Genomic DNA, 57671 nt, shown 5'->3' with positions numbered 1-57671 from the left:
GGCTTATATTGAAGATCACTTCTCCGTCGTAGTGGATGATGACGAACTGATCCCGGAAAACCTGGACTCCATCGATCGACTGATCACTTTTATTGAATCCAAACTCAAAGAATTAGCATAACGACTGAGGAGCAGGCCCTTGTTGCTGCAATCATTTTTAGAAAACAGTGCGCGCGAGTATCCCGACAAAATTGCTTTGATCGTTGGTAAAGAACGCTATACCTACCAGGAACTCGAATTACAAAGTAATCGCCTGGCACAGGCACTCCTCCAGCGGGGACTGCAGCGGGGTGATCGTGTCGCAATTCATCTGGATAATTCACTGGAAGCAACTGTCGCTATCTTTGCAGTATTGAAAGCGGGCGGTGTCTTTGTGATGGTCAACCCCACTACAAAGATCGATAAACTGACCTATGTACTGAATAACTGCAGAGCCACGGCCCTGATCATTCCGGACAAAAAACAGAACCTGATCCTCGAACATGCGGCTTTGCTTCCTCATTTGAAAACCGTCATCGCAACTGGTTCCAGCTGCGATCAGCCTGAAAGTACGGAATGGCAACTCCTGCGATTTGAGTCCTGGGATCAATTGCAGAATGACTATGCTGATCAGCTGACACCACCTGCCATCAAAACCATCAGCATCGACCTGGCTGCCTTGGTCTACACATCAGGATCGACTGGAAACCCTAAGGGTGTCATGCTTACCCACTTGAACATGACCTCCGCTGCTCGCTCGATTACCACATACCTGATGAATGAGTCCTCCGACATTATCTTAAATGTTCTGCCGCTCTCGTTCGATTACGGTCTGTATCAGTTACTGATGGCCTTCCGGGTAGGAGCGACTCTGGTTCTCGAAAAATCGTTTACCTATCCACATGCAGTACTACAGAAAATCATCGATGAGCAGGTCACTGGTTTTCCGCTGGTACCTACCATGTCGGCCATCCTGCTCAAGATGGATCTCTCGAAGTACGATTTTTCCAAGCTGCGATACATTACAAACACGGGAGCCGCCTTACCAACCGAACATATTCTCACCTTCCGCAAACGTCTGCCACACGTCCAGATTTTCTCAATGTATGGTCTGACAGAATGCAAACGTGTTTCCTACCTCCCGCTGGACCAGGTTGATATCAGAACCGGTTCCGTCGGGATTGCCATGCCTGACTCAGAAGTCTTTATCGTCGATGATGAAGGACACCGTCTGCCTGCCGAACAGACAGGCGAACTGGTCGTCCGAGGTGCCAATGTCATGCTCGGCTACTGGGAAGCACCGGAACGCACAGCAGAACGCCTGAAACCAGGTGAGTTGCCAGGCGAAATGTATCTCTATACCGGGGACCTGTTTCGCATGGACAGCGAGGGTTACCTGTACTTTGTCGGTCGACGTGATGACATCATTAAAAGCCGGGGTGAGAAAGTCAGCCCCAAAGAAGTAGAAAATGTTCTGTTTACACACCCGTCGATTTCCGAAGCAGCCATCGTGGGTGACCCGGACCCGATACTCGGCCAGTCCATTCGTGCCATTGTAACAGTGATGCCCGAACAGGAACTCACAGAAAAAGAAGTCATTGCTTACTGCCGCAAACACCTTGAGGATTTCATGGTCCCGCAGAAAGTTGAATTCCGGGATGAACTACCAAAATCTCCCAATGGAAAAGTCGATAAGAAACAGTTGATTCTTCCCTGAAACAGATCTACATGCCAACACAGAAAATCAGATTCGCGTTCTCGCGATCAACACAACCCATGAGGATGAAATGACCATGATCACACAAACCAGAACCTTTCAACCTGAATTACTGAACCTTGACTGCGCAGCAGAGACAGATCGCATTGTCAACTGGATGCAGGAAACCGTTCGTAAAACAATGCGAAAAAAAGGCGCTGTCCTGGGGCTTTCCGGGGGCATCGACAGTAGTGTTGTGACGGCCCTCTGCGTGCGGGCTTTTGGGTCAGACCGGGTGCTGGGAATCATGATGCCCGAACACGACACCAAGGACGAAAGTTTAACCTATGGTCAGTTACTGGCAGATCATTTCAATGTAGAAGCGATCGTGGAGAACATCTCTCCCATGCTGCAGGGAGCAGGCTGTTATGAACGCCGCGACGTCGCCATCAAGCAGGTGATCCCGGAATATGAACCACACTGGAAATCAAAAATCGTTCTGCCGAACCTGTTGAAAGAGGGGGGTTATCGAGTCTTTTCAGTCGTCGTACAAACCCCTGAAGGCGAGTTCATCAAAAAACGTCTGCCTTTATCTGCCTACCAGACGATTGTCGCAGCCACGAACTTTAAACAGCGCTGTCGCAAGATGATGGAATACTACCACGCCGACCGTTTGAACTACGCCGTTCCCGGCACTCCCAATCGTCTCGAATACGATCAGGGATTCTTCGTCAAAAACGGCGATGGCGCAGCCGACCTGAAACCGATCGCCCATCTGTATAAAACTCAAGTATACCAGCTTGCCGAGTATCTCGAAGTACCAGAAGTCATTCGGATGCGTCCACCGACGACAGACACTTATTCTCTCGAACAGTCCCAGGAAGAATTCTTCTTTGCTGTTTCCTACGACAAGCTCGACTGCTGCCTGTATGGCCTGAATCACGGTTATACCGCAGAGGAAGTTGCTGCAGGTACTGATCTGCCAGCCGAACAGGTCGCCCTGGTCTATGGTGACATCGAATCCAAGCGCAAAGCAGGCCTCTACCTGCATCTGCCGCCACAGCTGATTGAATCCATCTAAGATGCACTTGAAAGATGATATTGTATCGACAGATTAAAAATCGTCTGAAAGGAACCCGCCTTGTGAGTAAAAAAGAACTGCTGGCCAAAGCGCTCGACTGGACCGGAATGAATTGTCTCGCCCGCAATGCCTCTGTCTGGAATGGTCTGCTGGTATTGAACTACCATCGTGTCGGTGATATCAACAATTCCGTTTTCGATCATGATTTATGGAGTGCCTCCGCAGAAGATTTTGAAAAGCAGATTCGATTTCTCAGCCTGAACTTCGACATGATCCGCATCCGGGATCTGGATCATATCTGGAATCAGCCACGGGGGCGGTATGTTCTTGTGACATTCGATGATGGGTACCTTGATAATTATGAATGGGCGTTTCCCATCATCAAATCTTATAGCGCACCCGCGACGTTCTTCCTGACAACCGGTTTTCTCGATGACAGAAAAGTGTCCTGGTGGGATGAAATCTCCTGGATGGTTCGGAGCGCAACGCGGCAACAGATTCAATCCAATGAGTTGACGGGCAACAGCCTGTCGCTACATCCGGATGACTGTGAGCAATCGATTAAAAACCTGTTGAGTATTTTCAAAAAGCTGAGCGGCGATCAGACAGAAAATTTCATGAACTTTCTGGCAGAAGCAACTGGCGCAGGTCGCTGCCCGCAGGAAATCGCAGACCACGTCTGGATGACCTGGGATATGATCCGCGAAATGAGCGAATCCGGCATGGACATCGGCGGCCACACTGTCACCCATCCCATTTTGTCCCGGCACTCCCCTGAGATTCAAAAGTTTGAAATTGAACACTGCAAACAGCGAATTGAAACAGAAATCGGACAGGAGATCACCAGCTTCAGCTACCCTGTCGGCGATAAAGACTGCTTTAACCAACACACCAGGGACTGTCTGACTCAAGCCGGGTTCCAGTGGGGCTTCAGCTACTACGGCGGCTTTGCTCCACTCGGAAAACCTGATCAGTGGGACCTTCCCCGTATTGCAGTGGAATCCGAAGAACCCGCCTCCCTGTTTCGTGCTTCGGTTTCGATCCCACAGGTCTTCAGCAGCAAAAAGTGTACATAAGAACCTGCACGATACCAGAAAACCAGCCTGCCTCGATCCATTTCCTCATTCTGTTAGCTGATATTTTCTGAGTTTTTCTGATCCTGCTGCCCAGTTGGTTGACGATTCTTATTGAATTTGCGATAACAGCGGACCGCTTTAAAGGTTGTGTTACGCGCTCTTAAGCAATGTAACTCAAGACCCTGACTGCTCAAATTGGTCTGATCCTCTTGGCATTTGAATGTAAGCTATTATGTGAAAATAGTTTACTTCGATCAGTCCTTAAGTATATTTCTTTGCCGTTCAACGAGTTAACTGTACGGCAGCTTGTGATTAATCTGGGAGAAACTCTGAATGGGTCGTTACACAGGACCAAAAGGACGGGTCAACCGTCGTCTGGGAGCTTTGGTTTTTGAAGACGCAGGTGCAACACGTGCATTGGACCAGCGGAACCTTCCACCTGGAATGTCACAACGTCGTCGCAAAGCATCTAACTTCGGTCTGGCTTTAATCGAAAAGCAGAAGATCAAATTCTATTATGGTCTGCGTGAACGTCAGCTGCGTCGGTACTTCGACAAAGCTCGCCGTATCAAAGGAAACACCGGGGAAGCCCTGCTGGTTCTCTGCGAACGCCGTCTCGATAACGTTGTCTGCCGAGCTGGCTTTGCCCAGACTCGCCCTCAGGCCCGCCAGGGAATCGTACACTCCCACTTCCAGTTGAACGGTCAGACCGTAAATAAACCATCAATCTGGGTCAAACCCGGCGATGTCATTACAGTCCGAAATCGTCCTAATCTCAAAAAGCTTTACGCAGAGCTGATTGAGTCAGGTCGCCCCGGATGTGCATGGCTCACACTTGACAAAAAAGAACTGGCAGCCACTGTTGTCACTGCTCCCACCATGGAAGATGTCAGCCTCCCGGTTGACGTCGGTCAGGTCGTCGCTCTGATTTCACGCTAAAAGTTACCAGCAAATCATTTCAACACTCCGAAAAACTGTCCGGTTTTTCGGAGTGTTTTTTATTTACATTCATTAATAACTACCCCACTAGGGTGAGAATTGTCTGCCGAAACGTTATTGTAATAAACGGAATTCAGGCTGCCTGTCTGGATACAAAAAGCAGTAACCACTGTGGCTACTGAAACCACGATCGATCTTGATACATAGAGGCATAACTATGGCGACGGAACGTAGAAAAGCCGTCCTGCTGTTTGGTGCTCCCGGCGTTGGTAAGGGAACCCAGGGACGAATCCTCGGTCAGATTCCCGGATTCTTTCACCTCTCCAGCGGCGATGTTTTCCGCTCGATCGATATTGAATCGCCGGAAGGTCAGGAAATATACAAATACAGCTCTCGCGGCGAACTCGTTCCCGATGACCTCAGTATTCGCATCTGGAAGCAGGGCCTCGATGCCCGCGCCACCCTCTCCATGTACAAACCACGCAAAGATATTCTCATCCTCGATGGAATTCCCCGGAATATCCAACAGGCCAAAATCCTGGAACAGCATATTGATGTTCTGAAAGTCCTGCACCTGACCTGTAGCGATGAAGAGGAAATGATCCACCGCATCCGTCATCGTGCGATCCGTGAAAACCGTGCCGACGATGCCAATGAAACCGTCATCCGTCGCCGCTTCGAAATCTACCGTGAAGAATCGGCCCTCGTTCTCAGCTGCTACCCTGAAGAAATCATTGCTCATATTGACGCCATTGGGTCACCAGCCGGTGTTTTATTTGCATGCCTGGAACAACTCGTTCCCGTGCAGGAAGCCCACTTCCGAGGAGAGTAATCTCCACGAGCATTGAAAACAAGTTCTCCTTTCCGCTAAGCTGGTGGTAATCATTCCACACTCGATCGCTCTCCGGAAAGGTAATTTCATGGTCGATACTGAAACTCGATATTCCTCGCAGCTCGTCAAAAAACGGTTCCCTGGAATCAGCTTTCTGATGATCTGCCTGGCATTTCTGTCTCTGCTGTCAAACGACGCAGTCGCCCGTCCTGACCGTCAGCATCCCAATATCGTTATCATCTTCACCGACGATCAAGGCTACCAGGATGTGGGCGTCTTCGGGTCTCCCAATATCAAAACCCCCAATCTCGATCAGATGGCAAAAGAAGGAGTCCGCTTTACCGACTTCTACGCTGCTCAAGCCGTCTGCTCTGCTTCACGTATCGCACTGCTTACCGGCTGTTATCCCAATCGTGTAGGCATCCGCGGTGCACTCGGCCCCCAATCCAAAATCGGTATCAATGCTGAAGAAACCACCATCGCCGAAGTCGTCAAGCCACAAGGCTACGCCACTGCGATCTACGGTAAATGGCATCTGGGACACCTCCCTGAATTTCTCCCCACCCGACATGGCTTCGATGAATATTTCGGGCTCCCCTACTCCAACGACATGTGGCCCTTCCATCCCACTGCCGGCAAACGCTTCCCCGATCTCCCGCTGATCGAAAACGAAACTGTCATCAATCCCAAAGTCACCGGCAAGGAACAGACCCAGCTCACCACTTTATACACAGAACGAGCCGTCTCCTTCATCAATAAAAATCACGACAAACCCTTCTTCCTTTACGTTCCACATTCGATGCCTCATGTCCCCCTGTTCGTCAGTGAGAAATTCAAAGGCAAATCCGAACAGGGTCTCTACGGCGATGTGATCATGGAAATCGACTGGTCGGTCGGCCAGATTCGACAGGCGCTCAAAGAAAACGGTATCGAAGAGAATACGCTGGTCATCTTCACCTCCGATAATGGCCCCTGGCTCTCCTACGGCGATCACGCCGGCTCGGCACTCCCTCTGCGTGAAGGCAAAGGTACTGCCTGGGATGGCGGACAACGTGAACCCTGTATCATGGCCTGGCCCGGTCAGATTCCGGCGGGCTCCGTCTGCCACCAGATGGCAATGACCATCGACCTGCTTCCCACCATCGCGTATCTCACCGGCGGCAAAGTTCCCCAGGATCGTATTATCGATGGTAAGAATATCTGGCCGCTGATGAGCGGTGAACAGGGAGCAAAATCTCCCCACGACGTCCTCTACTTCTACTGGGGCGATCATCTCAACGCCGTCCGTAGTGGTAAATGGAAACTGCATTTCTCCCATCCTTATCGCAGCCTGAAAAACAAACCCGGTTCCGGAGGCACCCCCGGCCCCTACATCCAGAAGAAAACCGACCTGGCTCTCTTTAATCTGGAAAACGATGTCAGCGAAAGTAAAAACGTCGCCGACCAGCATCCCGAAGTTGTCAAACGCCTGACTGCGTTGGGAGAACAGGCCCGCGCAGACCTCGGCGATTCCGGTACCAAACGTAAAGGCAAAAATAATCGCCAGCCCGGCCGCGTGGATTGAAGATCAATCACAAGTCAAAGCTGCCGATTCACTTTGCAGGCAGCTTTGCTTTCTCCTGTTGTAATTTTTTCTGCTTCTCGTTCAAAGAGACCTCTCTGGGAAGTTCGATAAACAGAATCTCAGTCCCCTCGATAGTAATCCGTCCCTCCTTAATCCCGGCTGAAGCGTTGGGGAAATATTTTTCCAGTGTCGCGATGGGAACCGTAGGATGTCCTGCGTGTGTCGCGATGTAAATAACATGCCCCTTCGCCAGCGGTAGATAGGTGTCGTATCCGGTATTGAACGACTTGGCCACAGTCAATCCTTTCTCCTGAGCCAGCTTCGTCAGTTTCTGATAATAAGGGGAATTGCCGATCACAAAACAGGTTTTCCCCAGCACAAATGACGCTGCTGTATCAACGGGCAGCAGGCTCGGATCCAGTTTCGAAAAATACGTTTTGGTCTGTTGTTTCCAGGCTTCCCACTGCAAAGACATGATCATTGTTTTGGGATCATTGCCTTTATGATAGGCGAAGCGATTCCCCGGCAGGATTCGCGTCTCGGGTGAATAATTCAGATAGACCCGTTTTGCTCCCGGATCCAGCAGCACCCATTTTCCATCGAGATAAACTTCCAGAAACACATGCCCCGACCAGGTCTGAAACGAGTCGCCTCGTTTCAAAGTCCAGATCCAGGGCACATCCATCGTTTTCACCCAGACCGTCGGGATGCCGGCACTTTTCAGCAGAACACCACAGGCAATCGCATAATCAGCACAGCCACCATAGCAGCCATCCCCGATCACCGAATCGAAGTTACGCCACTGATACGCCAGATCAGCCTGATATTTCAGACTGGCATTCATCCAGTCCAGTACATTGGAAACCGTTTTCTGATCCGTGTCTGCTTTCAGTTTCAGTGCCTCTGATTTGATCCTGGCCTGATCTCCCAGGCTGACAGGAGTAATCAGATATTTCTCGGGAGCATTATAATCAATGGCATCAAAAACAGGTTCCGCAGCCAGCAGACTCGAACCAGATAATAGAAACGGAATCAAAAACCGCCACATCGATTCTCTCCTGTGAAAGTCATTCCAGCTTTCATTTTTGTTTTGCTTCCACAATCCCCAGCGCAATTCGCACTCCGGACTGAACCACCTCATCAGTATCCTGATTATTCTTCAATACCACAATTGCCTGTTCTAAATCTTTCGAATAGGGTGGATTTGCCTCCATAAAAATCCCAGCGAATGCCTGGGTAGTCACGCGTCTCACTTCCACATTCTTATCATCCAGCAGGGCGGTCAGTTCTTTCACGGCCTGTACCCCGCCTTCCTCGCGGCGTTCCAGTTCAAATACCGATTGCCAGCGGACATTAGGATCCGTGTCGGTCATCTTGCTTCGTAACTCGTCGACCGTCAGCGTGGAATAATCAATTGGTGGAGCAAAATTGCAGCCAATGAGCAATAACAGGAGAAAGCAGTAACGATACATCAGATTCCTCAAAGTACAATGTGAGGGAGAGATTCTCTTTTCTAAAACTGTCGTTGATTTGCCTGGAATGAAACGGGAACTCCTGCTTTTAACCTTCCACCATCTCTGCTTCGATGACGTTTTCCACAAAACTCTGATAGGCGGCTCCCACATTTTTTGCCAGGGAGTCCGGAAACACATGGAACTCGCCAGACTTCAGAGCGGCGACAATCCCATCGGCGACCAACTCCGGTGGTTCCCCAATCTCTTCAAAACCGGCCGCATCTCCCATATCCGTAGAAATCGGTCCCGGATGAACGCTGACAACCATCGTCCCCTGTTCCTTGAGCATCTCCTTCAATGCCTGTGTCACAGAATAAGCGGCTGCTTTGGAAGCACAATACGTCGTGAACTGCGGAAAGCTCTTCAAAGACGCCACCGAATTCAACTGCACTAGTGCTCCACCGCCATTCGCTTTGAGCACGGGCGAAAATGCCTGAGCAACGCGAATCAAGCCATAGACGTTTGCAGTCATTTCGAACTCAAGAGAATTCAGGGCATCCTCAGAGAGTGCCGTTGTCGTTTTGAGTACCCCTGCATTGTTCACAACCAGCGACACATCACTCGCCACTTTCGCCGCGTTTTCGATCAGCTCCGGTTTTGTCAGGTCAAATTCCAGCGGAACCACACGATCCCCATAGGCGTCAATCAATCCAGCCACCGATGATGTATCGCGAACAGCCGCATACACTTTGGCAGCCCCTTCTTTCAGGAGTCCTTCCAGAATCGCTTTGCCAATCCCGCGGTTGGCTCCCGTAACCAATGCCACCTGCCCCTGAATCTCATAGCCCATTTCAGAATCCTTTATTAGAGTTAAATCACCCGCGATCAGCTCACAGCAAGCTTGTTTAAACGTTAGAGACATTCTAGGCCGCGGCTCAAGTGAGACAATCCCTCATCTGATTCCTCATCTTCGAATGACCCCGTATTTGCTTCCACTTTTGATGCACTGAGAATTTATTCTTCCGTCGCCAGGACAATCATACCTGAAATAAAAGTCCCCTCTTCTATGAAATGTCCCAACATACGTTCTCGATGTTCCGTGTCCCAGTAGCGAACTCTTAACTCAACGGTTTCTCCAGCGTTCAAATAAAAGCTTTCTTTCCCCATTCCACACCAGTCCCAGCTGGAAGACTGCCATTTCCCTCCCAGGTCGATCTCCTGAAATAACTGAATCCCACTTGAGCCGACAGAGGAGTATCTTAATCTCGTGTTTCCCGAATTCCTGATGGTTACGACAACATCATCTCCAGCAGACCTTCTGGAAACGATCTCAGGCGTATTCTTTAACACTTGATCTTCTCGAAAGATGCTCTGCAACCACCATAGATCCGGCGGTTGATCGTCTGACGCTTTCTTTAAAGATTCTCCACTGCTACTGGCGATGACAGCCAGCACAGGCAGGAACAACAACCGAAAGAAGAGAACCATAGAAACTCCCTTTAAACGTTTTTCCGCACTGCATCGCAGTTATGCTCGGCAATCAGCACTGCCAGATCGCGAAACGTCTGTAACTCGGGTGGCAGCGGGTTAGTCCAGTACTGCCAGAGCAATGCGATATACCAGGTGGCAAATGCAAACACAGCCATCACGAACAGATACAGATAGTTTTCAGTCAGAATCGAAATGGGTATCGCAGCGACAATTGCCAGCCCCCCGATCAGACAGCCCCAGCCGTCAATGTCCCGCCAGGAATTTGACAATCTGGGAATAGCGAACTCGGTTCTCCACCAGAGTTCACTCCAGAAACGATTCAAATTGCGTCCGCGCAATACATCAATGATTTTTGTGCTCGGCCCAAACCGTTCTTCATAAGGCAATTTTCCAAATAACTGTTCGATCCCGTAAAATGCTCCCGCCGGACCACACTCCCTGTGAATCACCGTCACCGGTTCAAAAGAAACCGTATTGATAGCCCGCTTCTGAATAAATCGCGCTATCGCTCCGAAGGTAAATTTTGGCGCGACATCCCGTTCCCATTCTTCCACACTCAGAAATGGCCCGCCGAACCCGAGTCCCAACTCCTGGTCCCACTCTTCCAGCGTGCAATCAAAATCAAACTGTTTTTCGAACCGATAAAAGATATCCGCCAGATCGATTTCATCCCACAATTCATCCGCCTTCATATGTAGATCAACCCGTGTCTCTGCATCAAAGGTAGAATCTGTTCCCATCGCATCACACCAGCATTCATACATTCCGTACAGAATCTGCTTCTCAGTATAGCGTGTCTCCTGCACCAGAGTCCCCTTTCTGAATACACGGGAATATTGCGAAGCATCCCTGCGCTGCTCATTATCAATCAGCATAAAACAAATGCCCCGGCAGATACAGATTTTCTTTGACCATCACCCCTGAATTTGAGATTTTTTAATTCCCCTGCTAACCGATCTTTCGCACAATATGAAGATTTGATGCAGCTTACGGAAACCGCGTCGAATGGCTTGAGAGGATTCTGCCTGGATATCACAATATCAGGACAAGATGAATAACCTCTGAAACTGAAACGGCTTAAAGATTTTCTCCAGTAAAGGATACGCCAGCGATGCCTGTGAATGTTACTCGGCTGCTTCGCCTCTGTACTCTGCTGATCCTGCTCATAGTATCGATCACGAAACCTGCTGACGCCTGCACCACTGCCGTCATCAGCGGTAAAGCAACAGCCGACGGACGCCCGCTGCTCTGGAAAAACCGCGACACCTCTAATATACACAACGAAGTCATTCTGCTCACGACAGGGCCTCTGCGCGGGACTGCCGTCGTCAATGCCGGCGCTCGGAAAACGGTTTTCATGGGAGTCAACGAAGCCGGCTTTTGTATCGAAAATTCCTTGAGCAAGGATCTGGCCACAAAAGGGAAAAAATCGGGACCGGGAAATGGTCGCTTGATGAAACAGGCGCTGGAAACCTGCAGGACAGTCGCCGACTTCAAACAACTGCTCGAGAAAACCAATCAGACCGGTCGACGCACCGTCGCCAATTTCGGCGTCATCGATGCCCAGGGGGGCGCGGCCCTGTTCGAAACCGGTCCTACCAGCTTTACGATGTTCGATGCCAACGACCCGGCGGTCGCGCCTCACGGCTACATCGTCCGTTCGAACTTCGCCACTACCGCCCGCGATTTTCCCGCTAATCCCACGCCAGAACAACTGGGAAAGATCTACTCTGCAGAACGCTATTCCCAGGCCTGTTCCCGCCTCGATCTTCAAAAAGAGAAAGGCATTACCGTCGATTACCTCATCCGCAACCTGACGCGTGATCTTTCCGATACAAAAGGCACTCCCTGGCCCGGCACTGTCAACGGTGTAAAACAAACGCTGCCAACAGTCATTAAAACAGACAATACCATCAGCCGTTCCACCACCGTTTCCGCTGCCGTCTTTCAAGGCGTGAAACCAGGGGAAGATCCCCGACTGGCGACGATGTGGACCATCCTTGGTAATCCCAGCTTCTCCCTCGCTGTCCCCTGCTGGGTCGAAGTGCAGGAAATCGCCGATCCACTCGCAGACGACAAGGGAGCTGAACTCGGCGAAATCGCGATCACCTTGCGTGCCTGGAGTAAATCCGACGACGGCAAAGGCATCCACACCGAATACCTGCCCGGCATCTGGTCTGATCTCTGGCCCGTCGAAGACCAGATCCTGAAACTCACTCGCACCTTTCAGCAGGCCCGCAAGGAGCACGGCTACTCTGCCGGTGCCGTCACCCGCTTCCATCAGAAAATGGCAGATCTCGCGATGACCGCCATGCAACAGGAACTTCGCGAAATGAAACAGGCCGCGGTAACACTCCCGGCTCCAGCGCCGCCCGCGTTTGCTCCTGTCAAAAAGACGATTGTGATTCCCTGAATTTATACTTAGTTCGAAGGCTCTTCCCATGCGACCTGTTTCACAATTTCTGCTGATCGTATTTTGCATCACACTATTTTCAATTCATCCTCCTGAAGTTCACGCGGAGAAAACCAAACCGGTTCGCGTCGCCATCTTTGACTTCCCCGAATCCGGCTCCAAAGGTTATGAAAACCTCTCGCGTTTTCTGACCCCAGAGAACAGCTTTCAATGCACGAGCATTTCTCCTGAAGAGATTAGCGACGGAAAGCTCATAAACTTTGACGTCGTCATCATGCCCGGCGGTAGTGGCAGCCGTCAGGCAAAAGCACTTAAACCGGAAGGCCGGGCCGCAGTCCGCAAGTTCATAAAAGAGGGAGGCGGCTACGTTGGCATCTGTGCCGGTGCTTATCTGGCTTCTTCGCATTACAACTGGTCGCTCGATATCATCAATGCACGCGTCTGGGATCGTTCCCACTGGAACCGGGGCAAAAGCAACGTCTCCATTCAGTTAACTCCTTCCGGCCAGGAAGTCCTCAGTAAAACCCAATCCAAATACAACATCTATTACTCCAACGGCCCGTTGCTGGTCCCCGACAATCAGCCCGACCTTCCCGGCTATGAAGTCCTCGCTTCTTTCACATCCGAAGTCGCCCGTAACGGCGCCCCGGCTGAAGCGATGACAGGTACCCACGCCATCATCCGTTCCAAATTCGGTTCCGGTCGCGTCATCTGCTTCAGCCCGCACGCCGAATTCAAAAACGGCCCGCATTCCCTGATCGCCTCAGGCATCTACTGGGCCGCCAACCAGGACTGAACCTGCTTCTTTCACTGCAGATTTCAGCACCACTCAACCAAGAATATTCCAGACCACTTCGCAACGATCAGCTTGACAGGCTCCCGCAACGGAACATTATGCGTTAACTGCGTCGCGCGCGAGGCAAATTATTGTTTCCCCGCTTTCCCTGTCCTTTACTCGACTTAGCGAAATCTGATGATGTATCTCCTGATTAACCCGAAAACGAAATCCCTAAGCAATAGCAGTCCATTCCACGCTACAGATAGAGATTATACTCGATATCACCCACCCGATTTAGTTCAGTCTATGCACCGACAATAAAACTGCGGGTCGACGCACTTCAGACCACTTTCAAACCCCGTTCACACCCCTGTCGCGCCGGTTCGGCCCCTGATCGCCCCAGTTCGGCACACGGTACATTCTGCAGTCAGCAAACAGGCAGTTCACATCGGGAATCAATTATTTCCCGGTAACCGGTCGCTTTCGGGGAATCGTCAGGGGGCCCTGCTGTGTGTAGGGATGCTGTGCTTTGATCTCCTGATAGCTCAACCAGCCCTGTGCCGAATGTAATTGTTTGACGTCTGACCGCTCATAGGCAAAGAACAGCGGCTTATGATGCATCACAATCCGGTCGGGATAAACATCGAAACTGCACCAGCCGAAACTCCCCGCACTGACCATCGCTGTTCCCCCCAGCACCAGGTAGTGTGTCTCTTCTTCATGACCATGCCACACCGGACGGTGGTAGTGCCCGCTCAGGCACAGCAGCACCTGGTACTGTTTCATCAGTGCCCTCAACCGGTCACGTCCGACCCCGATCTGGTTGTATTTTCCCCGGCCCCGTTCGTTATTCTGCCAGGGAGAAACATGCAACGCTATCACAATTTCCTCACCCGCTTTTTCTGCTTTCTGAAACTCCGCTTCGACCCAGTCCAGTTGGCTGTCGCTCATGCCCACATGATTCCCCTCGGCGTCAATCACCACAAACCGCACCCCTTTGTGTACGAACGCGTAATGCAGCTCGCGATAAAAATAGCGGATAAACAGTTCTGGAATCTCATGGTTACCCCGCACATAGTGGTAAGGCGCAGCGAAGCCTTTGACCAGTTCCAGCATCGCGTCATACGCCTTCAGATCGGTTTTGGTATGCACCATGTCTCCCAGCATCAGCGATAACTCAGCTCCCGACCGATTGATTTGATCGACGGCCAGCGCGAACCGCACTTGATCCGCCTCAAATCCACCAAACCCCAACTGCGGATCTCCCACGGCGGCAAAACGAAAGATCAACCCGTCCTCTGTTTCCGGCAACAGGCGCGGGAACTCAAACCCCTTTGGCGTTTTTTTTGAAACAACCAGTTGACTCCCCTGCGCCGCGTCATCGGGTGTGCCCGCATTTCCCAGGTAAATCTGCGAGACAGCGGCACTGCTCGTTAAAGGCAGGTCCTCGCCCAGCCTCTGCTGATCCACCCAGCAGGCATACGACCTGCGATCCAGGTCGACCCGCATCGTCAGGGTATAAGCCCGGGATTCAAACGGAGTAAAAGTATACAGACGCCAGTCGGGACGCTCATACACGGAATGCCAGCGGATCTGTTTCTCATCGGAACCTTTACGTTGATAAGGCTCCGCCGCAATTCGCGCGATTATGTCGTTCGACTTCTTACCCCGCAGATCAAAAAACGCGCCACTGTTCCAGTCTTTCGAAGGTTCAAACTGACACTGGACCCAGATCACCCCTTCCGTGATCGGTTCCTCAAGCAGACGGCGTTCTCCCCAGCCATCCACGGCAGTCGGCTCCGCCTGTGCATTGAGCGTCTGAGTAAGCAGACAAAAGCAAAAACCACAAACTGCGACAATCAACGGCAATCTTGGAGAGCGTATAACAATTGAGTCGCGTCTTTTTCGCATTATGTTACTCCTCAGCAATCAGTCTGCCATGCGTAAGCTTGTTGTCACTCATGCTTCAACGGCCAGTTATAATGAAGATATCCAGCCATGGTGGGACGATGGTCGTAAATCTCAAATCGATGTCGCAGCTTTGCAGTTGTCAATACATTGGAAACACGTTTCGCTGCACACATTAAATCTTCAGCGGTGTCAGCCTCCGCACAAACGGCGGGATCACCCAGATCACCGCCGTATTCTACGAATGAAAAGCCGATTCCTTCACCAACTTCAATTTGTATCGAATACTGTCCCACATGCACTCGCAGACCAGCCTGCTTTAGAAGTTGAGCCATCACAGTTTTCGTCGGCCATTCGGCAAGCTCACCCGCAATCCAGGCTGATCTGTCCATGCTGATTTCTCGTCCCGCGTCATTTCACCCGCACCAGCTTCATCAAACGCCCGGATACGTTCCAGTCCTGCACGTACAGGTTACCCTCTTCGTCCCAGTAGGAACCGTGGGTGCCGCTGAAGATGCCTTCCCGCCACTGATCTTGAGGCACATTGAAATTACGATGCGTTTTAGGATCTTCATTGTTCCCCAGAACGGCCACGATAGTGTTGGTCTTGTCCAGAATCACCAGCCGTCCGTGCAGGTCGGGAACCGAAACGTAATCGCCCTGGATCGAAACCGATGTTGGCATCCCCAGTCCGGTAATCACTTCTTCAATGAAGTTACCATCCAGATCGTAATGCAGCAGTCGTCCTTTGGGCATATGATTGCGGTCGCAGATCAGCAGCCGCGGGGGATCGTAACGCGTATCCAGTGTCATGCCATGCGCGGTATTGAATTCCTTCAACCCGTTCCCCTTCTTGCCGAAGTGGGACTTGTATTTGCCGTTCTTGTCGAACTTGAAAATGTAATTGCTGGCGTAGCCGTCCGACAGAATGATGTCACCATTGGGAGCCACGGTAATTGCCGTCGGGGCGAACTTCTTCAGTTTGAGTCCCGATTCTTCCGGGAACGGCAGTTTCAGAATCATCTCGCCAGTCTCTGCATTGAACTTGATGCCCTCCGCGTTCGCATTGCGGGCCCCGTAAATAAATTCGCCTTCTGCTTCCTCGCGAATTTCCATGTCATGAATGTTGGAATATTCATCACCCAGAAAACGCCTGACGACTTTGCCATCAGGAGAAAAGACAACCACGCCAATTTTGGCACTCGTGTAGATATTCCCCGCTTTATCAATCACGACGCCGCCGTGGGTTGGTCCCAGGACCGAGCGTCCCTGCTCGTCAAAGCCCCAGCCGGGCACTGTATCGAAGGTCATGATCCCGCTGCCCATCCGCACTGGTGCAACTTTTTCTGCCGCCGACAGCGAGACCGTTACGCTGAATACCACAGCCACCGCAATATAATTCAAGCACTTTTTCATAATCCGGATTCCCATTGATTGAATGTCAGAGTGGAATGGCGGGCCATTCTCAAAAGTTGTAAGTAATGACAGACAGTAACCATACAAGGTCGGCTGCCATCCCTACCAGTATCCCCCTCCGTGCCACACATTGCAACTAAAGCCATCAAAAACAGCATTTCCGAGCAATTCCTGATTTTTTCTCAATCTCCCTGTAACACATTTACCGGGCGCTCGCTTGGTAATTCATGCAGGGGGGATGACAACCTGCCACACAACTGTGAATCACACGTGAAACAGATTCACTTTCCATAACAAACCATTTCAGGAGACAGAACAATGAAACGTATCGCACTCAGCCTGATGATCATCACTATGGTCTTCAGCACCAGCCTGCTGGATGTCGAAGCCGGTAATCGCGGCCGCTCCGGTGGCTCAAAACGCTCTGGCGGTTCCAGCTTTTCCCGCTCTTCACGGTCCAATAACTTCTCCTCTCGCAGTCGTACACAAAGCCGGGCACCGAGAATGCAATCGTCACAGCGATCAACCCGAAACTTTTCCAACGTCCGCAAAACACCGACAACAACGAACCGAAAACCAACAAGTCGCACCATTCGCGATCATCGTACGCCCACAACGCGTAACATCCGTGATCATCGGACCGGCAATACCAAATTCACCCGCGACCATCGACAGATGAATGTCAGACCCAAAACAGTGAATTCAGCACCACGCCCACGCCAGACGTTCAAACCCATTGATTCGGGCATCGGTAACGGCAAACCGACCGGCGGCGGATTCAATCGACCGACGAAGAAACCCTTCACCGGAATTCGTCCGCGACCTGCGAACGGTTCCGCTCCTAAACCACGCCCCTCAATCAAACCTATCGATCCGGGTATCGGAAACGGCAGACCTGGTAATGGCGGCATCCGTCCGCGTCCCGGTAACGGCGCCCCCAAGCCACGACCTTCAATCAAACCCATTGATCCGGGTATCGGTAACGGTAGACCAGGTCTGGGCGGAATTCGTCCTCGTCCAGGTAATGGGGCACCCAAACCACGACCAAATCCAAAGCCTCCCGTAGGCAATGGTCCTCCCAAACCACGTCCGCCTAAACCAAATCCCGGCCAGGGTCATAACGGACACGGAAACAACGGCGGTGGTCATCATGGCGGACACCATAACGGTGGACATCACAATGGACACCACAACGGAAACCACGGCCATCACTGGCACAACCATCGTCCCCGTTTTTCCTGGTGGTGGTTCAACTACTGCACACCACTGCAAAATTGCAGAGTAGACAACTACCAGTATTGCAACTACGTCTACCCGACCTGCGACTATGTCGCTCCCAACGGTCAGATCGTCGAAGACGTTCGCTGGTACCTGGGAATGAAAGGATTGATGTTACCCGGTAAAGGCATCGGCATCGAATCGGTTGAAGCCAATTCTCCCGCTGATCTGACCGGACTCAAACCTGGTATGGTCATCACGAAATGTAACGACGTCGTCATCACCGACGATACCACCTTCGGACAGGTGATCGCAGAATCGGGCGGCGTCCTGGAACTGGAACTGCTCGAATCAGTCGATGGTCCCCAGCTCGAAGCAACCGTGCAGATGACGCGTCTGCCAACTGCCAACTTTTAAGGACTAGGCACCGCATGATGCAAGCAACCCCGTGAAAACGTCCGATGAGGTGCAAACCTTGTCGGGCGTTTTTTTGTTGGGGAGAGAGACCACTTTCGATTCATCCATTCGATCACCGATCATTTTGATTTTTCTGAAGATATTTCTGTCAAATTCGGTGGATTGCTGCGGTGGGCTTCCGTTTTAGATCATTGAGACTCTCTTAGGATACCCCGCAGTCTTGGGTTATCCGGTTGATCAACTCTTTTGTAGGGCGGGCCTTCGTCATTACAAATCAACCACGCGTCTGGTGGCTTCTGTCGCTCAGTTCTAAAGAACTGCGCGCAAGCGACTGCACGCTTCAGGAGAACACATCATGCTATTCCCAAAATCACATCGCCGTCAGGCATCCCGTAAAGCATCTCATTCTTCCGCCGTGGAGCACCTTGAAAATCGTCAACTGCTGTCGGCAGTCAATTCCCTGGCAACAGACATCACAGACGATAACACATCGCAATCAAATTCCAATACGACGCCCGAATATGCGTCGATCGACGGAACCGGTAACAACGTCGACAACCCGGAATACGGCAGTACTGATACAGAACTGCTGCGGCTGGCTGACTCAGACTACAGCGACGGCCAGTACACACCAGCCGGGGAAGACCGCCCCAGTGCCCGCGAAATCAGTAATGTCATCGCTGCCGCGGACACATCACAAACCAATGACCGTTACCTGACTGATATTTTCTGGGTCTGGGGCCAGTTTATCGATCACGACATCACCCTGACCGAAGCCGCGCACGATGAATTCGGTAATCCACTGCAATCATATCCGATCGAAGTTCCGACCGGTGACATCTATTTCGATCCAGACGGCTCAGGCGATGACGTAATCGGCTTAAACCGTTCCCACTACGAGGTAGACGAAAACGGCGTTCGGCAGCAGATCAATCAGATTACGGCGTTCATCGATGGTTCGGTGATCTATGGCTCGGATGCTGAGCGGGCTGCCAGTTTGAGAACATTTCAAGGAGGGCTGCTGGAGACCAGCGATGGGAATCTGCTCCCCTATGGAGATGACGGATTTTTTCTGGCCGGCGACATTCGCGCCAACGAAAACGCGGCTTTGATTTCGATGCAGACGATCTGGATGCGCGAACATAATCGAATTGCCACCGAACTGGCGATAGAAGACCCAGGTCTGACCGACGAACAACTGTATCAACAGGCGCGGCAAATCGTTTCCGCTGAATTACAGGCGATTACCTTCAATGAATTTCTGCCCGCGTTGTTCGGCTCCAATGCCATCAGCAGCTACCAGGGGTACGATCCCACCGTCGATCCGAGTATCGCCAATGAGTTCTCCACCGCCGCCTATCGCTTCGGACATACGATGCTGTCGTCCGAACTCCTGCGGCTCGACGAGAATGGCAACACCGCCGACGAAGGCAATCTCGCATTGCTGAACGCCTTCTTCAATCCGAGTGAGGTGGAAAACAATGGCGTTGATTCTCTGCTACGCGGCTTGACCGTCAACCTGGCGCAGGAAATTGATAACCAGGTCGTCGACGATGTACGCAACTTCCTGTTTGGCCCTCCGGGATCAGGCGGTTTTGATCTGGCGTCGCTGAATATCCAGCGTGGACGCGACCATGGACTCTCTGATTACAACTCAACACGGGTTGCCCTGGGTCTGGATGCCGTGCAAACGTTCTCCGACATCACCTCCGATCCCGATGTCGCAGCTCGCCTGGAACAACTGTACGGCACCGTTGACAACATCGACCTGTGGGTCGGCGGCCTCGCCGAAGATCATCTGCCGGGCTCAAGCATGGGCGAAACCTTCTCGTTCATCATCATCGATCAGTTCCAGCGACTCCGCGATGGAGATCGCTTCTGGTACGAAAACGTGTTCTCCGGTAAAGCACTCGATGAAATCAACGGCACAACGCTCGCCGATGTCATCGAACGCAACTCGGATGTCTCCGGGCTGCAGGAAAACGTCTTCTTTGCTCCTACTGTGATGCAAATCGACCTGGCGGAAACCGGCACCACCGACGTTACCATTCGCGTGACAGACGGGAATCTGGAAGTCGTCGACAACAGAACCAGGCGGGTGATCGGCACTCAGCCCCTGGACAGCGTCGAACGTTTAATGCTGACAAGCGGCAACCACGGATCGCAGCACATTACCTTCAAAGGCATCACCCCGGCAGATCTGCCTGGCGGTGTGATTGTGGAAGCAGGCAAAGGACACGCTGACACATTGATCGTTAACGGCACGAAGCAGAGTGATACGATCGTCGTGAACGAGAGCGTTGTTGAAGTCAACGGCATGGAACTGGAATTCACGGGCATCGAACGAATTGTCATTCAGCACACCAACACAGAGGACTCTATCCAGGTCGCTGACGGAGCCGACATCGATGTCAACGTGCTGGACATGGTGCGACGCGACTCCTGGCATGATGGACCTCCCGGCAGAGCGCAGCCACCACACCAGGACAATCATCGCCACACACAAGGTCCAGACCGGCAGAGAGCGAACCAGCGAGATGCGGGAAAAGACCGCGACGATCACGGCATGCTGGATCAGGTCTTTGCCTCTTCCGAACTGGGTAAAGTGTTAGATATGTCACCCAGAAAACGCCGTCGATAAAGGCTGATAGATTCACTTCAGAAAACAAAGCAACCAGGCAACCCCGCGCAAGCGTCCGATGAGGTCTAAACCTTGTCGGGCGTTTTTTTGTTGGCTACCAAAATCAATGTCAGTTCGCTCGTACATACAGCGCACTGAACCGGATCTCGGTTTTCCGTTCTCCTTCAAACGTCACCCGCAGCCGATACCGTTCCGGCAGCCCCGTGATCTCCGTCTGACCATTCCAGACCAGCGGCGTCTGAAACCCGCTCGTCGTCACGACTGCGGCCTGCGCTCCCGCATAGTCCGGCAGCGGGACCGCGTTCGCACTCAACAGTTCGACCTTGAGCCGCGCCTCGGGGCCCAGACCCTCTGCATTCATGAAGAACTGCTGGGGTCCGTCTCCCTTCCGGGAAATCGCGGCGGTCAGAAATTCACTCGTCGTGACCGGCATCTGGTAGTCACCTTTCCCGGTCGTCGTATCATCCACCCGCAAATCGGCAAACCGGTCGCGGGGCAGCGTGACAATGCCCACTCCCCCGCGCGGCGGCGAACCCTGCCAGTGGCGCGGATCCCAGGCACCGTAATACACAAAAGTCTGCGCGCCAATATTCTCGAAGCCCTGCCCCTGCAGTAAGCCTCCCTGGTCCCACTCGCCGTCGGCCCCTCGTTTCAGAAAAGTCCACTCATGCGCGGGCTGACGAAACCGCACGCCGTCATTACTGACCACAAAGCCCAGGTCGATGGTCACATCCTTCCATGCTTTGCCCCCATGCCAGATCCCGGAAATACCTAGCAGCACATTCCCGCGGTTCCACACGCTCACCCCTTCGTGATTCTGTTCTCCCTCGCGGCTGCGCCCCGGTCCCAGCAGGGTATGCTGTTGCGGGCGGATGAAACCCACCGTACTCGCCTGCGACCAGGTTTTGAAGTCGGGAGAAATAAACTGCCGCACCACCCGACCGTGATAGGGTCGCGACGCCACAATCGCATTCTGACCATTCACATAATACAGACCATCCCATTTATACAGCCCGCCCACCGGCTCAAAATGTAACGGAGGCAGCAGCATCTCTTCCACCTGCAACTCAGCCTCAACCGGTTTCGCAGCATGCAGCGTTTTCCACCGCAGGCCGTCGGCACTCGCGTAGGTCGCCAGCGTTCCCAGCCGCACCTTGTTTTTGGGGAACCAGACATGCGCCCCCATCTTATACCGCTGCGACGGATCAGGATCGTCCGGTTCGTAGAGCACCTTGACGTTCAGAATGCCCATGTGCGGCTCGACCTGCACCAGGTTGTTCTTGTGATTCCCCGCGTACTCTACCAGCCCCAGGTCCGGCTTGGTCCAGTGCACGCCATCGCGGCTCTCGGCGTAAGCGACCCGCCATGGAGCCGAGCGCGGGACACTTTTATCCAGCCGATCCTCCCCCGCCGCCACATACCACATTCGATACACATCGCCCACGCGAATGACTGAACCATAAAACTGCACCGCCCACGAATCCGGCTCCCTGGCTCCCCCGCGTTTGACAACCGGATTCGCCGGATGCCGCTCAGGCGACCGCATCACCAGTTTCAGATTCTGCGAAAACGGCAGCGAAACCTCATCAAAGGCAAACAGCGTCGTCGCCTGCGTCTCATCGAAATAACTGCCGTGTGCAGCACCGCCCTGTTTATCACCGTCTTCTTCAGCAGCGAACACACCAGCCGCCCCAGCCCAGAAAATCCCCGCCACCAGCAACAGACTCCAGCGCATCACCCTGCCCCCCGGAAGAAAGAAAGAGATATAAGAGATGCGTTTCAGTGTAGAGAATTGAACCGGGGAAGCAATGAAATTCGTGAGGAAATGAGCCTGAGATCTCAATCTGAAGTACCGACTGATTTGCGAATAAATCTATGTCACACATGCCTGATGAGGCTGGTGAAGAGTATTTCACTAACTGTCAGGGAACTCGTCTGTTTTCAGCATGCGCAAATGATAACACGCTTCGTTGAACTGCGCCCCTTCCAGCCGCGCGTCCTGAAAGGATGTAAAACCCAATACGCTTCCGTGAAACTGGGCTCCCCGCAAATCGGCTTGAGAATAATCAGATCCCTTCAATTCGGCATCCCAGAAATCAGCGCCTCGTAGTGACGCTCCCTGAAATGAAAGCTTCACATAAGCATTTCGGAGTACAAGGTCATCCAGCTTGCATCCTGACAAAACCTTGTGATCGTCTGTCACAATTCGACTCCCGTTGAAAACGCGTTCTCCTGACTGGTAACGTTCGAGCAACTCTTCCGCCGAGCGGGCTGGTCGAATCCCCCTCTGTGCAATCTCATATGCGGCAAGCAGTCGCGAGGCGATCACCCGATCCCGTTCCGGATCAGGCGGGCTGATCTCCAGCGTGGTCTCCTGCAGTTGAATCAGATGCAATAACAGCTTCCGTTCATCCGCTCCCCGCTTTAGTAATCCGAGAATGCCGACGATGTAGCTGGAATACTCTCTGGCTGCTGCTTCATCGGCATTGACGCCTAAAGGATCCCACTCGCGAAACAAAATGTGATGCACCAGACGTAACAGATGAGAGTCAACGTTCATAATTCTTCTCGCAGAAATGACTGGTACCAACTGCCTTCAAACAATCGATTCTGATAAACTATATACTCAGCCATGAACTTACTTAATATTTTCTTCTCTTAGATACAACATAAAATGAAATCGTTGTGTATCTATATTAAATAGTCGATCGTTTCTGGGCCAACATGTAAAACGATTACAATTCTAAACCTGCAATGAAGGTTAACGAATGGATTCTGTTTCCAGACTATTTAATTTTTTAAATCATAATTCCCATGATACTAAAATCATGCCGGTCGAATCTAACTGGTTATTAGAATTAGAAACTAAGTATTCCCGAATGCCAGAAGATTTAAGAAGACTCTACACGACACTGGGATATGGTCCCATTGCCGGATCAAGCTATATGATTCACATACCGACTGAACCAATTGAGATCTACGACGATGTTACCGCTGAGAATCTAAAAGGCATATTAATTGTTGGTGACGACTTTGCAGGAAATTGTGAAGCATACAATACAAATCAAGACTGGGTATTTGGGACAATCGGTTTCGATGGTCGGTTTGAATAGTACGGCCCCCAATTTAGAAGTCTTGTAGATTTTCTCCTCGACTGGTTCTCAATCAAAGAATAAACACTTGGCATTCTGGCCTGCTACCTGTTGATTTTCTGGATAAATATGCAATATCTCACCATCAATACCCCTCTGGGCGAAATCAACTTCTTCGTGTTCGGCGTCACGAAAGCCGTTTCGATTCATCTCGATTCGATACCGCTGTCCCCCGCACTTCCGGCCGGGATGTCAGTGGCAGGTTGCATTGGTATCCTGCTGAGAGTTCACTGCCATGAACCGGTTGATAATCTGATCTTCGAATGCCGTCTGCTCGAACATAAATTTACCGATCATGCGATTGACTGCGGAGAGCATCTCTATGCACACTCCTGGGAAAACAATCACACGATTCTGATGATTGGCACCGAAGACGAAGAGTGTCTTAACGCCAGACTTTCCAAAGACCAGCAGATATACCCCGAATCAATCGGCAGCAACGTAAAAGGTGTCTCAATGGATCTGCCCGAAGTAGCAAAAGGCAGCGAAAATACGTTTCAGATGATTGTTGCCTGGAACACTCTCCCCGAACCGGTAGAGAGTTCCTGCTGGAACGCGGTTGATTTTAAGCATGCAGAACTGTTAAAAGAGTTCAAAAGTTCCTGATTCTGATGTGGAGACACGATCCAGTAAATTACTGAGAGACTATTCCCCGACCTCCCTCCCCTCGGCTTCGAACACATCCAGAACCACTTGCATTTGCTCCTTCTGTTCGGCAGTCACTTCGAATTTCTGTTCCGGAGTGCTTTCGTGATGGACCGTAACGGTCGGGGCGGCGATGATTGCGCGGAGCATGGGGATTTGCTCGGGCGCTAGCGGAGCATCTACCCAGAGCCAGCCTAGCTTCTCTTGCTTTCGTCTGATTTCCTGTTCGGCCAGACCGGTTTCTTCTAATTGAAGCAGTTCCGCTTCTTTAAAACCAAGTGAGATTCCAGACCGAAACGCGCGAGTGACTATGTCTTTCTGCTCAGAAGTTAAGGCAGTAAAATGTGACTTGATTGCTTCGCGGGCTTCGTCAGTCAGTTTGAACTGATTTCGTGACCGCACATTTCTCGGGTTCGCCAGCCGTTCTTTTCGCTGCATTAAAAGTTGGTGATTTCTTTCCGCTGTCTGGATTTTTTGATTGATTCGCTCCATGTCGGCGATCAGGGACAACCGCCGTTGATTGAGTTCCTGATAGGCTTTGTCCCGGCGACTCTGATCAAACTGAAACTCTTTGAATTCCTGTTTATGTGTTGCTTCGACCTGTTGAAACTCCTGTCGTTTTTCGTTGAGCCAGTCCTCAGCTAAAATCAGTAATATTTCAGTCTTGACCGGTTCCCATTCAGGACTGCGCAGAGACCCCGCAAAGAATAGTCCCCGCTGATGGGGTTGTACAACTTCAGACTGGAACACGAAACGGTCGCCAGCGGTCGTCACGATAAATGAACCGGGTCCGGGATGACCGGGAAGGAGCTGGGCGATTTGCAAATAAAGTTTTTCGGGGCGGTTTGCTCTCTCGGTAAAATACAATTGAAAATTGTTGGGAGCATAGCGGGTAGCTGGCGCGTGCTTGTGGCTGATGCGATGGTAAGGCAGAAATGCACCATCCAGGCGAGGGAGTTTCCTGAGCTTCAGCTTGAGAGCCGCTGCATCAGAAATGGGTTCCAGAGTAATCGCAATCTGATCCCACTTGTCCTCCACGCGACGAATGATGCCCAGTTTCAACTGATCCCGATTGGTGATCACGCTCAGTTTCTGATCGGCTGCGTTGGGGGACCGCAGATAGCTGCCGTTAATCACGCGTATCAGATCATTTTCTTTGAGACCAGCCAGGGAAGCACGCGAGTTCGATTCGACCGATCTCACGATCACCGCGCTCTCTGTGCGAGGCGGAAAATCCGGAATCGCTGCATACGCTTCGCGGAGCGTTTTTTTATACTCAAAGACGGTAACAGTCTCAAAACCCATCTCATAGTTCTTAGACGGAAACTCTGCCTGAGCAGGAACTGAACCGAACAGCAAAACGGCAACCGTAATCAGTACTCTCATCTACCTGACCCTCATCAATCACAACAAACCAAAACAGACGTTCACAATATAGACAACCGGGCATACATTCAAGTTGACCTGTAAAAAAAGACAGCCCCTGAAGGACTGCCTTTCTGATGGTTCATCTTAAATGAGTGGTACTCTCACAGCTTCCACCCATCCGCGAGCACAGTCCCTTTCGGCACTACAATAATACCGTCGCGGATTAGGACGTCAGTCTGATCGAAGTCCTGTTCGCTGTGGCCGTTGGGTTCGATGCGGGCGTTTTTGCCGACGCGGCAGTTTAAATCAATAATTGCACCGTCAAAACAGAACAGGCACTTAGGGAATCCAGATTCGAATTTAAATGATTCCAGGGTTTTCCTGTTGGATGGCATTACTTGACGCTCTTATTCAGCAATCAAGCCACCGTTGGCCTTATAGAGCTTCAGCACAGTCGCCATTCTATTCCGGACTTCCACGGGCAAATCGTAATCGACATAATATTTTTCACCCTCATATCTCAACCTGACATTATTAGAAGTCGCAATATCGTTGATCATCAACTCCTGTTGTTTCGTGAGAGGTTCATCATACCATTCAGCAATCCTGATATTCCGAAATAAAATCCTAACATGCGGACGATCTGGATCAGCTTTCTTATTTTTTGGGGGCGGACCGACTTTCTTGCTCTCTGAAATGGTTGCGCCTCTTGAAATTAAATCATCAAAGCCGGTCCTGTTCAGGTAATTGTGATCCAAACGAGAAAGTTCCTCGCCAGACTTAAATTTAGTGTCGATCCTGGAAAGGCTGGATCGCAGAAACGGATTGAGTTTCCAGAAATGACCGATCGCATTTACTTCGCTCAGGTCATTTTGCAATTCTGTTGCCCGTTCGTACTCACTTCGTTTTTTCTCAATCTGATAACTGTTGTTTTTCGTAATGACTTTAAATTTTTTCGTAATCAATCTGTCGTCATCAAGATGCGAGATCCGCAAGAAAAGTTTGTCAGGGCTCCCGTTCTTCTCAGTGTAATACAACTGAAAATTTTTAGGTTTAAAAACATCTGACGTTGAATGACGGTGCCTGACTTCGGTAATTCCATTGGCATTCGTAGTACGATTACAATGTACCCTCATCTCGTATTCGAGTTTCGTGATCGGCTTTACGACGACCGTTGAAAATTCCAGCTTCTTATTACCCCTCCGAATCACAACTAAATTGATTTCATCCCGTGGGTTTAAGGTCTTAAAAGCTTCAGCTGCATCATCGGGTCTCCTAAGCATTTTTCCATTGATACTCCGAACAATATCATTGATCTCTAAACCAGCCACGGCTGCGGGAGATAATTCATCGATTGATGAAACAACGACAGCATGGCCCGTATTAGAGGGGAACTTGAGTGGTGCGTTCCCTTTCGCTTCCCAGTTTTTTTTGAATTCAGAAACTGGTGTTGTCTCGAAGCCAGTGGTGTAAGTCTCTTTCAGATCTTCCGCCTGAACCGAAGACAGACAGACAAACATAATCGTAAAGAGCGAAAGCAGTTTTTTCATAAAATGAGACCTCCTCACGACTTGGAAATATGATGCTCCACACCCAGTAACAACCCTTTTGTTCATTATGCCATTACGTCCACACACCAACAAGTGCAACGTAAAAAAAGCAGCCATTTCAGGCTGCTTTTCTGTTTTCTGACTTCACGTTATTTTGTTCTACAGCTTCCACCCATCTGCGAGCACAGTCCCTTTCGGGACCACAATGATTCCGTCGCGGATTAAAACGTCAGTATGATCGAAGTCCTGTTCGCTGTGGCCGTTGGGTTCGATGCGGGCGTTTTTGCCGACGCGGCAGTTTTTGTCGACGATCGCGCCGTCAATATACGCGCCGTCGCCGATGCCGATTGCCGGGCGGGTGTCGTTTTCCAGGGTCTCTTTGCATTCGTCCTGGTAGTAGTCGGCTCCCATGATCACCGAATTGCGAATCGTCACGTTCTTGCCAATCCGGCATCGCAGGCCGATCACACTGTTTTCAATCACGGCTCCTTCGTCGATTTCACAACCGTCGGCAATCAGGCTGCGGTTGATCGTCACTCCTTCACAGCGCGTCGGCGGTAAAAAGCGAGGACGCGAATAGATGGGAGTCTTCTCGACGACAAAATCGAAAGGCGGATTCGGATGCGCCAGCGCCAGGTTCGCTTCGTAGAATGAACGGATCGTCCCGATATCTTCCCAGTAACCGTCGAACAGATGCGCGTGGACTTTGTGCGTGCGAATCGACATCGGGAAGATTTCCTTGCCGAAATCTTCGTAGTCGGTCTTCTTCAACAGGTCGACGAGCAGATCGCGGTTGAACAGGTAAATGCCCATGCTGGCCAGACAGTCGCGGCCGCGGCTTTCAATCCCCTGCTGATCGATCCATTCGGGAGGCGTGCGGACCATTTTCAGGTCTTCTTCGGTCTGCGGTTTTTCCAGGAAGCCTTTGACGCGTCCCGAGTCATCCACGCGCATGATCCCGAATGCAGACGCCTGTTCGCTGGAAAGGGGAACCGTCGCGATCGAAACGTCAGCCTCCGACTCGATATGGTTGTTGAGCATTTCCGAATAGTCCATGCGATACAACTGATCGCCGGAGAGAATCAGTACATAGTCGATGTCCGACTGTTCAATGCAGCGAATATTCTTACGGACGGCGTCCGCGGTGCCCTGGTACCAGTCGGTCCCTTCCATCGTCTGCTGGGCCGCCAGGATTTCCACAAAGCCACCCCCGAAGGAATCGAACTTGTAGGTCTGACGAATGTGCCGATGCAGACTGACCGAGTTGAACTGCGTCAGCAGATAGATGCGGCTCAGTTCGCTGTTGATGCAGTTGGAAATCGGAATATCAATCAGACGATACTTGCCCGCCAGCGGAACCGCCGGCTTGGAACGCAACTGCGTGAGTGGATACAGGCGGGTTCCCTTGCCTCCGCCAAGGATGAGGCTGACGACATTTTTCATAGCGCATTCCGATTCTAGTGCCTGGTGCACCTTATAGCGTGAGTTCGTACACTTTTGTTAGCAAACTTAATGAACAGTTTGAAGAAGAACCACAGTCTTGCTTAGATGCTTCATGTTACTCAGATTGCGGTGCGCAAGCCAGTTGAGAAAGCAGTGTACTCCACGGGTCGGACAAATTTTCCGTCCAATTTCAAATCTGTATTGATCAGGCAGATTAGGAGAATCTCAGGCTGTGATCTGCTTAAACAGACCGTTAAGATAGTATCAATTCTTCATCATTGAATCTTTTCCTGCCAACCGTCTCGCCGAGGGGTGTCATCTTGTCGCATGTCTTCTGTCTGAAATTGTCTCTGCTGCCCCGCTCTGTTTCGCTGGCCGCTGTCATCTGTCTTAGCTCGCTGCTGCTGCCTCGACCGGCGTTTAGTGAAACTCCCTACACGCCTGCGATCGCGGAGGCCTCCAAAGAAGGCGAACAGGCGATCCAGGGTTTTCGCGTTCCCGAGGGCATGCACGTCAGCCTGTTTGCCGCGGAACCCCTGCTGGCCAATCCGGTCGCCTTCTGCATTGATGAACAGGGCCGGTTCTACGTCGCCGAAACCTATCGTCAGGGTAAAGGAGTCGAAGATAACCGCGGACACATGGACTGGCTGCACGACGACCTGGCAGCGGAAACGATAGAAGATCGGCTGGCTTACTTCAGGAAACATCTGAAAGAAAATGTCAAAGATTACGCGCTCGAACACGACCGGATTCGTCTGGTGGAAGACCGCGATGGAGACGGCAAAGCCGACCATGCGAGTGTGTTTGCGGATGGATTCAATCAGATCGAAGACGGAACCGGTGCCGGCGTGCTGGCCCGTGGCGGGTATGTCTATTACACCTGTATCCCCCACGTCTGGAAACTGAGCGACACCGCCCACGAAGGCAAAGCCACCCTGCGCGAAAAGCTGAGCAGCGGTTACGGCATCCGCGTCGCTTTTCGCGGTCACGATCTGCACGGCCTGAAACTGGGTCCCGACGGACGACTGTACTTCAGCATCGGCGACCGCGGTTACAACATCACCACCAAAGAAGGCAAACACCTGTTCCGCCCCGATACCGGCGCCGTCTTCCGCTGCAACCTGGATGGGACCGAACTCGAAGAATTTGCCTACGGCCTGCGCAATCCACAGGAACTGGCATTCGACAATTACGGCAATCTCTTCACCGGCGATAATAATTCAGACTCCGGTGATAAAGCCCGCTGGGTCTACGTCGTTGAAGGCGGAGACACCGGCTGGCGGATGTATTACCAATACCTCAGCGACCGCGGGCCGTTCAACCGGGAAAAGATCTGGCATCCCGCCCATGAGGGACAGCCCGCGTACATGGTCCCCCCGATTATCAACCTGGCGGACGGCCCTTCCGGGCTCACGCATTACCCGGGAGTAGGTCTGTCTGATCGCTACAAAGATCACTTTTTCCTCGCCGACTTCCGGGGCACACCTTCGAAAAGCGGCATTCGCTCCTTCGCCGTCAAACCCAAAGGGGCCTCGTTTGAACTGACTGACTCGCATGAATTCATCTGGCAGATCCTGGCCACCGATCTGGACTTTGGTTATGACGGCAGCCTGTATGTCAGCGACTGGGTCAATGGCTGGAACGGCCTGGGTAAAGGCCGCATCTATGAATTCACCGATACGAAACATGCCAAAGCCGCTCTGGCAGCACATTCAGCAGAGCTAATGAAACAGGGATTTTCCGAACGCCCTGTTGAAGAACTGACGAAACTGCTGGCACACGTAGATCAACGGATTCGCATGGAAGCCCAGTTCGAGCTCGTCGATCAGAGTGCACTGGCAGCGTTGCAGCAGGTCGCACTGACTTCGAAGGATCAATTGGCCCGCCTGCACGCCATCTGGGGCATCGGTCAACTGGGTCGCAAAACGTCTTCCGCTGTTTCAGGTATTCAAAGCCTGCTGCATGACAGCGACAGCGAAGTCCAGAGCCAGACCGTCAAAGTCATCGGCGAAGCCGGGTTCACCGCTGCAGCCCCCGCGTTAATCAAACTGCTCAAAAACCCGAATGCCCGCGTGCAGTACTTCGCAGCCGTCGCCCTCGGAAAACTGCAGGAACAGTCAGCGGTCGCCGGGCTGTTGGAACTGCTCAAACAGAATCACAACGCGGACGCCATGTTGCGTCACGCGGCCATCCTGGCGTTGACCCGCATTGGAAACACCGACGCTCTGATCGCTGCTGCAAATAATGACTCCGCCGCGATACGTCTGGCAGCGGTTGTTGCCTTGCGTCGTCTGCAGCGAAAAGAGGTCGGAATCTTCCTGCAGGACGCCGACCCGCTGGTAGTGCTCGAAGCAGCCCGGGCCATCAACGATGAACCAATCCCAGCCGCGCTGGCTGATCTGGCCGCGGTTGAGATTACCGCCAACATGTCAGACGCCCTGCTGCGACGTGTGATGAATGCCAATTTCCGCATGGGAACCGCGGAGAATGCTGCCACTGTCGCCAAAATCGCTGCCGACAATAAAGTGCCCGAAGCATTGCGGCTCGAAGCGATCGCAGAACTCAAGCAGTGGAACGACCCCGCGCCCCTGGATCGTGTGCTGGGTCGCTGGCAACCGATTAAGAACCGATCAGTCATCGAACTGACGGGCATTGTTGGTCCTATAGTACCCGACCTGTTTCAGAGTTCTGAAAAGATCAAGGAAGCCGGCACCGGACTGGCTGCAAAGTACGGCATCAAAGAAGCCGCCCCGATGCTGGCAGAAATGGTCGTCGACGCCAAACGGCCCGTGGATGTGCGGGTTGCTTCCCTGAAGGCCCTCGATAAACTCGGCTATGCGAGTATTTCAGAGGTCGCCAGCACAGCAATCAAAGACCAGAAGCCGGCGCTTCGCGTCACTGGTCTGAATGTCCTGGCGAAACACGATCCGCAGGCGGCCTTACCCGCGCTCGAACAGGCGATTCAGAAGGGAACCACCATTGAAAAACAGGGAGCCATCGCAACACTGGCAGAAATGAAGCTGCCGGCTGCGACGGATCTACTGGTTCGCTGGATGGAGCAACTGGTTCAGCAGCAGGTTCCCCCAGAAATACAACTCGACCTGCTGAAAGCAGCGAAACAGAAACAGTCTCCCGAACTCGATCAACTGATCGCGAAATATGATGCAAAACGTCCGCAGGATGACCCCATTGGCGGTTACATGGAAACCCTGTCCGGCGGCGATGCCGCCCGGGGACGAGAGATTTTTTATGGTCGCAGCGATACATCGTGTCGTCGCTGCCACATGATCAAAAACAATGGGGGCGAAGTCGGCCCGGACCTGTCAGGAATCGGCATCGACAAAGACCGCCGCTATCTGCTGGAAGCCATTGTCGCGCCAAATAAAGCAATCGCCAAAGGATTCGAAACAGCAGTTCTGGCAATGCTCGATGGTAAAGTTCTCGTCGGCATTATTCGTAAAGAGACCGATACCGAGTTAGAATTGATGGACGCCAAAGGTACGGTCATTCGGGTCGTGAAAGACGATATTGATGAACGGGCTTCAGGAAAATCCGCGATGCCGGAAGAAATCGTCAAACAGCTCAGCAAAGATGACCTGCGCGACCTGGTGGAATTCCTCAGTCTGCAAAAACAGAAACAGAAAGCCACGTCTACCAAACATGAAGGATAAGTGACCGTTGTTGAAACGGACAATTAATTATAGAATCGCGTGCTTGTTTTGGGTGGACGTGCCGACTAAAATGAAGGCATAACGAAACAGAGAAACAACCTCTGTCATGTTGATTCAAAATCGTGAGTTGACCCTACAAATATTAAACTGGGGACCCACGAGATTCGGCTGCGTGTATATCCGGTATATCCGGCTCACACAACCCGAGTTATCAGGTTCCCACTTTGCAATCACGGGTTCTAATATACCCGCGTATGAATCACTTGGCGGAGGTTTTTTTATGGGCTTGTTCGACCGGCAGGAATCCGGGAATCTGGAAAAAGCCAAACCGCTGGCCGCCCGCATGCGTCCCCGCTCTCTCGATGAGTTCGTCGGGCAGTCGCATTTTCTGGGTGAAGGCAAACTGTTGCGTCGTATTCTCGCTGCAGACCGCATCGGCTCACTGATCTTTTATGGATCTCCCGGCACAGGGAAAACATCACTGGCTGAGCTGATTGCGCGCCAGTCCAATCGCCGTTTTGAAGCCCTGAATGCAGCTTCCGCCGGCATCAAGGAAGTGCGCGCGGCGCTTGACCGGGCCCGCGACGAACTGTCCACCGGCGGCAAACAGACGATTCTGTTCATCGACGAACTGCATCACTTCAGCAAGGTCCAACAGGATGTCCTGCTCCCCGATGTCGAATCCGGCGTAGTCGCATTAATTGGTGCGACGACATCGAATCCGTTTTTCTCACTGGTTTCCGCGCTTATCAGCCGCAGCCAGATTTTTGAATTCCAGCCGCTGACACCCGATGAAATCCAGACACTGATGCAGCGGGCTTTGCAGGACGAAAAACGGGGACTGGCCCGCTATCACGTGACTGTGGAACCGCAGGCACTCGACTTTCTGATTGAAGTCTGCGACGGTGATGCACGACGGTCTTTGAATGCATTGGAAATCGGCGTGCTGTCACTGCATGGCTCGGAACGGATTTTTGATCTGGAAGTCGCGCAGGAGTCGATTCAGAAAAAAGCGATTCAGTACGACCAGGATGGCGACTCGCATTACGATTCCGCCTCCGCGTTGATTAAAAGCATGCGCGGCAGTGATCCAGATGCCGCTTTGTACTGGCTGGCGCGAATGATTGAAGCCGGCGAAGACCCGCGGTTCCTGGCCCGCCGCATCGTGATTGCCGCCTCGGAAGATGTGGGCAACGCAGATCCGACGGCCCTCACTCTGGCCATGTCCGTTTTTAATGCTGTCGAAAAAATCGGTATGCCCGAAGGTCGAATCCTGCTCTCGCAGGCAGTCACCTATATCGCCACGGCCCCCAAATCAAACGCGTCTTATGTCGCCATCGATGAAGCCCTCCATGATGTGCGTAACAAGTCGCTGCTACCGGTCCCGGTTCATCTGAAGGACACCCATTACCAGGGTGCTTCGCAACTGGGACACGGGGAAGGCTACCAGTATGCCCACGCGTCAGAAGAAGGCTGGGTGGATCAGGATTACCTGGGGGTTGAAAAAGAATACTATCGCCCCGTGGAGCGGGGTTATGAAGCGACGATCCGTAAACGACTGGACGTCTTCAAGCAACGGCGCAAAAAAACAGGAACGGATGAAGACATCCGTTCCTGACCCCCTCAGTGCATCTCGCCGACAGATCAGCAGAGTGGCTGCTGTTTCAAACCGACGATTGTGATCGCCTTGGCAACTTCGCGTTCCTGCAGCAACCCTTCCAGGTTGGGCATGAAGTCCACCGACATATACCACTGCATCAGAACATCAAACATGGGTTCGATCGATTCTTCATCAATCCCAAATTCTTCTTTCATCGGCAGGGCTTCTTCGGGTGACATGTCCTGGAACTGACTGATCAGCAGGAAGTCACCTTCGTTGGACAGATTCAGGTGCAGGTTGCGGATCTCGGATGAAAGAAAATGATCCACGGAAATGTGCACATCAAGTGGCCCCCCCGCCAGATGACGGCGTGCTTCTTCCGGTTGTTCATCAATGATGCGTGCCGCTGATTCACAGACAGCATACACCACACTTTCATCGACAAGGTCGCCTTCGACGTTTTCACTGGCCAGATGCTTGGCCCAGGTGACAGATAACAGATCGAGTTGCACGTGTGGCGGGACACTTCGCAGAAACGGAACTTCGGTCAGAAAACCGAACGAATCAAACGGGTCATCGCCCACCTGCTTTGCCAGAGCAATTCGCTCCAGAGTATCCATGAACGCAATCCGAAATGCGATGTAGCTCAGGAATGTTTGTGGCAGGACGTCTTTGGAAATTGTAAGCATGATGATAATCGCTTGGCAAAAGTTGTAAATCTCAGATGCTTCAGGCAGTGTTCCTGTGATGCGTCTCACACTGTCCTGAAATCAGTTACACTTGGTAAGTGACAGGTATTACTTTGCCAGACGGGTATCCCAAACACAATAAAAATGTTTTGAAAAAACTTCGAAAAACGGTGGATTGATTAAAGTGCATGACTGTCTGTCAACACTGTAAAACAGGTCCTAAATTACTCATCAAACTACATTTCACGCAAAATGTGTAACCGGTAAAATGCTCCTGACTGGTACAATCATTACAGCGCAACAGGCAGTGATCACATTATAGGACTCAGCACTATTCTAAACCCGCTTAAACCATTTGATCGATACGTTTTCCAGCGTAAATGGCAGGCTGAGTTCTCAATAAAACTCAACGCTGGCACTGGATACGACTCAGATCCAGGCCGGCATCCAGCTCCCGTGAAATCTGCTCCCAGTGGTAGCGCTGCGAGATTTTCTTGAGTCTCCCTAACAGATCAGTAGCCGTTGTTTCCGATTGTGCTGATCTGGAAAGCTTCAGTACCAGCGCGACGAGAGAATCGGTGGTTCCATCGTAAAAACATTCGGGCGTTTCGGAAAAGATTTCGGGGTAGGCCAGACGCCGAGGCAGCGCGGGCAGACAACCTGCTGCGACCGCTTCCAGAACTGAAATGCCGAAAAATTCATGGAATGCCGTGGAGATCACCAGATCTGCATTCTGCAAAACCCTTTGGTACTCCGAACGGTTTTTCACAAAACCCCAGTGATCAATCCGATCAGCATACTCAGCCTGCAGGCTGGTAAAACAGGCGGGAGTTTCAGGAGTTGACTGCCCTAATACACTTAGCCGAAATTCCAGTCCGGCCTGATCCAACAGTCGAAGCGCGTCACAAAACTGTTCCGGGTTTTTATCATATTCCCAGCGGGCCACCCAGAGAATTTGCAGTGGTCGCATTTGCTTTCCCCGCGGTTCCCCATTCATTTTCTGAATGCCCGGCGAGAGTACCGCAGTCTTCTGCTGACACTCATCCAAGGCTTCCATGAACGCATAATCGGGCATACGTCGCAGAAAGTCCCGGGATGCCTGGAAGAATTCCTGACGATGAAAGTCGGAATTAAACCAGAGTGAATCCGCAGCCAATGCTGATTTTAAATTGATGAAGCCATATGTCAGGTCGCGTGCTTCCCCTTGTGGAACCGGATAGGTCCATTGATTTTCATGGAAGTAAACGATGCGAGGCAACGCCGCGATTTCCGCTGGTACCAGCCCCAGAAAGGCTGTCAGGTCCAACATATCGGTGACAAACAGAACATCCCAGCGTTCCCCGTCAGCCACACGATTTCGAACTTCCGCGGCCAGCGTAATCGCCGCATGCTGCATCCGCCATTTCCAGTGTCGCGGCGGGAGCGTGAGTATCGTGAAGTCATGCAGGCTGTGATCAATCCACTGCATCAGAAATTCACGATGACTTCCGCCATGATAGGCATTGATTGCCAGAACTCGCATCAAACCATTCTCTACCCGACGTGGGATCAAAAAAATGCCTGCAGAAACAGACTCTGATGAGACGAAACTGCAGGCAGTCCGGGTTGATTAAACGCGTTCCAGAGTATCCTGTTCAACGCGATCTGAAGTGGAATCCTGCTCCTGTTCGAGGTGCTGGATTCGCAGAATCGCATCGTTAAAGGTCGCCAGGCAGTTTGCTTCGGTCACTTTTTCAATGATCTTCAGGCGAATTAAGGTCCGCTCAACCTGTGGTTTGAGACCCGTGAAAAAGACGGTCGCTCCCTGATGATGTGCTTTTTCGATGATATCGTCAAGCAGGTAAGCGCCCGACATATCAACCATGGGCACCCGCGCCATACGGATAATCAGGTATTTGTAATCGACCAGAGAAGAGGAAGCCCGATAGATCGTATCGGATACACCAAAGAACAGTGGTCCTTCCAGGCGCAGTTTGAGAACTTTCTCTTTCAGTTCTTCCGGAATAGTAACATCGGAGGGCAGTGTCCGGCTCATCTGGTTCAGGCTGACCACATTCTGTTCGTAGGCCTGCCCCAGTTCCTGTACGATGCGGACAAATGCAATCGTAATCCCCACACCCATCGCAACCAGCAGGTCGACTGAAATCGTCAGAATCAATACCGTCCAGAAGCAGACCGAATCCATGAACGGCATCCGATGCAATACAGGCAGCACACGGTAATCAATGATATCCATACCCACTTTGAGCAGAATCCCTGCCAGGCAGGCCATCGGAATATAACTGGCATACGGAGATAACCCCAGCATCAAAGCCAGCAGCACCACACCATGCGTAATGGAAGCCAGGCCGGTTTTACCGCCACATTTGATATTCGCAACCGTTCGCATAGTCGCTGTCGCAGTGGTGACGCCACCCACCAGACCACATCCGATATTGGCAATCCCCTGACCAAAGATTTCCCGGTCACTGTTGTGCCGCTCGCTGGTCATGTTATCCGCAACCAGGCAGGTCAGCAGGGAATCAAAAATACAGAGTCCGGCTAAAGCAAACGCTCCGCCAAGCATCTCACCAAAGCGGGAAAAATCAGGTAGATACAAGTGAGGCAGTCCAACGGGCATGGAACCAATATACTCAATATCTTTGAAACTAAACGCGTGCGCGAGACTGGTTCCTACAATCAGCCCCAGCAGTGGTGCCGGCAGCCATTGCTTCTTTGTCACACGCGGCCAAAGTAAAATCGTGAAGAACGTGGCCAGCGAAACTATCAACGCATGCGGTTTTTCATGCATGACATCATAAGGAATCTGCTTGATAGCCCCAATTACCGAATTCGGCGTGGCAAAACCCAGCATGGGGGGAATTTCCAGCAGGATGATAATCACACCAATCCCGCACATGAATCCGGAGACGACAGAATAGGGTGTATAGTAGATGAAGCGGCCGATTTTCATCAGCGCCAGCGCGATGCAGATCAATCCACTTAAAAAGACCATCGACATCGCAAATACGATATCCGGCTCTCCTGATGCCAGTTTAGTCGCCGCGACGATCGCCGCCAGCTGAACCACTTTCGGACCGGTCGGACCACTGACGCCGGTATTGGAACCGCCAAACAGACCGACCAGGATGCCTCCGCAGATTGCAGCCCACATTCCCGCTTCTGCCCCTAAGCCTGAAGCGACTCCAAACGCCAGCGCCAAAGGCATCGCGATGACGGCAACCGTAATTCCAGAAAGAATGTCGTTCGGCACATTTGTATGCATAATCTTGATGTTATGCCACGGGTTAAAATCGTTGATGTATTTCGAGAATTTAAATTTGGGTTGATTCGAATCAATTTGAGACATCGTGGGCATCCATATAATACGTGATCCTGAAATTAGTCAGGTGGAATGAAGAAGAAAGCAGCACTCCCTGTTGAAGCAGCGCATTGAAATCCAGGTCGGACGAAATCAATTCACAAACGAAATGGTGAGGGAACTGATCTGAGTGAGCGCAACAGGAAAGTTACCAGCAGAAGCAAAATGAGAGCATGCCGGGAAAACCGGACAGCATTCAACTGAGCGCAGGAGGTCCGCGGGAGATATGAATCTCATCGCGATCGGACTCTTTCACGCTGAAATCAATATTCTGAGTCAGTATGCCCAAAAGCGGCAGCGCAACTAAGAATTCAGCATCCTGGATCAGCGTTTCTTCTTCAAACGAGTCTTCGCTTTCTTCCAGCTCAAATTCAGCACAGAGCCAGTCGGGATTGGACTCGGGGGCACCCAGCAAACTCGAACCGCCCAATAGAAAAACGATGTCCAGTGCAATCACTGTACAGAGCATGAACATCAGAGGCTGGCGTGAGTTCTGTAACATACATCAATGATATTTTATTTTCTCACTTTGTCAATGACGCGTTTGTGAAGTAACCTGAAATAAGAGTTCTCGGTTGAATTTTCATCTGAGTATCGTTCGTAAGTGCTTAATAAGTCTACTCTATCTCATATTTTCTCATGACACTTGTATTCACAAAGCGCTGGCTTCATGTGAGAATATAAAAGAGTCTGGCAAAATACGTCCTATATTAAAGTATGGTCTACCAGGGAAGGACTAACGGTTATCGTCGCAAGACGTCAGCCGTTCTCCGGAATATGTTTACCCACCTGACTGAATTCTAATAACACAATCAAAATCAAACAGGGCCATCCGCCCTGCATCCCGAAAGCGTGAGGGGCTGATGAATCGTTTATATCGTTCTAATCTGATGCGTTCCTGTCTGGTAATGATCTGCCTGATCTGCTGGATCTCTCCAGAAAGCCAGTCGGCTTCAGCACAGATGAAAGAAGAATTGTGTGACTGTTCTCCGGAATTAACGCTTCTGTTACGCGTCAACGATGTGCGTCGCACAGCAGATCTGGTCACCAAAGCGGGTGGAAAGATTGTCTACGATCCCAACCTGGGCATTGGAAATGACATTCCTTTCCTCGTCGTGAACCTGCCCCCCAGTAAACTCAACGATAAAAAGTTCATTGCTTCGCTCAAGCTGCCCTCGGGTGTGATGGAAGAAATCATCCCCAGTAAAATTGTTCCCCAGGCTGAACCAGCCATCGATACGTCTAATCCCGCAGACCTGGAGGTGGCGCCCGAAGCAGACTTTGATTCGCTGTATGTTCCGCTGGATGACATCAAGGTCCCTGCACTGCGAAAGCGAGTTGCCGGCAAAGGCCTCGGAGAAGGCACGATTGTCGCCATTATCGACACAGGTATCGATACCAGCCACCCTGTCTTTCAGGATCGCGTGATCTTCTGGAATGATGCCACGCGGGAAGGTCGTTCGCCACTAAGCAAAAGCAGACAGTTGGATGGCAAAATTGAACTGGAACATAACAAGTTCATTGCGCTGCCCGAAAAAATCAAAGAGAATGAGTATGTCTATTCCGGCTATATCGACGAGAAAAAGCTGGGGTTTCAACAGGGTGATCTCTGGACCACGCTCGGCAAAGAGGGTGTCGATATCAATCGAAATGGTACCAAAGACGACAAACTGCTGGTCGTCGTCGGCATCATTCCCAATCCGGAACTGGTCAAACGGGAAGCAGCCAGCAAAAAAGCGGAAGAAGAACGCAAAGCCGCAGCGGCAAAAGACGAGCCCATCCCGGCAGAAAAACCCGATCTGGAAAAACGGGATCTGACCAAAGAATACGCTCTGGCATTTGTCGATGTGGACATGGATGGCAAGTTCAGCAAAGAAGAAGCTGACACTCCCATCATGGATTTCAACTCCGCACGTAAAATGCAGCGGGAGGATCTGAAACCCCCTTATCAGATGATGCTGGAATTTCCGTCACGTACCAAGCGAATTGCCTACCCGCTGTTGTTTCGACCAGATGCCAAAAAGCAGGTCACCGAAATCACCGTCGCCTTTGACCAGCAGTCCCACGGCACCCATGTCGCAGGTATTGTTGCCGGCAGTGGTCTGCAGATTGAAGGTGCCGCACCGAAAGCTCAACTGATGGCCATCAAGGTCTGCTCTGGTCGCAGTTGTACCGACCAGGCAATTCTGCGCGGAATCATCTCTGCCTTTTTCAACCCGCAGGGTTATGTTCCCGATGTTGTGAATATCTCGCTGGGCAGCCACGAAGGCTATGTCAAGCGTCCCCTGAGTATTCTGCTGCAGGATCTCTCGGCAAAATTTGGAACGACATTTTTTATCTCCGCCTCTAATGACGGCCCCGGCTACCGTACCATCAATGGTCTGGGTGGTTCCAGTCCCGCGGTATTTGTGGGCGCCCATGTCTCTGCCAATACATTACGCGAACACTATCGTCTGGCCGAAGGGGTAAATGCCCCCGAGCATGGACTGCTTTACTTCTCATCTCTGGGGCCCTCATACACGGGAGAAATGCGACCGAATGTTGTTGCCCCCGGGTCGGCCCTGTCATCGACGCCGCTCAACTCGGATGGCTCCAGCATGTTCAACGGGACAAGCATGTCATCACCGATCGCCGCCGGCGCAGCAGCAGCCATGCTGTCTCTGATCAAAGCAGATAAGGAATACGCCAAGGTCCTGAAACGGCAGGAGAAGAAAATTGAAGCCATCCGAAAAAAATCTTCTGACAGTAAATACTCACTGACCTCACTGGCTTTGAGTATGCGACTGGCGCTGGAAAATTCCGCCATGCGAATGAAAGGCTTTACTTACGCGCAACAGGGAGCAGGCCTGATCGATATCGATAAAGCTTACCCGGAATTTTTAAGGCTGGCCAATCTGACGCTTGATCCGAAAAAACAGACTGCGGAATTCAGCATCAATCACTATTCCAAGTTCAATCGCCTGTATGATCGCTCAAATAATATCGAAGCGCACAAACGCGTTGATCTGGATCTGAATATTGACGGCGAGGTATCCGATCAGGGTAGCCTGTTATTAAAAAACACCACCACAATCGTCAAACTGGAAAAAGTGGAGGTGCAGGACAGCGATGGCAACGTCACCATTCTGGATGTAAACGGGAAAAATGACAAGGTGCCATTCTCCATCGCTTTACCAGGGAAAGAAGAAGCACAGGGAAACCAGATCTCCCTGGTCCTGTCCAACAGCAGCAAATCCTATTTCTACAGCACCCGGAAACGAAATCTGATGGAGGCGGGAAAAACTTACCTCGCCTACTACACTGTCAGACAGCACGGCGAGCGTGAATTCAGTTTCCTGGACGTGGTTCATAAACCAATTGAGCTCTCTGACTTGAATACGGAAGTCAGCCTTCCCAGCCTAAATCTACAGGACTCTGAACGGGTCGCCGCTTTCGTTGTCCCACAGAAGACGATCTCCGCCGGTGCCTACCATCGTTATCCCATCGCGGTGACACGCCGCGACAGCGGTCTGACCGTGATGCTGGGTTTTGTCGCCAGCAGTTCAGGACGGTTACTGGTCAGTGTCTTTAATCCGGAGGGAGAAGAAATTGGCTATCGCGTCATCCAGCAGACCGCCCAACTGGGTGGAGACCGTTCTAATGCTTCATTGACTGTATCCACCAAGGATGAAGGCATCCATGAAGTGGTCGTCAGTACGTTCAGTGGAAACTGGTTGAACGAATCGAAATATGATCTATTGATTGAAGCCCAGCGATTCCGCGCCTCGACAGATGACCTTACGCTGGCAACGGTTGACTCCGGAAAAGATGCAGAAAAACTCATTACGTTTTCTAATTCCTCAAACCAGGTTAAAAGCATGTCCGCCAGCCTGGGAGGCCTCACCCGGGTTGTCCCACAGGATAATTTTCCGATTCTGGCCAACTATCGTACATTCCGCAAACTGGAGATTCCTGAGTGGAGACCGGAAAGTGGTGCAAGCCAGACGACCAGCGTGCGGCTCACATTCCCTCCCGATGACAAAAAATACAAAGGCTTCAGTGGACGCATCGACCACAGGCTCTACAAGAAAGGCCCGGATGGCAAAATGGTTGAAGCCCATAAAGGGATGTTCTTTGGACGCGGAAAATCGTTCAATAATATCCCCCGCCCTGAGCCGGGAAAACCCTATGAAACACTGTATGCTGCCGTCGACACCTATTTCACGGTACCTAATGACGAAAGCCTGAAAGACAGCCAGGGGACCATCACCCTGGACGCTGCTTTTCCGGGAATACCGGTAAAAATGGAAGGCTCTTTCGCTCTGAAAATACTGGCTGTCGGTAGACCTGATGTGTATATCCTGCAGATCAAAGGCCCCAGAAAACTGATTGACGCTTCCGCTGCCAAGACGAATCACAGTAATCCATCGGAAGCGGTTCTGGAAATTCCGACTCGGATTAATGGCGTCTCTAAAATTACGGTCACCTTACCGGTCACGGTCACACCTGATGTCAAATCCACGCTGGCGAAACAGCTGATTCGCTCCTCCATCAGTATTTCGACAAGTGATTCCCGGATTACGGACTCGATCCCGATTGAGATCACGCAATAACCCGGCAATCAAGTACAGGCAGGAATTGAGATCTCATGCAGGATCAACACCCCCGTATCGGGGCACAACATTCGATTTCGTTTCAGGTGGAAAGCAGTCAGGCGATTACTTTTTCGCAGGAAGCAGAGATTTCCGTGCTCTCCACGCCGTCTCTGATTTGGTTTCTGGAACAGGCCGCGTTACAATTTCTGCAACCGTGGCTGAATGAGAAATCGATCAGTGTGGGCACTCATGTGGATGTGGAGCATCTCGCTCCGACTCCCGTAGGTGCGACCGTGGACTGTTCCGCACAGCTGATCTTTCATGATGGCCCCGTCTATCGCTTCAAAGTGGAAGCGTATGCCGGTGCTGAAAAGATCGCGAAAGGTCTGCACTCCCGTCGGATCGTTCAAACCAGCCAGTTAGTACGACGCCTGCAGGCATTAGAAACGAAAAGCAGAAAGTAAACAACATGATCTTCGTCATCGCAGATATTGAAATTGCAGAGGGAAAACAGGCAGCCTTCCTGGAAGCCTTTCATCAGCTTGTCCCCCTGGTACACGCGGAAGAGGGCTGTATAGAATATGGTCCCGCCGTCGATGAAGAAACCGATATCCCGGTCCAGGTAAAGAATGGCAGCCAGATTGTGACTGTCATGGAGAAATGGGAAAGCGTTGAAGCATTGAAAGCACACCTCGCTGCCCCCCACATGCTGACTTACCGCGAACAGGTCGCCGATCTTGTCAAAGGGACAAAGATCAAAGTCTTAAAACCAGCTTAATCGCAGCCTACGGTTTGGGAGCAACCAGCGGCAGCTCCTCTGTTTCCGGTTCTGTCTGACCTGCGGGTGCCTCTGGCAGAATCGGGATCAGGTCTCCTGTCAGCTGGTACAGATAAAAACGTACCAGCGGTCGGTAAGGCGTGGATGGGTCCGTTTCGAGTATCTCACGCAGATGGGAAGTTGCCAGTTCGGGTTGCCCCGCTTCGATTTCACACCGGGCCAGATTCAGCAGCAGAGGGATCTGCTGTTGAGACAGCCCGTACAGATAGTTCACAATCGAAACGGCATGCTGCGTAGGCCAGAAGCTGTTCGAGATTGGCTGAACCAGAGGCATGGACTGCAGGACCCCGGCAATACGAGCTTCTTCCTGTGATCGGATTTCCTGCCGCCATAAATCAAAGCAGCCACGATAATTCCCATTCCCCAGATTGGCAAACGCGGCTTGTGCCCGCCAGGGGATCTGTGGATTCTGCACCGCCTTCTGTTCCAGCAGCGACATCTGATTGTCTGCTTCTTCCGATTGCCCCACCTCCATCAGAACACTTGCATTCAAATTCTGAGCCAGTGGATTCTGGGCTAAATATACCGGATCATCCAGATAACGCTGAGCCAGTAAGACGAATCCATTCTGATACGCCTGGCTGGCCAACTGCAACTTCTCGGCTCCTTTTTCCTGCTGGGCATCCAGCTCCTGCGTGATTTGAGTGATTTGCGTATTCAGTTTTTCCAGATGATCTGAATAAGCCCGCAGTCGGGCAAAAGCATCATCTGATAATTCTTCCTGCCCCTCAACCATCTCCAGATACGTCTGCAGTTCATGATGTGCCAGATCGATCTTCCCCATATTGGAATACAGGTCGAACAGCATCAGGTGCGTCGGTGCAAATTCCGGTTCAATGATCAGGGACTGATGGTAAGCATGCAAAACCTGAAAGTAACGCATTCGATCGATACTGACTGCAGGCCGCTGTTGATTTCGATCCACAGGCGGTGCCAGCAGTTGTGCTTCCAGGCTGGCCAGATAACCGTAGGCACTCCCCAGGATCCGATAGGCTTCTGCACTGTTCGGATCCTCAATCAATCCCCGGTTTGCCAGTTGAATTGCCAGTATCGCAAAACAGGATGACAGCTCGTGGTTTCCCCCGGACTGGGACATCAACCCCAGATAATGGCGGGCCGTCTGCACATCGTTGCCCATACTCGAATTCTGAGGCAGCAGATAGCGGCTGTAAAAGGATTTGGGACGTGCCCAGTCGCTGCGGATTTCCGGAAAGTCTTTCTGATCCCGGAAAGCCTGTTTTTTGAAATCGAGTTGATGTGCCGCCAGAAATTTCTTTGTGGTTTCGCTCTCGTTATCCGTTCGATAGAAGACGGCGGTCGCTGCATTCAATTCCGTCAGTTGCCAGTCCGGAGTGGTCAGCAGGTCAAAAAACGTACGATAATCCGGGTTCATACCGGACAGCCGCGGAATCACATGGGTCACCTGGTATCGATTAAACGTCTGCCTCCAGACTTCAGGTATACCACTGCCGATCTGATCTTCGCGTTGCACACGCAGGGCACGTCGTGTTTTATCATGCAAACCAATCAGGTCATTTTCACCGGTTCCCGCAAACAGAGCCACGCGATTATCAATAAATGATTTCTGATCCAGCCAGATCAACAGGTCTCCCTGCTCCAGCACAAAATGAAACGGCCGGTCGTCCAGGGATTCAGCTAACGCTTCCTGATATCCTTCAATTGTATGTGTCAATGAGGGACTGAAACCAATTCCGACTGCATGACGCGTCGAACCCTGTCCCTGGAATCGTCCGCAGACGACCAGGTAGGCCAGGACAAAAAAGGTCAGAACCGTCAATGCCCGACCACCGCGCGAAAACAGCAATTCACTCGTTTCCACGCTGTAAGTCTGACGGAAATTATCTCGATACCAGATCTGAAAATTCCGATTGGCAAAAATGGCGCAGAGCACACCCGTCACCACCAGTTCGTGGCTGGCCAGTACGGATAGACCACAAAAACCAATAAATACAAACAGCTGCCCCCAACTCATCTTTGCCTGGTTCAGCACAAAACTGACAAACGTCAACACAATCAGAATGAAGGAAGCCACCGCGTAATGATTGAGCGACTTCCAGAACAAAGGCGATGTCATGGAAAAATAACCGAGTTCTTCAGGTCGGACTCCACCGACAAACATCGAACGCATGAGAGGATAATCAACCGCGTAATAACTCAGACCAGTGGTAAGCGAATGCCAGCCCACCGGGTTCAATAATGTCGCGACCAGGCTACCCCCCAGAACCATCCAGAGCGTCTGATAATCGGTGTCGTCGTTCAACACTGATCGATCCAGCATGGAAGCAACCGTTTCTCCCAACGCGAATAACCCCAGTAAGGCGATCCCCAGAAAGACACGGGGGTCCAGATTAGCCCAGACCAGAAACAGGGGGAGTAACAGCCACAGTGCGCGGGCCGAGTTCCGTTCCTGCCACTGATGCAGACAACTCAGCGTCAACACCACACCCAGAATTGTTATGATTTCCGGAGTCACATTCAGTTGCGGAAAACAGGCAATCAATGCCAGTACCGCCAGGATTGAGCCCCACCAGGTAGAGATCTCCCTCAGGCAGAGATGCACGATGATATAAAATGTAATCCCCAGCAGCAGGATCTTGAAGAGCGTTAATCCGGTAGCACCCAGCACGCCATACACGCCCGATAGCGTTAAATCAAACAGCCAGGCATTGTTGTACCAGGGGCGATCATTGGCGGTATAAGAAAATACATCATTCGCCGGAGGCCAGAATCCATGACTGGCCAGATACTGCCCGGTCTTTACATGCACCAGGGTTTCAGTATCCGAGATATAGGTGGCTGCAAACAGACAGGCCAGCAGAATCGCCGCCCAGCGTAACATGAAGTCGCCGCGAATGGCTTCGTCTTCGACCAGTTCGGGGGTTAACGGCTCCCACTCCGGCAGTCCTTCTTCTTCTGCGCTCTGATTTACAAGTGTCGCATCAGACTGGTCTGCCCCCTCCTGATCTCCGTCAGCATTTTCAGGAATCATATTTTGATCGGGATGAGATTCAGCAGGGTCAGGAGAGTTTTCGTCAGGCAAATCTTTGTCTGGATGATCGTTCACGTAAATACTCTAGATCTGAAACGGGGACAAAAAAGAAAAGTACACCGAAACCAATTTTGGCCGGAGCACACTCAGCTTGTCCAGCTAAAACCAGTAATATTCAGGATCTGCCCAAAAGCGCATCCCGTTGAACTATAGTTTCTTCAATATATCTGTAATTGATTGAGAGAGTCTTCGAGACACTGCCATAAACCCGGCACAGGCAAGATCAACCTGACCTTGAGGGATTCGGTACGTTCCACCAGCCTCCCTCATTCTTTTACGAATTCCTGATCGACACCGTTTGCCGTAAATCAGAACTTTTAACCAATCTGATCTTTTCCAATCCAGGGACGCAGTACTTCGGGAACCAGAATCGTCCCGTCCGCCTGCTGATAATTTTCCAGAACAGCAATAATCGCCCGGGCTATCGAAACCGCAGTCCCGTTCAGGGTATGCACGAATTCTGTCCCCTTCTGCCCGCTTGTCTTGCAGCGGGTCCCCAGTCTTCTCGACTGGTAATCCGTGCAGTTGGAAGCAGAAGTGACTTCACCATATTCGCCTGCCTCGCCACGACCGGGCATCCAGGCTTCCAGATCATATTTGCGATAAGCGGGGGCTCCCAGGTCACCGGTGCAGGTATCGACGACGCGATAATGCAATCCGAGCCCCTGGAAAATCTCTTCTTCGATCCGCACGATTTCTTCATGCATCGCATCGGAAGCCGCATTCGTTGGTTCCGTGAAGGCAAACATTTCCACTTTTGTGAACTGATGCACGCGATAAATACCCCGAGTCGCCTTACCGTGTGCCCCGGCTTCGGTTCGGAAACAGTGAGACAGACCGGCAATTTTATGAGGCAGCGTCTCGCGATCCATAATCTGATCCTTCATGGATCCCCCCAGCGTAATTTCCGCTGTCGCGACCAGGCTGAGGTCCGTATTCTCCACGGAATAAATCTGGGTTTCATCTCCCCGTGGATTAAAACCGATTCCTTCCAGGATCTCCTTACGGGCCAGGTCAGGAGTGCTGTGCAGAACAAAGCCTTCCTGCACCAGTTTCTGCATCGCATACTGACAGAGTGCCATCTCCAGCAGTACCGCTTCGTTTTTCAGATAATAGAATCCATGACCGGCGACCCGTGTTCCTGCTTCAAAATCGATCAGGTCATGCTTCTCTGCCAACGCCACATGATCCAGGGGAGTGAAGTCAAACGCGGGTTTCTCACCCGACAGCCGCACGACGGTATTCGCCTTGTCCTCTTTTCCCACGGGCACATCCGGGTGGGCCAGGTTAGGCACGCGTGCCTGCTCAGCCTTGAGCAATGTCTCGACTTCACGCAGCTCGATCTCAATGGCAGAGATCTGCTCACGCAATTCTTTGCCCTGCGCGATCAACGGCTGCCTGGCATCGTTATCTGCTGCCTGGGGAATTTGTGAGGAGACCGATTTCTGTTCCTGCCTTAAATTGTCACCCTGAACAATCAGCTCTCTACGGCGCTGGTCCAGTTTGCTCAGTTGCTCCAGATCGACTTCGATTCCACGATTGCGACAATTCTCAAGAATGACTTCCTGATTCTCGCAGATGAACTGCAAATCCAACATAAGAAATCAACTACTCCATGCAGAGTTCAGAAACGGTTTAATAAACGGTACTTGGGTGACATTCCCCGAACAGGGAGAACGCATCATATCTAATGACAATTTTAATGTCCAAGGGTAACGCTTTTTCACTGCAGAAAATGGCTGATACAGCCGGAATAATGCAAATTTGCCTGTTACAGCGATTACTCGCGCCCCGACTCCGTGACTTCTCCACCGTTCCAAAGACGATCCACCCCCAAATGTATGCGCACACCACATCTCTGCCCCCTGAAATAAATAAACTCCTGCCAATGTCGAAAGCCGAGCAGGAAGCTCAGCTCTCAGACAACTCGCAGGAGCATCAATTTCATATTCCAACGGCTGTTTTGAGCGCGCCGTCTGGTGTGCTTATTCAGGTAGAGGCAGCGGCAGCATTTCGCCGTGAATCGGCTGTGTGCTCTTGACCTGATAGCGATCATAATCATAACGCTGATACAGCCCTGTATTCATCCGGGTATCACAGCGTTTACCTCGATACAGATGATAGGAATAACGGGGCCAGGGATACGTGTTGCCTTTAAACTGGCGTCCCTGGTTCTCTTCCTGACACAGTTCACAGAAGGAGAGAAAGAAACGTCCGCCGCCCGCCTGTGCTGTCTGCACAGCCAGCCCGGTCCCGAACATTCCCAATAAGACGGTAGAAACAAAAACGGTCTTCCGGAATCCCTTCATCGTACGCTCCATTCCCTTGATACTGCGTGTTGTGTGTGATGATAAAAAGAGAACCACACTTCACATTCATCATCGGGTTTATCGAACCCGGGAAATAAGAGCCGCCTCCCCCTGAACTGCTTCCCTGGCAGATTCGCAGTCAGGTTATGCGGGTTTTGCTGCTTTTATCAGTTATATCTGACAGTCAGGCCAAACCCCGGATCCGCTTTTTCGACGCGATGATATCATCCAGAATCGCATCCAGCTTCACCTGTGGTTTTTGCCCCAGCGTCTGCTCCAGACGTTCCAGGTCGGGAACCCGCCGCTGCACATCCTCAAAATCTTCATTATACGCCTTATTGTAAGGCAGATATTCGATTTTGACAGACGGATTCACTTTCGCAATGATCGCCTCGGCCAGACCGCGAATCGTAACCGGTTCATCGCTGCCAATGTTGTAGACCTGGCCTTTCGCTGAATCCAGATTGGTCAGATCAATCACACAATCCACGATTTCATTGACATGCCCGAAGCAGCGCACCTGACTGCCATCATCAAAGACCACAACCGGTCCCCCATCCAGCGCCTGGTCAATAAAGCGGGGAATGACCATCCCATATTGTCCCACCTGACGGGGACCGACCACATTAAAAAAACGACCAATGCGAACATCCAGACCATATTTCTGGGCATACGCCAGCGCCAGAAATTCATCGATGGCTTTCGATGCGCCATAGGCCCAGCGAGGTCGCGTCGTGGGACCAAAATGCAGGTCATCTTCTTCCGTCCAGCGTTCCTTGGGATTTTTTCCGTAGACTTCACTGGTGGATGCCAGGAAGAACTTATGCCCCCCCTGCACGGCATGTCGCAGGAGAACCTCAGTCGGATAAATATTGGTTTCGATCGTCCGTACCGGATTGTCTGCGACCAGTTTCACACCGACGGCAGCGGCGAGGTGATAAATCGTATCAACGCCCTGCACCATTTCCGCCATTAAGACAGGATCGGTGATTGACCCCGTACGAAACGTGAAATTGGGATGATCCATGATGCTATCCAGATTCTCCAGAAAGCCGGTAGAGAGGTCATCGACGGCTGTAACCTCTTGTCCCTGTTGAATTAATTGCTCACATAAATGGCTGCCAATAAATCCGGCACCACCGGTGACCAGGCAATGAGACATAAAACAAATCTTTCTCAAGAAAGGAAAAAACCGCAAAAATGCGAAATTCGGTCCAAAGTCGGCGAAGGCTTAAAACAGTTTACACGCAAGAGTTGCATTTCGCTACGAACCTGCCATAATACGTGCGTGTCATACACAATGACGCAAGAATAATATCGAAATTACCGATGTTAATCAAAATTCCGGGCGATTAGCTCAGTTGGCTAGAGCATCTCGTTTACACCGAGAGGGTCGGGGGTTCGAGCCCCTCATCGCCCACTTATCAAGCACCATGCATATTTGCAAGGTGCTTTTTTTATTGGGGTTGTGCGAATATCTACGCACCAATAAAAAAATCCCCCTGCACTTCTTATGACGTGCAAGGGGATTGGAAATCGTTTTATCAGACCATGGTTCTTATTATGATCTAATACTCGCCTAATATTTCTTCGCTCTCCCTGGTTCCCAGTGCGCCCCAGATTCCGTAGGGACTGTTCACAGTGGAAGTCGTTCCTGGACTGGGCTGACTCAAATCTCCGGTGTCAATATTTTCAGAGATAAATTTCACACCACCATCCGCCATCAGAACGTGAACGCCCCCAACATGCAGACTAGAAGGCGCCAATGCAGCGGTCCCGGAATCAGCATTACCGTTTGTGCCGGAGGCACAGGAAGGAGCATTCGGCGGAAGAATCGTATTGAAGGCACAACGCTCCGCCTGTCCATCCCACAACGATGTTCCATGCCTGCCTTTGACGTTGGTACCGGTCACCCAGTTTGCACCTGAGGCGAGACTGATACAGGCACCAGGATTGTTTGCAGGGTCCTGGCTGAGAGCAATTCCCTCGTTGTGTCTTTTCCCTGCATTACCGGTACTGGCACCGTAGTTCGCCCGGATGTGTTCGCTCATGGCAATCGTGTTACTGGTACCATCGGTAATATCCCGAATCCGTGTTCCATACCGATAGGGGAACAGGCCGCGCGAATTGGTACCATTGATGCCGGTCGAAGTATCGCCGATACAGAAGACATAGTTATTCACACGACTCGTCTGTTTATTCCGCCCGTCAGACGGACACAGCAGCATCGGAATCTTAACATTCCAGACACTCCAGCCGCACCAGGCACAGGGCCCCATCGGCGGACGGGTTGAATCGCCGGCTGATATTTTATTAAACAAAGGCGCCTGATCCATGTAGGGTAACAGACCGACAAAGCCGCTGAGTCGCGCACGGTTGGAGGTGGCACTGTCAGAACCATTTGTTCCCCCACGGCGCAAAACAAACATCCCATACACATCGTGATAATTGTGAAGCGCCAGCCCCAGTTGCTTTAAATTATTTTTGCATGTGGATCTGCGTGCTGCTTCACGTGCCTGCTGAACGGCTGGTAATAACAATGCAATTAAGATGGCAATGATCGCAATCACTACCAGTAATTCAATTAATGTGAAGCCTTTTCGTTTGCCTCTCTCTAAATTCCTCACCAAAGGATACTCCTTATAAAAAAAGAAACGAAACTGAACTGAATCAGTCATTAAAAATATACACATTCATTGAGAAACAAGTTTTTAAACTTCTTCCTGTCTATTTCTAATCATGAGATTACTGAAAAATAATCTTCTGGTGTGGCGGGTTTTGCAAAAGAATTAAAACTGAAGTTCAGTTTGAAAGATATGAAATAGAAACGAATGTCAACGCGGCAATAAAAAACAAGATGTAATGAACGTCGTTTGAGTTACACTCAAAATCGTTGACATCAATTTTTATCGTAGTTGAATTTTGCAATTTTTCAACTACGATAAATTGATGTCTTCCGTTTTCAAAACAGTGTTTTACCTCAATTCCAAATGATTTTATTTTTACCGTTTTAATGTCCAAAGTTTATTAAACTTCGTTCATTAACATCTAAGTACCTTGTAAGAACTGGACTTCAATATGCAACACACTCAACGGAATCAACTGATAACAGTCTATAGTGCGCTGGCTCTCTTTTTTCCCTTATTTTTTTTACTGGGATGTGGTAGCACTGAAGATAAACGCCCCCAACGTACAGCTGTCTCAGGAATTGTCACCTTTGATGGTGAACCGATTGAAGGTGCCAGCATCACCTTCAGACCTGTCGAAGAATCTGGACAGACAGCCAACGGTCGTTCCAATGAAGAAGGACAATTTCAAATGGGAACTTTTGAAGGGACAGATGGTGTTGTTGCCGGCGATTACATCGTGATGATTTCCAAAATCAAATCGACGAGTTCCCCAGAAGTGTTACCCGAGGATGATCCCAATTATGATCCCGATCCCCAACCGGAACCACCTCCTGAAAATCTTCTGCCTGAAAAATATTCTAATGCGGAAACCTCAGGCTTGACGGTTACAGTTTTAAAGGGAGAAGCGATTACAGATCTTAAATTCGAATTATCTGAATAGACTGAGTCAGCATAGCGTCCAGGTGTGATTCAAGAGAGTCCCGCTTGGACTTCCGCAACCAGCGAATCCAGAAAAGAAGCCTTCGCACGCCTGCTGTTCTGGAATCCTGAAGATCCTCTTTGCATTTTTGAACTGCAACAGTGTATACTTGCCCCACACCCACAAATATACATCCGCATCTTCTATTGTCTCAGGATTGAACATTAGAATGAATTCGAATTCGGGGGAAATGTGATGGTATGTGCCTGCGACTCAGTAACAGGGAAGAGCCGGTTTTCTCTTCAGGTCTGCATTTTGCTTATTCTCATCGGGGCTTTCCAGTTGAATCTCTGGCAGACTTCAATGATTGCAGCAGAAACCCAACACCAACCGGCAAGTCGACCACCACAAGTAGAAACTCTGTATGAGCCGGGCCGGCTGGGTGGTCACGGTGCGACACTGCATCGCGTCACCATCACAGGTACGGCTCGAAATACAGCCGGTGAACCAGTCAAAAACGCTGATATTTATGTTTCCAGTCGCGGCTGGATTACGCCGGGGGACTTTGAACAACTGCGGGGACACACTCGCAGTGATGAGTACGGACATTATGAACTCAAAGACGTTCAACTGTTTGTGGTCAACAATCGTGATTCACTCTCGAGACCGGACGAAGGTGATTTTATCGTCTTCGGCACGAAAGAGAATTATGGATTCACCTGGCATCCCGCCCGCACATTTCGTCCCACCGCGCGGCCTGAAGAAATCGACAACCGGGATCGAAACAGTCACGCCGCGAGAAATGCCTTCTATCAGAATGAACCCATTACCATCGATCTGCAATTTGATGCGCCGGCGACACTGAAAGGCCTCATCACCGACACACAGGGACACCCCCTGGCAAACGCGAAAGTACAACTGGGACATGTGGATCGCCCGCTGAGTACCTCCCCACACAGAACAGGTTCGTGTCGATATCTTAAACAGAATAATCCGTATTCAAATCAGGCAGATACATTCCTGTACTGTTCCGTCGTCCCCCCGGCAGTGAGGGAAACCTTTACCGATGCGCAAGGTCGCTATGAATTCACTCAACTTCGCCGCGATACCAGGTACTCAGCCAACATCGATCCGGGCCCTGAATTTGATCCCTGGGAATTTACCCTGATCACCGCCAGCCAGTCTCGTCCATCCAGAAATACAGTTGCCGCCGGTTTTGACGGTGAAATCAACCATCAGTTTACCGCACCGCGAGATGTCAGGGTCCGCGTTGTAGAAAGTGATTCAGGAAGCCCCCTCTCCAATGTACTTGTGACAGCCCATCCTATCGGCGTCGTGCGACGCAGTGGCATCCAGGCGCGAACAGACAGCCACGGAAACGCTCAGCTCAGGCTCATCCCCGATGAATACAAGCTGGTGGCAGAACCGAATCCGGATCAGCCTTTTCTGTATTTGAGCCAGCAGTATTTTGTTCCAAAACGAAAAGATTCTGAAAAGAACGACACTCCCAGCGTCACCATGAAGTTGAACCCGGCTGCCATTGTAAAACTGAAAGCCATCAATGCCAAAACCGGCGCACCGATTCCGGGGGTCCGCTTCAACTACGAAACCTATGACGCGGGAGAACAAACCCCGGTCTCCACTCAGACAGTGTATGTCGATTATCCTTTTACAAACGATGACGGTGAAATCCAGGCCTTTATGGAACCAGGTATGCGCCGTTTTGTTGTCGCCGAACCCTTCTCACTGTCTCAGGCAGCAGGCAGTCGTTCAGAACGCTTCAAACTCACCGCAGGTGAGGTCACAGAAGTTACTATTAAATTGACACCGGCGGAATTTCTTCCCACTCATCTGGTCGCCAGCGAAATGCAGCCCCGTGAAAACTCACTCTACGCGCCCGAGATCCAGAAGAAATGGCATATTCAATCGGAACTGCTGCGGCTCACTCCGCTACGGATCACCACATGCAAAGTCAATATTTATCGAGGCTCTGTGGATACGGAGAACCTGCTCAAAGACTTACGCGCACTGGATCCCTATCAGGTTCCCGACATCGACAAGCTGCTCAAGAAGTATCACTCAGGCAAATCAGACTGGTCCAGGCAAATCCTGACAGCACACGGCACGATCAAACATGAAGCACGTTACTCCAGCACAGACTCGAAGTCTCCCCATTACTTCAATTTGTCAGGCCAGCCTTTGCCAAATATTACCAGTATGACCGATGGCTGGAAAACGATTCAACATCAAAGCATGAGTAATCAGGCCAGGATTAACCTGAACCGCAGAGGAAGAATCCATTTCCATGTTGAATCTCCCTACGATCTTTGTGAATGGCCATCACTGCGTAATCGTATTCCTGCTCCCAAAAATACAAAGAAGCCTGACGCTGATATCCGCCGCGAAGGACAGAGAATCATTTATGAAGGAGGAAGTGACGCGAGAACTTTCCGCCGTGTACTCGATCAGCAAACCGGTTTTATTTTCGAAACTTATTCTGGGTCGCTCACAGGACAGTTTGAACAGGCAAAACTCTCTTTTGCCCCTGAAAAACTTGCCAATGGTCTGATTCTGCCCGGGCTGCACATCAACTGGAAGACATACCAGGGAAAACTTCAGCATCTGGAAGTCACTCTGATCGAGCAAGCTGAAATTCTCTCGTCCGTTCCCGTTGACGCATTTTCGATTGCCTTGCCAGCGGGAACTGAGATGATCGATTCCCGCCACCTGTCTGACAATGTCAGTTACATTGCCGGGAATCATGAATCGAAGAAAATCCTGTCTGGACCAGTCAGTGACTTCGCCGCTTACCTGCAGCGGAATCCCTTCTACAGCCACGAAATGGAAACGGAGCCTCAGCTCGGCAGACACGCCCCCACTCTGGAACCGGCACTCTGGTTAACGGCGGAAGGAAAAACAGCTGCCCCCAACCTGAATGGAAAAGTGGCCCTGATCCACTTCTGGGGAACCCGGAATGCCAACAGCATGGACCAGTTGTCTGAAATGCAAGCCGCATACAAAAAATATGCGGAACTACCTGTGATTCTCGTCGGCCTGCATGATTCCTACACCACTACATCTCAACTGCAGGCCATTGCAGAGCAGAAAGACCTGAAATTCACGCTGGCCATCGATCAACGCCCCAATGAAGCAGGCTGGTTCGGTAAAACGATGCAGCACTTTCGAGTACGCAACTTACCCCAGGCAGCGGTCATTGATCCACAGGGTAACCTGACTTTCGTAGGCGATCTCCCGCGGGCCCTCCAGAAAGTGAATCAATTGTTGAATGATAAGAACTAAGATTTCCAGGTAACGCAGTACAACTCTTATTAAATAGCATCTCTTCGGTTTTGAAACGGACAGGCCCCAGACGCGCACTCACCTGAATCATTTGGGAGCTGCTCTAAAACAGGTAAAGAGAGAAACTCATCAGAACGCGCATAGGCAGCCAGAAATACTTCCACTTGCTGGTATACTCTCTGAATTTCGCTGCATACCTGATCCAGATATGTGATTTTTTAGATTGCCCCCTGTTCGGAGCAACAGAAGATTTATCTTATTTTATTCCTGAAAACGAACACATTTAAAATTCCAGTGAGTCCCTTTTCCATCAATCATAGTCCCCGACCAGTGTCCAAGACGATTGAAATCCAACCAGAAACTCCCCTTCATGTCCGTTACAACTTTTCCTTTTTTAGTGAATGCACGAAAATCGGTGAGTACCATGCGGGTCTTCAGTTTTTTGGGATAGTTTTTACCTACCGCTTTAGAGTAACTGGGATCATCTGGCGTTTTTTTCTGATATAATACATTGTTTTCAACTCGAAATCGCCCTTGCAACTTCTTGCGCCGTTCCGCTTTGGAAGTCATCTCGAATTTCCAGACTGCCCCTTCGAACTCACCCGCATCATAAAAGTTATTATAAGCGGAAACGGGTGACGAATTGAAAATCTGACACGTGATCAGTAGTAGCAGTGACAGAAAATTGACTCGCTCCACAGATTTGGAATTTTGTTTGGCAGTTTTCATATCATGGCCCTGTTTTGAATTATGGTCCGTAGTAAAAGTAATTAAGTAGATTGAAAGTCAGTATTCGTCGCGTATTTTTTACCCCTTTTTGTTGGTCAGACAGACAGCAGCCCGCTTGAGTAGTTCCCTATAATCCAAGAGCAGCAGTTAAAGAATTTCCAGTATCAGGATAATTCCTGTTCTCGGTAAGCTCATTCATGGTCAACATCCTGCCCGACTGAGGCAAGTTATGTTGAGTCTGAACACATACAGCATCGTAACTATTCCCTCTGCGAACAGGCAAACTTTCAATTATGAATTTTTGAACTCTCCAGTAAATAAAGATCGGGTTCAACAACCGTTTGCAGTACAAGGCAACTTCCCAGGATCATGTGATGCCATGTGCATTAAAGTATTGACCAGCCCTCGTGGGTAGAGCGGATCGACTCACGGATCACAGGGGGGAATCCCTTAAGTTTTGACGTATCGACGACATTCTGTCATTCTGTTTTTTTTGTTCGCTGAACCTGGTTGACAATCTGCAGCAGGAGCATAAGATCATCGCATTAGGTGAGTATCAAAGCAGGGATGCATTTACAAAATCTCTCTGAGATCGAGTAAGCCGACAGGATGTCGGAACTTGCCTGGTTATCTTTCACTGGTCAGTAATCACTGGGCAGTAATATCACGGCAGGCAGAGACCATTGAAGGTTCTCCTCTGCTGTCCTTCTCTGCGATACCTTCCCCCCTCAGTTAAAATGCTTCTGCATCACAGCGCATGGATCGGCGTCAATTCAACGAATTCCATTGCTGAAACTCCATCTGCAGGCTTTGTCGCTTCCGCTTAAATAGTGTAGACTGCCAGCAGAACCCCAGACGAGTGCCGCGTTCCCAACTAGGGGTTGAAGCAAACGCCAGTCAAATAAACCTGTTTTTCAGCC

The 57671-nt window shown here is 51.0% G+C and carries 45 protein-coding genes and 1 tRNA gene (2 of these 46 running past the window's edge); 22 read left to right on the top strand and 24 right to left on the bottom strand.

Going from position 1 to position 57671, the window contains the following annotated elements:
- From ACN0YH_RS19655 to ACN0YH_RS19625, 7 genes are all read left to right on the top strand, one after another.
- A protein-coding gene (locus ACN0YH_RS19655) for an acyl carrier protein (protein ID WP_417381287.1) crosses the window boundary here: on the top strand, positions 1–121 show its 3' portion. It extends 137 nt beyond the left edge of the window; only the last 121 of its 258 coding nucleotides appear in the window; its start codon lies off the left edge, out of view; it ends in the stop codon at positions 119–121.
- A gap of 18 nt (positions 122–139) precedes the next feature.
- Positions 140–1696 carry a class I adenylate-forming enzyme family protein gene (locus tag ACN0YH_RS19650; protein WP_417381286.1) on the top strand — a complete coding sequence of 519 codons (1557 nt, stop codon included), beginning with the start codon at positions 140–142 and terminating at the stop codon, positions 1694–1696.
- 76 nt (positions 1697–1772) lie between these two features.
- Positions 1773–2756 carry an NAD(+) synthase gene (nadE, locus tag ACN0YH_RS19645; RefSeq protein ID WP_417381285.1) on the top strand — a complete coding sequence of 328 codons (984 nt, stop codon included), beginning with the start codon at positions 1773–1775 and terminating at the stop codon, positions 2754–2756.
- 62 nt (positions 2757–2818) lie between these two features.
- The gene (locus tag ACN0YH_RS19640) at positions 2819–3832 is read left to right on the top strand and encodes a polysaccharide deacetylase family protein (protein ID WP_417381284.1); all 1014 of its coding nucleotides are present in this window, start codon (positions 2819–2821) and stop codon (positions 3830–3832) included.
- Between the two features lie 333 nt (positions 3833–4165).
- Entirely contained in the window at positions 4166–4771 is a 606-nt protein-coding gene (gene rpsD, locus ACN0YH_RS19635) for a 30S ribosomal protein S4 (RefSeq protein WP_417381283.1), read from the top strand.
- Between the two features lie 217 nt (positions 4772–4988).
- Positions 4989–5603 (top strand): adenylate kinase family protein, encoded by a 615-nt coding sequence (locus ACN0YH_RS19630; RefSeq protein ID WP_417381282.1) that lies wholly within the window; start codon positions 4989–4991, stop codon positions 5601–5603.
- Between the two features lie 88 nt (positions 5604–5691).
- Complete coding sequence (locus ACN0YH_RS19625) at positions 5692–7167, top strand: sulfatase (RefSeq protein ID WP_417381281.1); 1476 nt, start codon at positions 5692–5694, stop codon at positions 7165–7167.
- Between the two features lie 28 nt (positions 7168–7195).
- Here ACN0YH_RS19625 and ACN0YH_RS19620 read toward each other — a convergent pair whose 3' ends face one another.
- The 5 genes from ACN0YH_RS19620 to ACN0YH_RS19600 all read right to left on the bottom strand — a co-directional run bounded on the left by ACN0YH_RS19620 (position 7196) and on the right by ACN0YH_RS19600 (position 10987).
- On the bottom strand, positions 7196–8215 hold the full coding sequence (locus ACN0YH_RS19620) for a transglutaminase domain-containing protein (RefSeq protein WP_417381280.1): 1020 nt from the start codon (positions 8213–8215) through the stop codon (positions 7196–7198).
- Positions 8216–8246: 31 nt separating this feature from the next.
- Positions 8247–8639, bottom strand: a complete 393-nt coding sequence (locus ACN0YH_RS19615) for a HEAT repeat domain-containing protein (protein ID WP_417381279.1) — start codon at positions 8637–8639, stop codon at positions 8247–8249.
- An 88-nt stretch (positions 8640–8727) separates the two neighbouring features.
- Positions 8728–9471 (bottom strand): SDR family oxidoreductase, encoded by a 744-nt coding sequence (locus ACN0YH_RS19610; protein WP_417381278.1) that lies wholly within the window; start codon positions 9469–9471, stop codon positions 8728–8730.
- A 164-nt stretch (positions 9472–9635) separates the two neighbouring features.
- Positions 9636–10109: a hypothetical protein gene (locus ACN0YH_RS19605; RefSeq protein WP_417381277.1), complete on the bottom strand. Its 474-nt coding sequence runs from the start codon at positions 10107–10109 to the stop codon at positions 9636–9638.
- Between the two features lie 11 nt (positions 10110–10120).
- Complete coding sequence (locus tag ACN0YH_RS19600; protein ID WP_417381276.1) at positions 10121–10987, bottom strand: hypothetical protein; 867 nt, start codon at positions 10985–10987, stop codon at positions 10121–10123.
- A 236-nt stretch (positions 10988–11223) separates the two neighbouring features.
- Here ACN0YH_RS19600 and ACN0YH_RS19595 point away from each other — a divergent pair, with 236 nt between their 5' ends.
- Both ACN0YH_RS19595 and ACN0YH_RS19590 read left to right on the top strand, forming a co-directional pair.
- Positions 11224–12525 (top strand): peptidase C45, encoded by a 1302-nt coding sequence (locus ACN0YH_RS19595; RefSeq protein ID WP_417381275.1) that lies wholly within the window; start codon positions 11224–11226, stop codon positions 12523–12525.
- A gap of 28 nt (positions 12526–12553) precedes the next feature.
- Positions 12554–13321, top strand: a complete 768-nt coding sequence (locus tag ACN0YH_RS19590; protein ID WP_417381274.1) for a BPL-N domain-containing protein — start codon at positions 12554–12556, stop codon at positions 13319–13321.
- Between the two features lie 441 nt (positions 13322–13762).
- Here ACN0YH_RS19590 and ACN0YH_RS19585 read toward each other — a convergent pair whose 3' ends face one another.
- The 3 genes from ACN0YH_RS19585 to ACN0YH_RS19575 are packed head-to-tail and all read right to left on the bottom strand — an operon-like array spanning position 13763 to position 16627.
- Positions 13763–15214 (bottom strand): metallophosphoesterase family protein, encoded by a 1452-nt coding sequence (locus ACN0YH_RS19585; protein ID WP_417381273.1) that lies wholly within the window; start codon positions 15212–15214, stop codon positions 13763–13765.
- Between the two features lie 44 nt (positions 15215–15258).
- Positions 15259–15603 carry a hypothetical protein gene (locus tag ACN0YH_RS19580; protein ID WP_417381272.1) on the bottom strand — a complete coding sequence of 115 codons (345 nt, stop codon included), beginning with the start codon at positions 15601–15603 and terminating at the stop codon, positions 15259–15261.
- A gap of 19 nt (positions 15604–15622) precedes the next feature.
- Positions 15623–16627, bottom strand: a complete 1005-nt coding sequence (locus ACN0YH_RS19575; protein ID WP_417381271.1) for a 6-bladed beta-propeller — start codon at positions 16625–16627, stop codon at positions 15623–15625.
- Between the two features lie 318 nt (positions 16628–16945).
- Here ACN0YH_RS19575 and ACN0YH_RS19570 point away from each other — a divergent pair, with 318 nt between their 5' ends.
- Together ACN0YH_RS19570 and ACN0YH_RS19565 are read left to right on the top strand one after the other, a co-directional pair.
- A complete protein-coding gene (locus ACN0YH_RS19570) occupies positions 16946–18262 on the top strand; it encodes a hypothetical protein (RefSeq protein WP_417381270.1) in 1317 nt (438 codons plus the stop codon).
- A gap of 355 nt (positions 18263–18617) precedes the next feature.
- Positions 18618–20903, top strand: coding sequence for a peroxidase family protein (locus tag ACN0YH_RS19565; protein ID WP_417381269.1), 2286 nt, complete (start codon positions 18618–18620; stop codon positions 20901–20903).
- 109 nt (positions 20904–21012) lie between these two features.
- Here the strand turns inward: ACN0YH_RS19565 and ACN0YH_RS19560 are convergent, their stop codons facing one another.
- Both ACN0YH_RS19560 and ACN0YH_RS19555 read right to left on the bottom strand, forming a co-directional pair.
- Positions 21013–22638, bottom strand: coding sequence for a hypothetical protein (locus ACN0YH_RS19560; protein WP_417381268.1), 1626 nt, complete (start codon positions 22636–22638; stop codon positions 21013–21015).
- 180 nt (positions 22639–22818) lie between these two features.
- Positions 22819–23463, bottom strand: a complete 645-nt coding sequence (locus ACN0YH_RS19555; protein ID WP_417381267.1) for a pentapeptide repeat-containing protein — start codon at positions 23461–23463, stop codon at positions 22819–22821.
- Positions 23464–23671: 208 nt separating this feature from the next.
- On the opposite strand from ACN0YH_RS19555, the gene ACN0YH_RS19550 reads away from it, so the two are divergent.
- Both ACN0YH_RS19550 and ACN0YH_RS19545 read left to right on the top strand, forming a co-directional pair.
- Positions 23672–24016, top strand: a complete 345-nt coding sequence (locus tag ACN0YH_RS19550) for a hypothetical protein (RefSeq protein WP_417381266.1) — start codon at positions 23672–23674, stop codon at positions 24014–24016.
- 108 nt (positions 24017–24124) lie between these two features.
- On the top strand, positions 24125–24661 hold the full coding sequence (locus tag ACN0YH_RS19545; RefSeq protein ID WP_417381265.1) for a hypothetical protein: 537 nt from the start codon (positions 24125–24127) through the stop codon (positions 24659–24661).
- A gap of 39 nt (positions 24662–24700) precedes the next feature.
- Here the strand turns inward: ACN0YH_RS19545 and ACN0YH_RS19540 are convergent, their stop codons facing one another.
- From ACN0YH_RS19540 to ACN0YH_RS19525, 4 genes are all read right to left on the bottom strand, one after another.
- A complete protein-coding gene (locus ACN0YH_RS19540; protein WP_417381264.1) occupies positions 24701–26086 on the bottom strand; it encodes a hypothetical protein in 1386 nt (461 codons plus the stop codon).
- Positions 26087–26229: 143 nt separating this feature from the next.
- On the bottom strand, positions 26230–26463 hold the full coding sequence (locus tag ACN0YH_RS19535) for a hypothetical protein (protein ID WP_417381263.1): 234 nt from the start codon (positions 26461–26463) through the stop codon (positions 26230–26232).
- Between the two features lie 12 nt (positions 26464–26475).
- Positions 26476–27735: a PDZ domain-containing protein gene (locus ACN0YH_RS19530; protein WP_417381262.1), complete on the bottom strand. Its 1260-nt coding sequence runs from the start codon at positions 27733–27735 to the stop codon at positions 26476–26478.
- 42 nt (positions 27736–27777) lie between these two features.
- Entirely contained in the window at positions 27778–29061 is a 1284-nt protein-coding gene (locus tag ACN0YH_RS19525) for a glucose-1-phosphate adenylyltransferase (RefSeq protein WP_417381261.1), read from the bottom strand.
- Between the two features lie 320 nt (positions 29062–29381).
- On the opposite strand from ACN0YH_RS19525, the gene ACN0YH_RS19520 reads away from it, so the two are divergent.
- Both ACN0YH_RS19520 and ACN0YH_RS19515 read left to right on the top strand, forming a co-directional pair.
- On the top strand, positions 29382–32732 hold the full coding sequence (locus ACN0YH_RS19520) for a PVC-type heme-binding CxxCH protein (protein ID WP_417381260.1): 3351 nt from the start codon (positions 29382–29384) through the stop codon (positions 32730–32732).
- Between the two features lie 280 nt (positions 32733–33012).
- Positions 33013–34350, top strand: a complete 1338-nt coding sequence (locus tag ACN0YH_RS19515) for a replication-associated recombination protein A (protein WP_417381259.1) — start codon at positions 33013–33015, stop codon at positions 34348–34350.
- A gap of 26 nt (positions 34351–34376) precedes the next feature.
- On the opposite strand, the gene ACN0YH_RS19510 is transcribed toward ACN0YH_RS19515, so the two are convergent.
- The 4 genes from ACN0YH_RS19510 to ACN0YH_RS19495 form a co-directional block, all read right to left on the bottom strand.
- Entirely contained in the window at positions 34377–35021 is a 645-nt protein-coding gene (locus ACN0YH_RS19510) for a hypothetical protein (protein ID WP_417381258.1), read from the bottom strand.
- Between the two features lie 406 nt (positions 35022–35427).
- A complete protein-coding gene (locus tag ACN0YH_RS19505; protein ID WP_417381257.1) occupies positions 35428–36543 on the bottom strand; it encodes a tRNA-queuosine alpha-mannosyltransferase domain-containing protein in 1116 nt (371 codons plus the stop codon).
- Between the two features lie 87 nt (positions 36544–36630).
- Complete coding sequence (locus ACN0YH_RS19500) at positions 36631–38370, bottom strand: SulP family inorganic anion transporter (protein ID WP_417381256.1); 1740 nt, start codon at positions 38368–38370, stop codon at positions 36631–36633.
- A gap of 208 nt (positions 38371–38578) precedes the next feature.
- The gene (locus tag ACN0YH_RS19495) at positions 38579–38884 is read right to left on the bottom strand and encodes a hypothetical protein (RefSeq protein ID WP_417381255.1); all 306 of its coding nucleotides are present in this window, start codon (positions 38882–38884) and stop codon (positions 38579–38581) included.
- A gap of 361 nt (positions 38885–39245) precedes the next feature.
- Between ACN0YH_RS19495 and ACN0YH_RS19490 the strand changes: the two genes are divergently transcribed.
- The 3 genes from ACN0YH_RS19490 to ACN0YH_RS19480 are packed head-to-tail and all read left to right on the top strand — an operon-like array spanning position 39246 to position 43734.
- Entirely contained in the window at positions 39246–42974 is a 3729-nt protein-coding gene (locus ACN0YH_RS19490) for a S8 family serine peptidase (protein WP_417381254.1), read from the top strand.
- A gap of 35 nt (positions 42975–43009) precedes the next feature.
- Positions 43010–43420: a thioesterase family protein gene (locus ACN0YH_RS19485; protein WP_417381253.1), complete on the top strand. Its 411-nt coding sequence runs from the start codon at positions 43010–43012 to the stop codon at positions 43418–43420.
- 5 nt (positions 43421–43425) lie between these two features.
- Complete coding sequence (locus tag ACN0YH_RS19480; RefSeq protein WP_154934481.1) at positions 43426–43734, top strand: putative quinol monooxygenase; 309 nt, start codon at positions 43426–43428, stop codon at positions 43732–43734.
- A gap of 7 nt (positions 43735–43741) precedes the next feature.
- Here the strand turns inward: ACN0YH_RS19480 and ACN0YH_RS19475 are convergent, their stop codons facing one another.
- The 4 genes from ACN0YH_RS19475 to ACN0YH_RS19460 all read right to left on the bottom strand — a co-directional run bounded on the left by ACN0YH_RS19475 (position 43742) and on the right by ACN0YH_RS19460 (position 50335).
- Positions 43742–46879, bottom strand: a complete 3138-nt coding sequence (locus ACN0YH_RS19475) for a tetratricopeptide repeat protein (RefSeq protein ID WP_417381252.1) — start codon at positions 46877–46879, stop codon at positions 43742–43744.
- Between the two features lie 302 nt (positions 46880–47181).
- Positions 47182–48462, bottom strand: coding sequence for a serine--tRNA ligase (serS, locus tag ACN0YH_RS19470; RefSeq protein ID WP_417381251.1), 1281 nt, complete (start codon positions 48460–48462; stop codon positions 47182–47184).
- Positions 48463–48849: 387 nt separating this feature from the next.
- Entirely contained in the window at positions 48850–49173 is a 324-nt protein-coding gene (locus ACN0YH_RS19465; RefSeq protein ID WP_417381250.1) for a hypothetical protein, read from the bottom strand.
- 184 nt (positions 49174–49357) lie between these two features.
- Positions 49358–50335 (bottom strand): NAD-dependent epimerase/dehydratase family protein, encoded by a 978-nt coding sequence (locus tag ACN0YH_RS19460; protein WP_417381249.1) that lies wholly within the window; start codon positions 50333–50335, stop codon positions 49358–49360.
- A gap of 184 nt (positions 50336–50519) precedes the next feature.
- Here ACN0YH_RS19460 and ACN0YH_RS19455 point away from each other — a divergent pair.
- A tRNA-Val gene (locus tag ACN0YH_RS19455) sits at positions 50520–50593 on the top strand.
- A gap of 148 nt (positions 50594–50741) precedes the next feature.
- On the opposite strand, the gene ACN0YH_RS19450 is transcribed toward ACN0YH_RS19455, so the two are convergent.
- Entirely contained in the window at positions 50742–51800 is a 1059-nt protein-coding gene (locus ACN0YH_RS19450) for a DUF1559 domain-containing protein (protein ID WP_417381248.1), read from the bottom strand.
- Positions 51801–52251: 451 nt separating this feature from the next.
- Between ACN0YH_RS19450 and ACN0YH_RS19445 the strand changes: the two genes are divergently transcribed.
- Positions 52252–52743 (top strand): carboxypeptidase-like regulatory domain-containing protein, encoded by a 492-nt coding sequence (locus ACN0YH_RS19445; RefSeq protein ID WP_417381247.1) that lies wholly within the window; start codon positions 52252–52254, stop codon positions 52741–52743.
- 294 nt (positions 52744–53037) lie between these two features.
- Entirely contained in the window at positions 53038–56022 is a 2985-nt protein-coding gene (locus ACN0YH_RS19440; RefSeq protein ID WP_417381246.1) for a redoxin domain-containing protein, read from the top strand.
- A gap of 261 nt (positions 56023–56283) precedes the next feature.
- Here ACN0YH_RS19440 and ACN0YH_RS19435 read toward each other — a convergent pair whose 3' ends face one another.
- Positions 56284–56751, bottom strand: a complete 468-nt coding sequence (locus tag ACN0YH_RS19435) for a hypothetical protein (protein ID WP_417381245.1) — start codon at positions 56749–56751, stop codon at positions 56284–56286.
- A gap of 859 nt (positions 56752–57610) precedes the next feature.
- Here ACN0YH_RS19435 and mgtE point away from each other — a divergent pair.
- Positions 57611–57671: the 5' portion of a magnesium transporter gene (gene mgtE / locus ACN0YH_RS19430; RefSeq protein ID WP_417381244.1), read on the top strand. Its footprint extends 1445 nt past the window's final position; the window shows 61 of its 1506 coding nt (coding positions 1–61); it begins with the start codon at positions 57611–57613; the stop codon falls past the right edge of the window.

It is taken from the genome of Gimesia sp., assembly GCF_048262075.1.
Classification (GTDB): Bacteria; Planctomycetota; Planctomycetia; order Planctomycetales; family Planctomycetaceae; genus Gimesia.
The sequence above is the reverse complement of the archived record's forward strand: the minus strand, read 5'-3'. Positions and strand labels throughout refer to the sequence as shown.

Excerpts from the sequence above, each read along its gene's own strand:
- nadE (WP_417381285.1), top strand. The coding sequence starts at position 1,773 with ATGATCACACAAACCAGAACCTTTCAACCTGAATTACTGAACCTTGAC.
- rpsD (WP_417381283.1), top strand. The coding sequence starts at position 4,166 with ATGGGTCGTTACACAGGACCAAAAGGACGGGTCAACCGTCGTCTGGGA.
- ACN0YH_RS19630 (WP_417381282.1), top strand. The coding sequence starts at position 4,989 with ATGGCGACGGAACGTAGAAAAGCCGTCCTGCTGTTTGGTGCTCCCGGC.
- ACN0YH_RS19625 (WP_417381281.1), top strand. The coding sequence starts at position 5,692 with ATGGTCGATACTGAAACTCGATATTCCTCGCAGCTCGTCAAAAAACGG.
- ACN0YH_RS19620 (WP_417381280.1), bottom strand. The coding sequence starts at position 8,215 with ATGTGGCGGTTTTTGATTCCGTTTCTATTATCTGGTTCGAGTCTGCTG.
- ACN0YH_RS19615 (WP_417381279.1), bottom strand. The coding sequence starts at position 8,639 with ATGTATCGTTACTGCTTTCTCCTGTTATTGCTCATTGGCTGCAATTTT.
- ACN0YH_RS19610 (WP_417381278.1), bottom strand. The coding sequence starts at position 9,471 with ATGGGCTATGAGATTCAGGGGCAGGTGGCATTGGTTACGGGAGCCAAC.
- ACN0YH_RS19605 (WP_417381277.1), bottom strand. The coding sequence starts at position 10,109 with ATGGTTCTCTTCTTTCGGTTGTTGTTCCTGCCTGTGCTGGCTGTCATC.
- ACN0YH_RS19600 (WP_417381276.1), bottom strand. The coding sequence starts at position 10,987 with ATGCTGATTGATAATGAGCAGCGCAGGGATGCTTCGCAATATTCCCGT.
- ACN0YH_RS19595 (WP_417381275.1), top strand. The coding sequence starts at position 11,224 with ATGCCTGTGAATGTTACTCGGCTGCTTCGCCTCTGTACTCTGCTGATC.
- ACN0YH_RS19590 (WP_417381274.1), top strand. The coding sequence starts at position 12,554 with ATGCGACCTGTTTCACAATTTCTGCTGATCGTATTTTGCATCACACTA.
- ACN0YH_RS19585 (WP_417381273.1), bottom strand. The coding sequence starts at position 15,214 with ATGCGAAAAAGACGCGACTCAATTGTTATACGCTCTCCAAGATTGCCG.
- ACN0YH_RS19580 (WP_417381272.1), bottom strand. The coding sequence starts at position 15,603 with ATGGACAGATCAGCCTGGATTGCGGGTGAGCTTGCCGAATGGCCGACG.
- ACN0YH_RS19575 (WP_417381271.1), bottom strand. The coding sequence starts at position 16,627 with ATGAAAAAGTGCTTGAATTATATTGCGGTGGCTGTGGTATTCAGCGTA.
- ACN0YH_RS19570 (WP_417381270.1), top strand. The coding sequence starts at position 16,946 with ATGAAACGTATCGCACTCAGCCTGATGATCATCACTATGGTCTTCAGC.
- ACN0YH_RS19565 (WP_417381269.1), top strand. The coding sequence starts at position 18,618 with ATGCTATTCCCAAAATCACATCGCCGTCAGGCATCCCGTAAAGCATCT.
- ACN0YH_RS19560 (WP_417381268.1), bottom strand. The coding sequence starts at position 22,638 with ATGCGCTGGAGTCTGTTGCTGGTGGCGGGGATTTTCTGGGCTGGGGCG.
- ACN0YH_RS19555 (WP_417381267.1), bottom strand. The coding sequence starts at position 23,463 with ATGAACGTTGACTCTCATCTGTTACGTCTGGTGCATCACATTTTGTTT.
- ACN0YH_RS19550 (WP_417381266.1), top strand. The coding sequence starts at position 23,672 with ATGGATTCTGTTTCCAGACTATTTAATTTTTTAAATCATAATTCCCAT.
- ACN0YH_RS19545 (WP_417381265.1), top strand. The coding sequence starts at position 24,125 with ATGCAATATCTCACCATCAATACCCCTCTGGGCGAAATCAACTTCTTC.
- ACN0YH_RS19540 (WP_417381264.1), bottom strand. The coding sequence starts at position 26,086 with ATGAGAGTACTGATTACGGTTGCCGTTTTGCTGTTCGGTTCAGTTCCT.
- ACN0YH_RS19535 (WP_417381263.1), bottom strand. The coding sequence starts at position 26,463 with ATGCCATCCAACAGGAAAACCCTGGAATCATTTAAATTCGAATCTGGA.
- ACN0YH_RS19530 (WP_417381262.1), bottom strand. The coding sequence starts at position 27,735 with ATGGCTGCTTTTTTTACGTTGCACTTGTTGGTGTGTGGACGTAATGGC.
- ACN0YH_RS19525 (WP_417381261.1), bottom strand. The coding sequence starts at position 29,061 with ATGAAAAATGTCGTCAGCCTCATCCTTGGCGGAGGCAAGGGAACCCGC.
- ACN0YH_RS19515 (WP_417381259.1), top strand. The coding sequence starts at position 33,013 with ATGGGCTTGTTCGACCGGCAGGAATCCGGGAATCTGGAAAAAGCCAAA.
- ACN0YH_RS19510 (WP_417381258.1), bottom strand. The coding sequence starts at position 35,021 with ATGCTTACAATTTCCAAAGACGTCCTGCCACAAACATTCCTGAGCTAC.
- ACN0YH_RS19505 (WP_417381257.1), bottom strand. The coding sequence starts at position 36,543 with ATGCGAGTTCTGGCAATCAATGCCTATCATGGCGGAAGTCATCGTGAA.
- ACN0YH_RS19500 (WP_417381256.1), bottom strand. The coding sequence starts at position 38,370 with ATGTCTCAAATTGATTCGAATCAACCCAAATTTAAATTCTCGAAATAC.
- ACN0YH_RS19495 (WP_417381255.1), bottom strand. The coding sequence starts at position 38,884 with ATGTTACAGAACTCACGCCAGCCTCTGATGTTCATGCTCTGTACAGTG.
- ACN0YH_RS19490 (WP_417381254.1), top strand. The coding sequence starts at position 39,246 with ATGAATCGTTTATATCGTTCTAATCTGATGCGTTCCTGTCTGGTAATG.
- ACN0YH_RS19485 (WP_417381253.1), top strand. The coding sequence starts at position 43,010 with ATGCAGGATCAACACCCCCGTATCGGGGCACAACATTCGATTTCGTTT.
- ACN0YH_RS19480 (WP_154934481.1), top strand. The coding sequence starts at position 43,426 with ATGATCTTCGTCATCGCAGATATTGAAATTGCAGAGGGAAAACAGGCA.
- serS (WP_417381251.1), bottom strand. The coding sequence starts at position 48,462 with ATGTTGGATTTGCAGTTCATCTGCGAGAATCAGGAAGTCATTCTTGAG.
- ACN0YH_RS19465 (WP_417381250.1), bottom strand. The coding sequence starts at position 49,173 with ATGAAGGGATTCCGGAAGACCGTTTTTGTTTCTACCGTCTTATTGGGA.
- ACN0YH_RS19460 (WP_417381249.1), bottom strand. The coding sequence starts at position 50,335 with ATGTCTCATTGCCTGGTCACCGGTGGTGCCGGATTTATTGGCAGCCAT.
- ACN0YH_RS19445 (WP_417381247.1), top strand. The coding sequence starts at position 52,252 with ATGCAACACACTCAACGGAATCAACTGATAACAGTCTATAGTGCGCTG.
- ACN0YH_RS19435 (WP_417381245.1), bottom strand. The coding sequence starts at position 56,751 with ATGAAAACTGCCAAACAAAATTCCAAATCTGTGGAGCGAGTCAATTTT.